Consider the following 55,702-nt stretch of genomic DNA (forward strand, 5'->3'; position numbering starts at 1 on the left):
GGGGGGCTGCTTGTCGCCGTAAATAACTGCAGGCACTTTGCCGTTGCGTCGAACCGTACGGGCGGACCCCTTACCGACCTGTTCGCGCGCTTCGGCCTTGAGCTCGTAAGTATCGTGGCTCATGGCATTTCCTTTCGCGTGTTGTGGAGCGTTCGCGGCGGGCCAGCCCATCCGTAAACGTCGAAAGCCGTCGCGGCCTTGCATGGTCGATCCAAACGCTTTTGGCTGTCCAAACGCTTCCGGGGATCATGCAGGCCTGGCCGGCCTTCCTCCGCGTTGCCTCCAAGGGTGTCTACGCGGGTGGCGGCTCTATAGCGGAAGGCGGCGAGGGGCGCAAGCCGTTGAGCGGCAAGCCTTGGCCGGAGCCGGCTTGGTCGGCAGAACATGGTCGACGCTCCGCCTGACGCAAAATCAGATCTGGCGGATTGCGCGGAGTCTTGTCTGCATCCGTAATGTAGCATCGGGCGGGTTTCAATCGTCCTTGGCAGGCAAGGACCTTTGGAGATCGATATGAAACTTCTGTTCAGCCGCAACCCCAATCCTCGCCTCGCGGTCGCGGTGGCGCGCTATCTCGAGGCGGAGATCGCCTTCGAATTCGCCTCGCCGACGGCGCCGGGGCAGGCCGAACGATATCGCGCGCTGAACCCCAATTTGACCTTGCCCATATTGGTCGGCCCGGGATGGAGCCTGTGGGAGGCCGACGCCATCGCCTGCCGGCTCTCGCGCGACATGCGTTCCGATTTCTGGCGCATCGGAGACGACGAGCCCGAGATGATCCGCTGGCTGAGCTGGGGCAAGGAGAACTTCACCAGGGCCTGCGACATGGTGCATTTTGAGCGCGGCACCAAGCAGCGTTGGAAACTGGGACCGATCGACGAGGCCTTGGTCGAAGAGGGGTTGAGGCAGTTCCACACGGCCGCAGCTCTCCTTGAGGCCGAGCTTTCCCAGCGCGAGTGGCTGGTCGGCAATTCGGTTTCCTATGCCGACTTCCGCATGGCGACGTTCCTCGCTTTCAACGATGTCGCAAGATTGCCGCTCGACGACTACCCGTCTATTCGCCGCTGGTATGGCCGGCTGCAGGCGATCGATGCTTGGCGCGATCCCTTCCAGGGACTGGAGGCGCCGCAACTGCCGCCGGTCGGGATTGAAGCCTGAGCCCGCATCCGCTGAACCAATCAACGGCGAAAGAACGCAAACTCAATCCCTCTGCCAGGCTCGTTTTGAAATCTTCTCGCTCATTTAATTCTATAAAATCGGTAGGCTTAATGAATAAACGCCGCGAGGAGAGCCGAGATGACGAAGAAGTTGGTGGTGGGGATATCCGGCAACCTGACCCGCCCGTCGAAAACCAAGGCGTTCGTCAGTCATATCGCCGGCGAGGTCGCCGGTCGGATCGGTGCGACGCCTGCAGTCTTCGACATTGAGGACCTTGGTCCATCGCTTCCTTGGGCACGACGCATCGGCGATCTCGATCCGGTGGCCCGGGCCGTCGTCGAACAGTTGACCGGCGCGGACGTGCTGGTGGCTGGGTCGCCGACCTTCAAGGGCAGTTATACGGGCCTTTTCAAGCACTTGTTCGACCTTCTCGATCCGTCTTCGCTGCGTGGGAAACCGGTCATCCTGGCGGCGACCGGCGGCGGAGAGCGTCACTCGCTGATCGTCGAACATCAGCTGCGGCCGCTGTTCGGCTTCTTCGAAGCGCTGACCATACCGACCGCGATCTACGCCTCCGACAAGGATTTTGCCGACGGCGTGCTCGTGTCGGAAGCGATCCATGCCCGCGCCCGGCAGGCCGTCGCCGAGGTCGTCAACGTCGTCGGCGCCACACGCAGCGTTGGCCTCGCCGCCTGACTCCGAAGCAATCGTTCGAACCGAAGGATCAGCCATGACCAGCCCCAGCAAGCTCAGACAGATCAAGCTCGGCGCCTTCCTGCCCGGCGGCGGCCAACATGTCGCGGCCTGGCGCCATCCGGACTCGCCGGCCGATGGCGCGACCAATTTCGAGTTCCACAGAAAGCTCGCGCTGACCGCCGAGCGCGGCCTGTTCGACGCCTATTTTCTTGCCGACAACCTGACGGTGGGCCTCGGCGCCCGCGAGGGCGGCAACGCCAAGATCGCCGGTTTCGAGCCGGTGACGCTGTTTGCGGCGCTGGCTCCGCTGACCACCCATCTCGGCTTCATCGCCACCGCTTCGACCACCTATGAGGAGCCTTACACGCTCGCCCGCAAATTCGCCTCGCTCGACCTTCTGTCGAACGGCCGCGCCGGCTGGAACGTCGTGACCTCTGCCGGCGACGATACGGCGCGCAACTTCAATCGCGACGTCCAGCCCAACCATGCGGAGCGCTATGCGCGGGCGCATGAGCATGTCGAGACGGTCAAGGCGCTGTGGGACAGCTGGGAAGACGACGCTTTCATCCGCGACAAGAAGACCGGCCGCTTCTACGACAAGGACAAGCTGCACGACATCGACCACAAGGGCGAGCATTTCAGCGTCAAGGGGCCGCTCAACGTGCCGCGTCCGGTGCAAGGGCATCCCGTGGTGGTGCAGGCCGGTCAGTCCGAGGATGGCCGCGGGCTCGCCGCGGCCTCGGCCGAAGTGATCTTCACCGCGCACCAGAACCTCGCCTCCGCGCAGGAATTTTATCGCGACATCAAGGCGCGCGTGGCGGCGGCCGGCCGCGATCCGGCACAGGTGCTGATCATGCCGGGCGTGGCGCCTTTCGTCGGCCGCACCGAAGCGGAAGCCCGCGCCAAATACCAGCAACTGAACGACCTGATCCTGCCGGAGGATGGGGTGGCGCTGCTCAACGCGCTTGCCGGCCAGACGCTCGATCTGCGGGATTATCCGCTCGACGGGCCGCTGCCGCCGAGCGGAGAAACTGAAGGCATGAAGAGCCGGCAGGCGCTGATCCGTCAGATCGCCGACGAGCACAATTTTACGATCCGCCAGCTTTATCAGTGGGTGGCGACCGCGCGTGGCCATTACACTGTCATCGGCAGCGCCACGCAGATCGCCGATCGACTGGAGGAATGGTTCACCAGCGAAGCCGCAGACGGCTTCAACATCCTGCCGCCATGGCTGCCAGGCGCGCTCGACGATTTCGTCGACCTGGTGATCCCTGAGCTGCAGCGGCGGGGCCTGTTCCGCACCGCCTATGAGGGCAGGACACTGCGCGAGAATCTCGGCCTCAGGCGGCCGGAGAACCCGTGGACGGCCGCGCGTTCGACCGTGCTCGCTGCCGAATGATCCCTCGAAGCGAGAGGCAAGACGATGACTTTGCAGCACATCGAACGACCAATCGGCATCGGCAGGCGTGACGGCGGCAACAGCTTCGGTACCGAGGCCCTGCGGCTGGCCGGCCGGACCTCGGCGCGGATTCTGTCGCGCTATGGCCTGCTTCTGGGCTTCCTGGCGCTTTGGCAGATGGCGGCAAGCAGCGGCTGGGTCAATGCGGCGGTGCTGCCGCCGATCGACGCGATCGTCGCCGCGCTCTGGAAGGGGCTTGCCGGCGGCAGCCTGCTCGGCGACATCGCCATCAGCCTGCAGCGCGCCGGCCTGGCCTTCGCGACGGCCGTCCTCGTCGCCATCCCGCTCGGCCTTGTCATGGGCCAGGTGCGGGCCGTGGAGACCGCGCTCGACCCTATCCTGCAACTGTTCCGCCAGACCTCGGCGCTGGCGCTCTATCCGGTGTTCATCCTGCTCCTGGGATTGGGCGAGGCCTCCAAAGTGTTCGTCATCTTCTGGGCGACGCTTTTTCCGCTGCTCCTCAACACCATCAGCGGCGTCAAGGAGGTCGACCCGAAGCTGCTTGAGATGGCGCGCGTCTATGGCGCCCGACGCTTGACTATTTTCCGCCGCGTCGTGCTGCCAGGCGCGGTGCCTTCGATCTTCGTCGGCTTGAGGCTCGGCGCCACCACCGCGCTGCTGCTGCTGATCGCCTCGGAAATGATCGGCGCCAACAAGGGCATCGGCTTCCAGGTGATGAACGCGCAGTACAACTTCCAGATTCCGCTGATGTTCGCGGCGATCGTCATTCTTGCGGCGCTTGGCCTGATCGCCAACCAGGCGCTGGTCAGCCTGCAGCGGCGACTCTGCCGCTGGAGCAGCACCGCCGGCTAAGCCGCCAATCTTTCACAGTCATCCCTGAAACCATGAAAGGCCGGACCATGACCATCACACGCCGTTCGCTTCTCCTGCGTGCCCCGCTTGCCGCCGGCATCATCGCCGCAGGCCTGCCTTCGATCGCCCGCTCGCAAGCCGCTTCCGTCAAGATACGCTACCTCGCAAGCCGCGGTGGCATTTCCCCGCACGAGCTCGCCGCCGAGCTCGGCTATTTCAAAGGTCTCGGCATCGAGCTCGAGAATGTCGGCTACGCCGCAGGCGGCCCGGAATCGCTGTTCGCGCTCGCCTCCGGCAGCGTCGACCTGGGTTCGGCCGCCACGCCGGCCGTGATCAACTCGATTGCCGGCGGCAACGACTTCGTCGCCGCCTATCCGAGCAACGGCATCGACAAGGAGGTCAAGAGCGTCTTCTATGTGCTGGAGGATAGCCCGATCAAATCGATCGCGGATATCGCGGGCAAGACGATCTCGGTCAATACGCTCGGCGCCCATCTCGACTATACGGTGCGCGAGGCGCTGCGGGGCGTTGGCCTGCCGCCGGATGCCGCCAAGCTGGTCGTGGTGCCGGGGCCGCAGCTCGAGCAGACCTTGCGCTCGCGCCAGGTCGATGTCGCGGGTCTCGGCTACTGGCAGACGACCTTCGCCGGCCAACTGGTCAGCAATGGCGGCGTGCGCGGCGTCTTCAACGACACCGACGTGCTCGGCGAGATCGCCGGCGGTTTCGTCGTGCTGCGGCGCGATTTCATCGCCGCCAAGCCCGACGCTGCCCGCAACTTCGTAGAGCAGTCCGCACGCGCCGCCGACTGGTCGCGGCAGAACCCGGACGAGGCGCGCAAGCTGCTCGCCGGCGTCCTCGACAAACGCGGCGAGAATGGCGAGCTGGCGCGCTACTGGACCGGCTTCGGCCTGCGCGAAAAAGCGGCGGTCACCGACCGCGACGTCGACTTCTGGGTAGGCGTCCTCGAACGCGACGGCCGGTTGCCGAAAGGCAAGCTCAAGGCCGCCGATATCCTCTACCGTCCCGGCGAGACCAAGACCAACTGAGCATGGAGGCGCAAGCCATGGCGACGCCACGCAGCGGCGAGGTCACGATACGCGACCTGTCGAAATCCTTCAGCCTCGGCGGGCGCCAGCTCGCCGTGCTGCGCTCGCTCAACCTCGACATCCGCCCCGGCGAATGCCTGGTGATCGTCGGCGCCAGCGGATCGGGCAAGACGACGCTGCTGCGCATTCTCGCCGGGCTGGAGAAGGCCGATGGCGGCGCCGTCGCCATCGACGGGAGAGAGATCGAGGGCGTCGGCGAGGAGCGGGCGGTGATCTTCCAGGAGCCGCGCCTGCTGCCTTGGCTCACCGTACTCGGCAATGTCGCCTTCGGCCTCGAGGTGCGCGGCGTGCCCAAAGCGGAGGCCGAGAAGCGGGCGCGCTTCTACATCGCGCTGGTTGGCCTTGCCGAATTCAGCGATGCCTATCCGAGGCAGCTCTCGGGCGGCATGGCGCAGCGCGTCGGCATCGCCAGGGCGCTGACGGTGCAGCCGGAGATCCTGCTGCTCGACGAGCCGCTCGGGGCCCTCGACGCCATGACCAAGATCTCCATGCAGGAGGAACTGGCGCGCATCTGGAGCGAGGAGAACGTCACCATGGTCGTGGTCACCCATGACCTGGAGGAGGCGATCTATCTCGCCGACAGGGTGCTGATCCTGCCCAAGGAGAAGGGTGGCGCGGCAAGGCTGATCGACGTCGACCTGCCACGACCGCGCGAGCGCAGCGAAAGCCGCTTCGTGCGCTACCGCGAGGAGCTGCTGCGCGAGTTCGGCCTGCATTAAGGAATAGTGCGCAAGCTTCAGCCGCCGCCGGCCAGGTCACTGTTCAGCGCATCCCGAAGCGCCTGAACCCGCCGGTTCAGAGCGTCGAGCTCGGCCAGCGTCATGCCCGAGCGCTCGATCAGGGTCTCGTTGAGGCAATTGCACCGGACCAACAGAGCGCGTCCGGCAGGGGTCAGGTCGACCTGCACCTGGCGTTCGTCGGTCTGGCTGCGCTGCCGGGTGACCAGACCAGCCTGCTCCATCCGCTTCACCAGGGGCGTGATCGTGCTCGATTCCAGGGCCAGTCGGTGCGCGATGCTGCCCACCGACATGCCATCCGCCTCGCCAAGCGCGTTCAGCACCAGATATTGCGGATAGGTGATCCCCATTTCGTCCAGCATAGGCTTGTAGGTACGATTGATTGTCATGCTGGTGGCGTAAAGCGTGAAACAGAGCTGATTGTCCAAGGGGAGTGGCACGACGCGTTCCTTTTGCCGGCTGAGCGATAAATGTGTACCACGAAAAATGTTATCGTGATACATATTTTTGTGGACAAGCGAGCTCGACCAGATTAGGCATATTTTTATCGCGATATTGTTTATCGCGAAAATTATAGGAGATGGAGATGACTGAAGCTTCGCATGCAAAGGCCGGCTCGGGCAGCGGCACGATCACCACCAAGGACGGAACGCAAATCTACTACAAGGATTGGGGAACCGGTCAGCCGATCGTCTTCCATCATGGCTGGCCGTTGAGCAGCGACGACTGGGATGCCCAGATGCTGTTCTTCCTGTCGAAAGGCTACCGCGTCATCGCGCATGACCGCCGCGGCCACGGCCGTTCGACCCAGACCGACACCGGCAACGAGATGGACACCTATGCCGCAGATGTGGCGGCACTTGTCGAGCATCTCGGCCTCAAGGACGCCATCCATGTCGGGCATTCGACCGGCGGCGGCGAGGTGGCGCGCTATGTCGCCCAATACGGTTCCGGCGGCCGCGTCGCCAAGGCCGTGCTGATCGGTGCGGTGCCGCCTATCATGCTCAAGACCGATGCCAATCCCGGCGGCCTGCCGATCGAGGTGTTCGATGGCTTCCGCTCCGCCCAGGCGGCCAACCGCGCCCAATTCTTCCGCGACGTTCCGGCCGGTCCGTTCTACGGCTTCAATCGCCCGGGCGCCGTGGTGTCGCAAGGGATCATCGACAATTGGTGGCGCCAGGGCATGATGGGCGGTACCAAGGCGCACTACGACTGCATCAAGGCTTTCTCGGAAACCGACTTCACCGAGGACCTGAAGGCAATCGACGTGCCGGTGCTGGTCATGCACGGCGATGACGACCAGATCGTGCCGATCGCGGATTCGGCGCTGCTTGCGATCAAGCTGCTCAAGAAGGGCGAGCTCAAGATCTACAAGGGTTTCCCGCACGGCATGGCGACGACCCATGCGGACGTCATCAACGCCGACCTGCTGGCCTTCTTCAAGGCCTAGAATCGTCCAGTTGGATAGACGCGGCACCCGCCGTCAGGCGGGTGCTTTGACTCCGGGTTCTTCGCGGGCCGTGGCCGGCATCACGCCTTCCGGGCTTCCCTCATGTTCGGCAGGAACACCGTCAGCAGGCCGAGGAAGGGCAGGTAGGAGCAGATCTGGTAGACGAAGTCGATGCCCTTCATGTCGGCAATGACGCCGAGCACGGCGGCGGCGATGCCGCCCATGCCGAAGGCGAAGCCGAAGAAGATGCCGGCGATCATGCCGACGCGTCCCGGCACCAGTTCCTGCGCGAAGACGACGATGTTGGAGAAGGCCGACGACAGGATAAGGCCGATCAGCACGGTGAGCACCATCGTCCATTCCAGGTTGGCGTAGGGGAGCGCCAGCGTGAACGGCAGCACGCCGACGATCGAGAACCAGATCATCGCCTTCTGGCCGTAGCGGTCGCCGAAGGGGCCGCCGAGCAGGATACCCAGCGCCGAGGCGCCGAGGAACAGGAACAGCATCACTTGGCTCATCTGCACCGAAACGCCGAACTTATGGATGGCGTAGAAGGTGTAGTAGCTGGAGAGCGAGGCGATATAGGCGTTCTTGCTCAGCACCAGCAGCGTCAGCACCGCCAGCGCTCCCATCACCTTCCTGCGCGGGAAGGGCGAGACGTGGGCCGCTTGCTTGCGGGCGGCCATCGAGGCGCGCAGCCGGCTGTACCAGCCGCCGACCTGCCACAAAACGACAATGCCGATTAGCGAGCCGACGGCGAACCAGGAAATGCTGGTCTGGCCGAATGGCACGACGATGAAGGCGGCGAGCAGCGGTCCCATCGCCTGGCCGAAATTGCCGCCGACCTGGAACAGCGACTGCGCCAGGCCGAAGCGGCCGCCGGAGGCGAAGCGGGCGATGCGCGAGGATTCCGGGTGGAAGATCGCCGAGCCGATGCCGATCAGCGAGGCGCCGATCAGGAGCAGCCAGTAATGGCCGGCATGCGCAAGCACCACCAGCCCGACCAGCGACGAGGCCATGCCCCAAGGCAAGGAATAAGGCATGGGCCGCTTGTCGGTGATCATGCCGATCACCGGCTGCAGCAGCGAGGCCGTCACCTGGAAGGTGAAGGTCAAAAGTCCGATCTGCCAGAAATCGAGACCGTAATTGTCCTTGAGCAGCGGGTAGATGGCCGAAAGCAGCGACTGCATGATGTCGTTGACGCAGTGGCAGAAGCTCACCGCGAGAATGACGGTGAAGGCCGTCGCTTGCGCCGAGGGGTGGCTGGCCGCCGCTGGGGCAGCGACGGCGGTGGCGGTCGTATCGGTCAAGGCAATGCTCCGTGGTCTTTTTGGCGGCGAACCGCAGGCAGTCTGATAGGACGCTTGCCTTATAATCGGCTTGAATGGCGACTTCTTTCGTGGTTTGGTCCAATAGTTTCGCAAGTGGGCCACATTCGATGCCGCATGGTCGGGAAATCTTCAGGGGCGACGCCGCCGAGCTCGGCCGGCTGCACGAAAGCCGCTGGCAATGGCTGGAGCAGGCGGTCGGGCCTGCGGTCGCGCTGCCGACCGAATATCCCGACGGCTACCACGTGCCGCGGCACCGCCACAGCCGCAGCCAATTGCTGCATGCGCTGGTCGGCGTGGTGCTGGTGACGACCAGGCACGGGCGCTGGATGGTGCCGCCCGACCATGCGATGTGGATACCGGCCGGCATCGAACACTCGGTCGAGATGCTGGGCGATGTCTCGATGCGCTCGGTCTATGTTATGCTGGATGCCATTCCCGGCCTGCCTGGGGGCTTGCGCGTCGTCGGCATCACCGAACTGATGCACAGCCTGATCGTGGAATCGGAGAAGCTGCCGCAGGGCGGCGAGCTCGAAGGGCGAGCGGGGCTGATCATGGGGCTCCTGCTGCACGAGATCCCGAACCTGCCGGAGCGGCCGCTCGGCTTGCCTTTCCCGTCGGACCCGAAGCTCGCGGCTCTCTGCCGGCGCTTCGTGGCGGCGCCCTCGCCGCATGCGACGATCGACGAATGGGCGGATGCCGCTGGCATGAGCCGGCGCTCCTTCACCCGCGCCTTCCATCGCCAGACCGGGCTGTCGCTTTCCACATGGCGCCAGCAGGCCTGTCTGTTCGCCGCGCTGCCCCGGTTGGCCGACGGCGAGCCGATCACCAGGGTGGCGCTCGACCTCGGCTACGACAGCGTGCCGGCCTTCATCACCATGTTCAAGCGCATGTTAGGCGCCTCGCCACGCGGCTATATGCGCGGCGCGCGCGAGGCGGGCGAAGGCAGCAGGCGGCTTGCCGGTTTGACCCAGGCCAGCAGCGCCGCGGTTTAGTCGAAAAGGCTGGAGACCGATTCCTCGGTCGCCGTGCGCGAGATCGCTTCGCCCATCAGGTCGGCGATAGAAATGACGCGGATGTTGGGCGCATCGAGCACGGCCTGGCTCGGCTGGATGGAATCGGTGATCACCAGTTCCTGCAGCTTCGAGCCGGCGATGCGGGTCACCGCGCCGCCCGAGAGCACGCCATGGGTGATGTAGGCGGTGACGCTGGTGGCGCCGTTGTTGAGAAGCGCCTCGGCCGCATTGCAGAGCGTGCCGCCCGAATCGACGATGTCGTCGATCAACAGGCAGTCCTTGCCGGCGACGGCGCCGATGATGTTCATGACCTCGGATTCGCCGGGGCGCTCACGACGCTTGTCGACGATGGCGAGCTGCGCGTCGAAGCGCTTGGCCAGCGCGCGCGCCCGGACCACGCCGCCGATGTCGGGCGACACGACGACGACGTTGCCGAGCTGCTTGTATTTCGCCTTCACGTCGCGGGCCATCACCGGCACCGAGAACAGGTTGTCGGTCGGGATGTCGAAGAAGCCCTGGATCTGACCGGCGTGGAGGTCGAGCGTCAGCACACGGTCGGCGCCCGCGCGGGTGATCATGTTGGCGACGAGCTTGGCAGAGATGGGCGTGCGGCCGGAGGCGCGGCGATCCTGCCTGGCATAGCCGAAATAGGGGATGACCGCCGTGATGCGCCGGGCGGAGGAGCGCATGAAGGCATCCATCATGATGAGAAGTTCCATCAGATGGTCGTTGGTCGGGAAAGAAGTGGACTGCAGGATGAAGACATCTTCGCCGCGCACGTTCTCCTGGATCTCGACGAAGATTTCCTGATCGGCGAAGCGCCTGACGCTGGCCTTCCCCAGCGGAATGTTGAGATAGCGAGCGACCGCCTCGGCCAGCACCCTGTTGGAATTGCCCGCGAAAAGCTTCATGCACCGTTCCTGGTGAAGGATGGAGAGACCCGACAGACTCTCATGAGCCTTTTAAGCGGGCTTTTAGCGGCCCGCGCCGGTATTGCAAGCCTCGTGATCGGGAATCCTTCGAGAAGGTGCAACAAAGGCCGATTGCATCGCAAGCCGGCAACAGATCCGTTGGGCCGGTTTCAACGCGTGGCGGAATCACCGACTCGCTCCAGCTATCTGCTTCGACGTGGACGGAAAATCGTTGCACGGTTGTCGTGGAGTTGCTCTAGCCGGCGCCACCGCTGCCGAGCCAGGCGGTGAACTGGTCGATCGTCTGATCGGCGATCGCCTGCATGACCGAGGGCGCGACCGCCGGCCAGCCTTCGCCGCTGCCGACCGATGGTGCCTTCTGCTGGCCGTTGATGCGATGCAGGCGGTTGCCCGACGGATCGTAGACGTCCCAGACATAGATGACGGTGGTGTCCTTGCCTTCCGACATCGTCGAAAAATAGCCTTTCAGCACGTGCGTCGCCGTCTGGTCGGTGCTGCCGACCAGCGTCACGCCGCGCTGCCTGGCGCGCGCCTGCAGTTCCGCCGTCAAGGGTGCCGCGGCCTCCACGGAGGCGCCGACGATCGGCGCCACCTGCAGCCGGGTCTTGGCGATTGCGGCGGTCTGAGCCGGCGTGGCGGGCGTCGAAGCCGCCGCCGTTGTCGTGGGGGCAGGCGCGGTCGTGGTCGGGGAGGTGGTGGCCGACATGCCCTGGGTGGCCGGCAAGGCCTGAGCCGAATTCGCCGGCGGCTTGACGGCAGAAGGATCGAGGACGTCCTTGGCGTTGGTGCAAGCGCCAAGCGCCAGCGCCGCAAGCAATGACACGGTCGTCATCCGCGATCGTCTCATTTGCCCGAAAACTCCCTGGCGGCGACGCCCCCGCGTGAACCAACCATTATGGATTCACTGTACGATCAAGTCGAGATCATGGCGGGAGAGCGGCTTCGGCGCCGATTCCGTGGTGAGGTAGGTGCGGCCGAGCGTCATCGCCGTCTCGGTCTCCGAATCCATGATGATCATGTGGGCGAACAGCGTCATGTTGGGCGCGATCGGCTCCGGATTGCCCTGGTAGAACATCGGCATATCCATCCATGACGGCGTGAAGCGGGCGCCGACCGAGTAGCCGCAGGCATTCAGCCGGTGCTTGGTCAGACCATGCGCTTCGAGCGTGCGGGCATGCGCATCGAAGACATCGCCGAAAGTGTTGCCCGGCGTCATCGCCTTCTCGACCGCAAGCAGCGCGGCGCGGGCGGCATCGAACAGTTCCTGGTGGCGCTTCGAGACCTTGCCGGTCAACGCGGTGCGCATCATCGGGGCGTGGTAGTGATGAAAGACGCCCGCCCATTCGAGCGTCAGCTGGTCGTTCTTGGTAAGCTTGCGGCGTCCGGCCTTGTAGCGGCAGAGCAAGGCATCAGCACCCGAGCCGATGATGAATTCGTTGGCGGGATAATCGCCGCCGCCGGCAAAGATCGCACCCTGCATTGCGGCCAGGATAAGTCCCTCGTCGCCGCCCTGCTTGATCAGCGGCAAGGCGGCATCCAGCGCATCGTCGGAAAGGTTCGCGGCTTTCTCGGCCTTCGCGATCTCGGCAGGGCTCTTGAAGAGGCGCAGCCGGCCGACGATGCCGGAAGCATCGGCGATCTGGCCGAAGGTCTGCAACTGCTCATCGACGCGGCGGCCGTTGTAGGCGGTCAGGCCATGCGTGTCGTATTCGACGCCGATGCGGGCGCCGAGCAGATCGAGGTCATTGAGCAGGTTGCGCAGGTCGATCGCCGGATTGGCGCCGTCGCGATCGGTCCACAGCACGATGTTGTCGATGGTCGAGGTATGGCGCGCTTGCCTCAGATCGGCCGAACGGGTGAGCAGCACCATCGAGCCATCGGCCTTCACCACCAGGCATTGGAAGAAGCAAAAGCCGAATGTGTCGTAGCCGGTCAGCCAGTACATGCTCTCCTGCGCGAACAGAAGCACGGCGTCGAGCTTCTTTTCGGCCATCTCGATCAGCAGCCGGTCACGCCGAGCGTCGAATTCCGAACGTTCGAAATGCAGCGCCATTACTCTTTCTCCAGAACGATTGCCGAAACCTGGCGCCCGTAATCCGCTTCCTTGCGGTGGGTGGTGCGCCGATAGGAATAGAAGAGGTCTTCTTCCTCGTAAGTGCAGCGGCCGAGGCCCTCGGCGGTCACGCCGGCGTTTCGCAGCCGGTCGACCGTATATTGGTTGAGGTCGAACATCGAGTGGTCGGGATTCACCGACGGCCGGAAATAGCGTTGATTGCCGGCATCGGCTTCGACGAAGCGGGCGACGAATTCGGGCCCGACCTCGTAATTGTCGGGACCGATGGAGGGACCGAGCACGGCGACAATGCGGTCGCGGCGGGCGCCGAGACCTTCCATCGCGGCAACGGTGTTTTCGAGCACGCCGGTGAAGGCGCCTTTCCAACCGGCATGGGCGGCGCCGATGACGCGGGCCTCGGCATCGGCGAACAGGACCGGTCCGCAATCGGCGGTCGAGGCGCCGACGGCAATGCCAGGCTGGTCGGTGACGATGGCGTCGGCCTTGGGGCGAGGGCTTGCGAAAGGCTCCCGGGCAATGACGACGTCGGGGGAGTGGACCTGGTGCGCGGTGAGCAGATGGTCCGCCGGCACCCCCATCCAGTCGGCGACACGGCGGCGGTTCTCGGCGACAAGCGCCTGGTCGTCGCTAGAGCCGGTGCCGATGTTGAGGCCCCGGTAGATGCCGCCGGAGACGCCGCCGATACGGGTGAAATAGCCGTGGCGTATGCCTCGCGCCTTATCGAGCAGAGGCGAACGTACTGGATCGGGTCTGGTCTGATTCAGCATGGATGGGTTTGTTGTCCGCGTGGGCGCTTTCGTCAAGGTGAAGTTCGGTAGGGGAAGTTCGGCAAGGGGCGGAGCTCGGGCAAGTGGCGGGACCAGCTTGCACGGGTTGTCGGCCGATGTCAGCCGGTTTTCGCGGCCGGCCGGATCTTCATCACCTTGAACAGTTCGCCCATCGCATCGGGACCGGCGAGGCGTTCGACCGCGTCGGAAATCGCCCGCCGCGCGCCGTCATCGGCCTTGGCGCCCAGCGCGCCGGCGCGCTCGAGCAAGCCCATGCCGAGCAGGAATTCGCTCTGCGTGGTCAGTTCCACCTCTAGGCCGTGGGCACGGGCGCTTGCGGCCAACGCCGCGAAGTCGACATGGGCGGTGAGATCGGCCTCGCCGGGATTGGCCAGCACGTCTTCGTGATCGTGCCTGCGCAGAGCTTGCAAAGTGTCGCCGATGCCGGGCTCAAGGTGACCATAGTCGATGAACAGCCCGGCGCCGCCATGGCCGGCGATGCGCTCGGCAATCGCCGACATCAGCGCCGAGCGGGCCGGCGCCACTTCGACGATCGCGCCTTGCGGCGAGTCTGCCGCGCCAGCCGGCAGCAAGGCTGGGTCGACAGAGCCAGCGCCGGCAAAGAAGTGGAGATTGTCGGCATCGTCGAGGCCGACCATCCGCTCGCGCCAGCCTGCGCCGACATAGACGAACTGGCGGATCGGCACTGCGTCGAACAGCTCGTTGCCGACGATGAAGAGCGGCTGCCGCTGCAGCGTGTCGATGGTCTGGTGCCAGCTCAGGGCCGCACTCTGGCCGGCAAGCGTTTCTTTCTGGATTTCGGTCAGGCGTGGACTGGTCTCGATCATGGCGAAGGACGCGCCGGCGGCAAACGCCGGGTCGAGCCGCGACCAGGTGCGCAGCATGTCCTTCATCAGCGTGCCGCGTCCGGGGCCGATTTCAGCGAAGGTCACGGGGAGTGGTCGGCCGGCGCCCTGCCAGGCCTGGTAGAGCCAGACGGCGACAAGCTCGCCGAACATCTGGCTGATCTCCGGCGCGGTGACGAAATCGCCGGCGGCGCCGAAGGGCTCGCGCGTCGTATAATAACCGTGCTCGGGATCGAACAGGCAGAGCGCCATATACTCGCTGACCGGGATCGGCCCCACGGCACCGATCAAGCCGACGATACGCTCCTTCAGCCGGGTCATGCCGGCTGCGCTTGCGTCATCGGCCTTGCGGTGGCCATGGCCCAGATGCCGGCAAGCACCATCGGCGAGGACAGGATCATGCCCATGGTCAGCCAGTTGGTGCCGAGCAGGTAGCCAAGCTGCTGGTCGGGCTCGCGGAAAAACTCGACGAAGATGCGCGACAGCCCGTAGCCGCAGATGAAGGCGCCGCCGACGAAGCGTGGCGTCCCGAGTTTCAGCCGCGAATGGGTGAGGAAGCGCAGCACCAGGAAGAGCACAAGGCCTTCGAGCAGCGCCTCATAGATTTGGCTTGGATGCCGGGTGAACGGACCGCCATTTGGGAATTCGATCGCCCAGGGAACATCCGTGGGCCTGCCCCAGAGCTCCGAATTGATGAAATTGGCCACGCGCACCAATCCGAGGCCGACCGGCACGCCGGCCGCGACGACGTCGAACAGAGTCCAGGTGTGGATGCCGCGCTTCAGCGAAAACCAGGTCATGGCGAGGATGACGCCGAGCAGGCCGCCATGGAACGACATGCCGCCCTGCCAGACGGCGAAGATATCGAGCGGATGCGCGATATAGCGCGGCAGGTCGTAGAAGAGGACATAGCCGGTGCGCCCGCCGAGCACCACGCCGATCGCCGCCCAGACGATGAAGTCGTCGAGGTCCTCTGGCTTCATCGGCAGCTTGCGGTCCGGCCAAAGGCTGGCGTTGGTGACGAGGCGCCTGGCGTACCACCAGGCGAAGAGAATGCCGACGATGTAGCCGACGCCATACCAATGCACCGCCAGCGGCCCGATATTTACGATGACCGGATCGATGTTGGGGAAGGGCAGGGAGGCCAGCGGCAGCAGGAAATATTCGCTCAAACGGGGTCTCCCGGGCACGGTCGCATTTCGGCGCGGACCATGCGGCAGGGTTTTGGCGGGGTCAAGGCAAGGCTTCGCTTGCATTCCGTGCCGCGCGCCACTACGTCAAAATCAACAAGCGAGGATTTGCCATGTCGACCGGAACGAACCGCATTCTCGATGAATTCGCCAAGCTGATGACGGATGCCGCGGGGGCCGCCCAGGGCGTTCGGCGCGAGATGGAGACAGCCTTCCGCAGCCAGGCCGAGCGGCTGCTCAACTCGATGGACGTGGTGCAGCGCGAGGAGTTCGAGGCCGCGCGCGAGATGGCCGTCAAGGCCAGGGAAGACAACATCCAGCTTGCCTCGCGCGTCGAAGCGCTCGAGGCGAAGATCGCCGAATTGACCGGGCAGGCCGCACCGGCGGCTGCGCCGAAGCCCAGATCAAAAAAATAATCGTAAACTTTTCCACAAAGCGCGATCCGAAAAATCGCTTTGCCGTGAATCGCTTACCGGCGTTGCATGAATCTTTTTGACAGCGCCTTTCCACATGCGAATGACGCGGTGCGAAAAATTGGGCTGTTCACGCGACTCCCGATCAATAGACTGAATTTGTTGCATGATTCGGAGCAGGGTCATGCGCCGGGCGGTGGGGTCCGGTTGGGGTCTTTGCGTATGGAAAGCCCTGGCCGTCCGAGTTCTAGACAAGATTGTTCGTTGTGCGTGCCCTCTCTCGCGGAGCGTGTGGCGCTCTCAGAACGACAGGAAGCATTCATGGAACTCCTCGAACTCGAATTCTCCCGCGAAATCCACCCGGTGGATGTCATCGAGCAGGTGGCCCACAACAACGACTGGTCCTTCGAACGTGCCGGCGACGACGAGATTTCGATTTCGGTGACCGGAAGCTGGACCGACTATCACGTCTCGTTCTCCTGGATGGAGGATTTCGAGGCGCTGCATCTGGCCTGCGCCTTCGACATCAAGGTGCCGGAAACGCGCGCGCTGGAAGTGATGCGGCTGTTGTCGCTCATCAACGAACAGATGCTGTTCGGCCATTTCGACCTTTGGGAGCAGGAGGGCGCGATCATGTTCCGGCAGTCGCTGCTGCTTGCCGGCGGGGTCGAGCCTTCGAGCCAGCAGGTCGAGGTGCTGCTGTCCTCGGCGCTCGAAGCCTGCGAATGCTATTTCCAGGCCTTCCAGTTCGTGGTCTGGTCGGGTACATCGGCCAAGGACGCGCTGTCCAGCGTCCTCTTCGAGACCCATGGAAACGCCTGAGCGAAGCCAATACCGCCGATGAGTTCCAGCAGCGAGCGCAAGCCCGAGATCAGCTTTGCCGATTTCGACCGCGTCGACATCCGTGCCGGCACGATTATCGAGGCCGAGCATTTTCCGGAGGCGCGCAAGCCGGCGATCAAGCTGAAGATCGACTTCGGTCCGGCCATCGGGGTGAAGAAGTCATCGGCGCAGATCACCAAATATTATAAGCCGGAGACGCTGATCGGCCGGCAGGTTTTCGCGGTGGTGAACTTTCCGCCGCGCCAGATCGGCCCGTTCATGTCGGAAGTGCTGACGCTGGGCTTTCCGGATGAAGAGGGCGCCGTGGTGCTCGGCGCCATCGAGCGCAAGGTGCCGGACGGCGGGCGGTTATTCTAGGACAAGCCTGGGCCGGCCTGACGTCGCCACGTCCTGATCGGCGCGCTTGCGCGGCAATCCCAGCGCTTCCTCGACCACGTCGAGGAACATTTCCGCACAGGCCTTCCAGCTGTAGCGCATGGCGCGCTGGCGCGCTTCCGGGCGGTCGATCTGAAGCGCCTTGAGCGCGGCCTCGCCCAGATCCTCCGACACGGCGCCGCCGACGCCGTCACCAACGATATCGATCGGTCCCGTCACAGGATAGGCGGCCACCGGCGTGCCGCTGGCCAAAGCCTCGATAATGACGTTGCCGAAGGTGTCGGTTCGGCTTGGAAAGACGAAGACGTCGGCGGATGCGTAGATTTCCGCCAGTTCGTCGTTCGGGCGATGACCGAGGAAATGCGCGTTCGGATAGCGGGCCTTGAGCTTTGCCAGTTCGGGCCCCTCGCCGACGATCACCTTGCTGCCCGGCAAGTCGAGATCGAGGAAGGCGGTCAGATTCTTTTCGATCGCGACGCGGCCGACGCAGAGGAAGACGGGGCGGGGGAAGCTCGTCTCCTTGCGCTTGTCCGGCCGGAAATGATCGGTGTCGACGCCGCGCGTCCAGGGCCTCAGCTTGTTGAAGCCGCGTGAGGCAAGGTCGTCCGCAAGCGACTGGGTGGCGACTAGCGTGCCCTGTCCGGAATTGTGGAAGTCGCGCAGCCAGTTATAGGCCCAGCTCTCCGGCACCGGCAGGCGGGCGCTGAGATATTCGGGAAAACGCGTGTGGTAGCTGGAGGTGAAGGGGCGCCCGGCCTTGCGACAGTAACGGCGCGCCATGATGCCGAGCGGACCTTCGGTGACGATGTGGATATGGTCGGCCTTGCGCGCATCGATCAGGCGCGCGACATGACCGGGCGTCGTCAATGCGAGGCGGATGTCCGGATAGGTCGGCAGCGGCAAGGTGCGGAAGATGTTCGGCGTCAGGAAATCGACCTGGACATCGAAGGATTTCAGCGTTTCGGTAAGCCGCTCCAGCGTGTGGACCACGCCATTGACCTGCGGCCGCCATGCATCGGTGACCATCAGGATTCGCATGACGATCCCTTGGAAAGGTTTTTGAGCGCACCCGCGTGGTGGCGGAACGGCAACCAGGCAGCAGCTCGCGCTTCGCTCCAGCGTACCCGGCCAGGTACGGGATCGAAGCGGGGCGGCAGGGCCGAATCGATAGAGGTTGCGCGCTTCATGCGCGCTCTTGACCATGATTTCATGACGGGCCGATGAAACCCGACCTGCCCGGACTTACGCGGGAACCTTGATCACGGCGCGCAGACCGCCAAGTGGACTGTCCTCAAGCGTGACGTCGCCGCCATGGCTACGGGCGATGTCGCGGGCGATCGACAGGCCGAGGCCGGTGCCGCTGGCATCGAGGTTGCGCGCCTCGTCGAGCCTCAGGAATGGCTTGAACACCTCTTCGCGCTTGTCGGGGGCGATGCCGGGACCGTCGTCATCGATGGTGACGGTGAGCGAACCGCGGCCGTGGTTGGCATTTACCTCGACGGTCTTGGCATAGCGGAAGGCGTTGCCGATGACGTTGGACAGCAGCCTGGCAAATGCCTTCGGCCGCACATGCACGGCCGGATCACCGGTCAAAGTCGTTGTAAGCCTGGCTTTGCGCAACCGCGCTTCTTCGTCCATCTTCTGGAAATAGGTCTCGAGATCAAAGCGGCCGGTATCTTCGGCGGCCTCGCCGCGGGCAAAGGAGAGATAGCCTTCCAGCATCGACTGCATGTCGTCGATGTCCTGGTTGAGCGCGGCCTTGGTCTCGGCCTTGCCGCCTGCCAGCGCCAGCTGCAGCTTGAAGCGGGTGAGGATGGTTCGAAGATCATGGCTGACGCCGGTCAGCATGGCGGTGCGCTGTTCGATCTGGCGCTCGATGCGCTCGCGCATCTGAATGAAGGCGAAGCCGGCGCGGCGCACTTCCTCCGCGCCGCGCGGGCGGAAATCGCGCGGCATCGGCCGACCCTTGCCGAAGCTCTCAGCGGCTTCGGCAAGGGTAAGGATCGGCCTTATCTGATTGCGCAGGAAGGGGATGGCGATCATCAGCAGCACCAGTGACGTGCCGACCATCCAGATCAGGAATATGTGCGTGTTCGAGGCATAGGCCTGGCTGCGGCGCACGAAGACGCGCAACACCTTGCCTTCGAGTTGGACGCGGACCTCGACGATGTTGGAATTGCCGACCGTGTCGATCCAGAAGGGGCGGTTGATCTGCCTGGTGATCTCCGAGGACAGCGCCTCGTCGAGGATGGAGAAGAACGGCTTCGGCCCGGGCGGCGGCAGCGGATCGGGTGGCAGCAGATCGACCTTGAGCTGCATGCGGTCCTGGGCGATGCGGATGATGTTGGCGTAATCGGCATCGTGCGGATAGGTCTCCATCATGTCGATGATGGCGGCGATGTCGCGGACGGTCGCCTGCGACAGACGCTGGGTGACCGTCTGCCAGTGGCGCTCCATGAAGACGAAGGCGACGACCGACTGCAGCAGGATCATCGGCGCGATGACGATGATCAGGGAGCGGGCATAAAGCCGCTTCGGCATGTAGAGCGCGACCAGGCGCCAGAACCTGTTCCAGGCGCGCGGCATCGCCTTCAGCGTCCGCAGCGCGAGATCGCCGGGGCCGCCTCCTTTCGGCTTTTCCAGTTGCGTGGTCGCCATTCGCCCTTCCGCTCATCGATGGCCGTAGCAAAAGGCCGTCGAGAGTAGTCTATTCGACGCTGAGCCGATACCCAATACCGCGCACCGTCTGAAGCCAGACGGGATTGGACGGATCGCGCTCGATCTTGCGGCGCAGACGGTTGATCTGGACGTCGATGGTGCGTTCGCCGACATCCGATTCGTCGCCGACGAGTTCGTGGCGGGGGATCGTCTCGCCCGCCCGCGCGGCGAAGATCGCCAGGATTTCCTGCTCACGGTCAGTCAGCTTCAGCGCTTCGCCGCCACGCTTCAGTTCGCGCTTGGCGATCTGGAACGTGTAGGGGCCGAACACGAGCTGCTCGACCTTCGGCGTTGCCGCCGGGCCGCCGCGGCGTAGGATGTTGTTGATGCGCAGGATCAGCTCGCGCGGGTCGAAGGGCTTCGGCAGATAGTCGTCGGCGCCGGCCTCCAGCCCGGTGATGCGGCTGTCGGTTTCCGACAGCGCCGTCAGCATCAGGATCGGCACGTTCTTCTCGGCCCGCAGTGCCTTGGTGAGGTCGACGCCCGTTTCACCAGGCATCATGACGTCGAGCACAAGTAGATCGAAGTCGAGCCCCGCGAGCTTGCGCCGGGCTTCGCTGGAATTGCCGGCGACGGTGACGCGAAAGCCGTTCTCGGACAGGTATTGCTTGAGCAGATTGCGGATGCGGGTGTCGTCATCGACCACCAGCAGATGCGGCGCATCATCGCCGGGCGCCGCCGGATGATCAACCTTCTCAGTGGTCTCCATTTTTCTTCCCCGATGTTTGCGCAGGCACAATGTTGATCTGCGCCCTTAGTTCCGGATTGACCATCGCCTCGAGGAATCTTTCGATCGAGGCGCGTTCGGTGGTGCCAGAATCTTCCAATGCAGCACGGATGCGGCGCGACTGTGGCCGTGCCAGCGCCAGTGCCAGCGCACGGCCCTTGGCGGTTGGGTAGAGCTCGCGCTGCCGGCGGTCGCGCGGGCCTTGCACCTGGACAATATGGTCCGTGTCGATCAGCTGCTTCAATACCCGCGCCAGGCTCTGCTTGGTGATCTTCAGCACATCGAGCAGCTCGGCAACCGTCAGTCCGGGCCTGCGGTTGACGAAATGCAGCACGCGGTGATGGGCGCGGCCGAAGCCGTAATCGGCAAGGATCTGGTCGGGATCGGAGGTGAAGTCGCGATAAGCGAAGAAAAACAACTCGATGATGGCAAAGTCGATGCCGTCGTCATCGGTGATCGCCGTCCTGATCGGTTTTCCGGCTGCGGGGCTTCGATCCGTCATCATGTCTCCATGCCAAGCGGGATTATGTCAGTACTGTTGACGTAATTTCCCGCCAATGATAATTTTTGACAAGCTTTTCGGCGGATTGCGAACGAAAAGGCAAGCGGAAGCCGTTTTTCCGGAACTTCCTGAGTTTGCCATGGATTGAATATCCGCCTACGTTTCCAGGCACCGGCCGGCGTCTCGGACCCAGTGGCGGGGCCGACGCGAATGGCCATATGACACAACGATTTGCGGGCGCCCGCCCGCGGGAGGTTTCCATGGCATCCGTTCCCTTCGATCAACTGGACGGCTTCATCTGGATGAACGGCGAGTTCGTCAAATGGGCCGACGCCAAGATCCATGTGCTGACCCACGGCCTGCACTATGCCAGTGCCGTCTTCGAGGGTGAGCGCGCCTATGGCGGCCAGATCTTCAAGCTGACCGAGCACAATGAGCGCCTGCATGAATCGGCGCGCTTGCTCGGCTTCAAGATTCCCTATTCGGTCGCAGAGATCGACGAGGCCTGCCGCACGCTTCTGAAGAAACAGGGTTTCCAGGACGCCTATGTGCGCCCGATCGCCTGGCGCGGCAGCGAGCAGATGGGCGTTTCGGCGCAGAACAACCGTATCAATTGCGCCATCGCCATCTGGCAATGGCCGAGTTATTTCGACCCGGCGCAGAAGCTGAAGGGCATTCGTCTCAATATCGCCGAATGGCGCCGGCCCGATCCGCGCACCGCGCCGTCCAAATCCAAAGCCGCTGGCCTCTACATGATCTGCACGCTCTCCAAGCACGCCGCCGAGGCCAAGGGCTATGCCGACGCCATGATGCTGGACTGGCGCGGCCAGGTGGCGGAGGCCACCGGCGCCAACATCTTCTTCGTCAAGGACGGCAAGCTCCATACGCCGACGCCCGACTGCTTCCTCGACGGCATCACCCGCCGCACCGTGATCGGTCTGGCCAAGGACCGCGGCCTCGAGGTGATCGAGCGCGTCATCATGCCGGAGGAACTCGAAGGCTTCGAGCAGTGCTTCCTCACCGGTACGGCCGCGGAGGTCACTCCGGTTTCGGAAATCGGTCCGTACCGATTCGAGGTCGGCGAGATCGCCAAGATGTTGATGAACGACTATTCTGCCGCCGTGCAGCCAGAGCACGCCATCGCCGCAGAATAGCGATAGTCACAGCTTTTTTGTGCAATAGGGGCGGTTTTCGAGCCGCCTCTTTTATTTAAGCGCACGCGCATTTGACTTTCGAACAATTCGGCGTCTCATGATGGCGTCGGCCCGAGGAGGCTGGCGGCTATGGAGGGATTAGGTACATGGATACGAACACGCTCGTTGCGATCGTTATTCAGGTGATTACGGGTGTTATCGGCGGCCAGGCCGTCGGTGCGGCGTTGAAACAGGCGGCACTGGGTCAGCTTCCCAAAATCCTCGGTGGCGCCATCGGCGGCGTCGGCGGTGCGGCCATTCTCGGCAGCCTGCTCGGCGGCGGCACGGTCGATCCGGCGGCGGCCGCAGCGGCAGCGGGCGGACTGGGCAGCGCGCTGAACGTACAGAACATCGTCGGCGGCGCCGGCGGCGGCGCCATCCTGACCGCCATCATCGGTGCGGTCATGGGCGCGATGAAGAAATAGGTCAGGCACCCTTCGGGCCTGCGCCATGGGCGGCTACGGCCGCCCATTCTTTTTCAATCATTTCTGGCGGCCACGGCCGCCCATTCTTTTTCAATCATTTCTGGCGGCTACGGCCGCCCATTTCTTTTTGGAGGATCGTCGCTCCGGCGGGATGGTGGACGCCGCCCGATGCGCCGTCTACATCAGGGCGACACTTCGATAGGAAAGCCATGGGAAAGGAAAGCCATGGGTCAGCTCAACGCCGGCATCGTGCCGGTCACGCCCTTCCAGCAGAACTGCACCATCCTGTTCGACATGGACGACAGGAACGGCGTCGTCGTCGATCCAGGCGGCGACATCGACAAGATACTGGCGGTGCTCAAGGACAATGCGATCACCGCGGAGGCGATCTGGATCACCCACGGCCATATCGACCATGCCGGCGGCGCGATGGAACTGAAGGACGCGCTCGGCATCGACATCATCGGCCCGCATGAGGCCGATCGGCCGCTGCTTGCCAATCTCGAGAACCAGGCCAGGCGTTTCGGGCTGACGGATCCCGTGCGCAATTGCGTGCCGGACCGGTTTCTCATCGAAGGCGAGACGGTTTCGTTCGGCGAACATGTATTCGAGGTGCTGCATTGCCCGGGGCATGCGCCGGGTCATGTCGTCTATTACAACCGCGCGGCCAAGTTCGCCCATGTCGGCGATGTGCTGTTTCGCGGCTCGATCGGCCGCACCGATCTGCCCGGCGGCGATCACGCAGCGCTGATCGCATCGATAAAAGACAAGCTGCTGCCGCTCGGCGACGATATCGGCTTCATTTGCGGCCACGGTCCGGGCGGCCGCTTCGGCGAGGAGCGCCGGACCAATCCCTTCCTAGCCTGACTTTCTCCGCAAAACAAAAGCGCCACTGATGGGCGCTTTTGTTTGGGCAGGGAACCCTAAAGCGCGTCGAGCCGACGGGATTCAAGCAACGCGCTTTAAGCCTTTGTTTCGATGCATGTCGTTTTCCCAAAACCGCTGCGCACTTTTGGGCGACATGCATTAACTTTGCTAGTTGGCGACGCAGAAATGCTGCTCGCCGTCATTGCCGGTGAAGGTGCCGGTGCGCGAGTTGAAGGTGTGGTAGCGATCCGAGCAGTACTCGTACCAGTCACGGGTCCATGGCTCGGCATAGCGGTCGGCATAGACGACGCGCGGCTGGACGTAATACCGGCGAACGGGCCGATCGACATAGTAGCCGTCATCATAGGCCGGATCGTAATATCTCGGCCCGGGGTTGCTGAGCGCGCTACCGATCAGGGCGCCCGCCGCGAGGCCGACAACGCCGGCGGCGAGGGCGTCGCCGCCATGGTGATGATGGCGCCAGCGCCAGTCGTCAGCATTGGCCGCCGAGAAGGTGGCCAAAGTGGTCGCGGCGATGCCCGCGGTCAGAATGGCGGTCTTGAGAATTCGGTTCATCTTCGGTCTCCTTCGCGCCGGTCCGCGCATTTTTCAGGGGATGCGGATCGGCTTTAGCAAAGGTTAATAGAAGACCGTGGCTGAACGGAGGCTGAACGGAATTGGGCAAACGATTTCGCGGCTCGAACACAATTGCGAGCTCTGCGGGAGCGTCCCGCCTGCTCAGTCTCCGTCGGATCTGTCTTGAGCCGGCTTAGCCGATAGACAGATTGACGGCCTTCGGACCCTTGCCGCGCTTGTCCGGCTCGGTGTCGAATGTCACTTTCTGCCCATCCTCAAGACCGGGAAGGCCCGACGCCTGCACGGCCGAAATATGGACGAAGACATCCTTCGCGCCATCGTCGGGCGTGATGAAGCCGAAGCCCTTGGCATGGTTGAAGAATTTGACGGTGCCGGTCTGCGGCATGGGAAGCTCCTTTGATCCCATCAAGTCAGTCTCGGGCCGGCAAACTGCCCGAGAGGAAATTTGTCCTTTATTTTAGCGCTATCGGCAAGAGAAAGTTTTTGCCTGCCAATCCCGCTTTTTGCCGGACAAAAAAGGGCGCGACGGAACCGTCGCGCCCTCGAAACTCAAGCTTCTTGCGAAGCCCATTCATGATCCTGCCACGCCATTCATCAGCTGAGAACAGGCAGCTTTGCCTGCTCAGGCCGCGCGCAGGTTGACCGCCTTCGGGCCTTTGCCCATGCGGTCCGGCTCGACGTCGAAGGTGACCTTCTGGCCGTCGACGAGCGTGCGCAGGCCCGAAGCCTCGATCGCGGAGATGTGGACGAACACGTCCTTGGCGCCGCCGTCAGGCGTAATGAAGCCGAAGCCTTTGGTAGCGTTGAAGAACTTTACGGTGCCGGTCTGGGCCATGGGGAAACTCCTTCACCCGTATCAGTCTCGTGGGCTCGCCTTTGTCTCGCGCCTTGGGCAAGTCCCGGTGGTTGCTTCGGCGTCATGCATTCGCGCATAGTTAAAACCCCCGCCGAAAAACGGGGCCGTCAGAGATTCACACTTATCGGGGAAAGGTCGTCCAAAACGTGCCGCTCTCCGGGTCGTAAATGCCCGAACACAAAATTTATTACACGGAAACGTGATGGTTGCAAGACAGCGCCGCGGGCGGCCCTCGGCGCACCCGACGCAGGGGCATCGATAGACCCGGCGCCATGACCGGTCATCGGCCAGAGAAGAGCCAGGCATGGGCCAGCGCGGGAGCCGGTCCGCAATGGATCTTCGGCTCGGAAAATCCACAAGCCGGGGTTGCGTTCGAGCCCAAAATAGCGAGGATTGCGCGAGTTGACGCGGTCGCGCCTGAGCGAGGATCGGAGAGGGACCCATGCGATTTCTTGCGGCAATCGTTTCGCGGCGGGGCTCTGTCGCCCTGCTTCTGTCGGTATTGCTGGCGGCCTGCACCGTGGTGGTCGATGAAGGTCCGCGTCCACGCCCGCCGAGGCCGCATCCGCAACTCTGCACCATGCAATATGCACCGGTCTGCGCACGGCGCGGCGGCGACCGCCAGACCTTCGCCAATGCCTGCCAGGCCGAGAGGGCAGGGTATCGCATCGTGCGCGACGGCCCTTGCCGCGACGGCGGTGGCGGTGGAGGCGGCGAGCAAACCTTCTGCACCCGCGAATATGCGCCGGTTTGCGCCAGGCGTCATGGCGAGGTTCGCACCTTCCCGAATGCATGCGAGGCCCGCGCGGCGGACTACCGCATCATCGGCAACGGGCCTTGCTAGCGAGATCGGGTTCGCGCCCCGCGTTGCGGGAGTTCCGCCGGAGCGCTAGCCATACACTTGCATCTCCCGCCCGCTTGGCTTAGGTCCGGCGGGAGGATAAACACGGCAGGTTTCCCATTAACAGAGATCAGAGAAGAGCGGCGGGCGCGAGTGGCAAAGCCGGTTCGGCGAGCCCGCTCGATCCCTATGTGCAGCGGGCACTGCAACTGCACCAGGCGGGTCGCCGCCAGGAAGCGGAGTCGCTTTATCGGCAGGTGCTGGGGCAGCAGCCGAACCATGCCGCGGCGCTGCATTTCCTCGGGCTTCTCCTGCATCAGACCGGCCGCAGCGAGGAAGGGCTCGACCTCATCGAGCAATCGGTGACATTGCAACCCAGGAATGCCGATTTCCTCAACAATATGGGCACGGTCATGCGCGACCTCGGTCGCGTCGCCGCAGCCGTCGATTTCTTCCGCGGCGCGGTGGACATCCGCCCGGACCAATTGGCAGCGCGCGACAATCTCGGCTCGTCGCTGAAGCAGCTCGGCCAGTTCGAGGGCGCCGAGGAGATTTTTCGCGGTACGATCGGCCGCAACCCGTTCCATGTCCGCGCCCGCATCGGCCTTGCCGAAACGCTGCAGGAAGCCGGGCGGCTGGACGAGGCGATCGCGCTCTTCCGCGAGTCGCTGTCGATCCGGCCGAAGGATGCGGAGCTGCTCTATGGGCTGGGCGTCGCCATGATGGAGAAGGGCAAGCTCGCCGAGGCCGCCGATCTTGCGCGCCAGGCGGTGGCGATCGCTCCGGCGATGGCGAAAGCCTGGCTTTTGCTGACCCAGGTCAAGCGCCAGTCCGAGCGCGATGCCGAACTTGCCGGCATGGAAGCCGAGCACGCCAAGGCGCCGCAAGACAGCCTTGCGCGCATGCAGCTTTCCTTCGGCCTCGGCAAGGCCAACGACGATCTGAAAGACTATGGCCGCGCCTTCGACTATTTCGCCGAGGGCAACGCCATCCGCCGCAAGGGCATCGACTATGATCCGGTGCGGACGCGCGACGAGTTCGAGGCAATGAAGGCAGTCTTCGACAAGGCCTTCTTCGAGAAACACCGGCCGAGCGACATTTCCGACGATACGCCGATCTTCGTCGTCGGCATGCCGCGTTCCGGCACGACGCTGGTCGAGCAGATCATCGCCAGCCATCCTCAAGTCTATGGCGCCGGCGAGCTCAGCATCCTGAAGACGGCGGTCGGCAAGCAGTTTCCGATGAGCATGCCGGGCGGCTTTCCCTGGGGGATCGCCGACATGCCGGACAAGGCCTTCGCCGAGGCAGGCCAAGCCTATCTCGACATGCTGCACACCCGCTATCCGGGCTTCCGCCATGTCACCGACAAGATGCCGGGCAACTTCCTGCTGGTCGGCTTCCTGCACATGATGCTGCCGAAGGCCAAGATCGTGCATTGCGCGCGCGACGCGGCGGCCACGTGCCTGTCGATCTTCAAGGTGCATTTCCGCGGCGACAGCCACCGCTACGGCTACGATCTCGGCGAGCTCGCCGACTTCCATAACCTCTATGTCGACATCATGGCGCACTGGCACAAGGTGCTGCCCGGCGTCGTGCACGATGTGCGCTACGAGGATTTCGTCGCCGACCAGGAAGGGCAGACGCGGGCGCTGATGGCGCATCTCGGCCTGCCATGGGACGACAAGGTGCTGTCGTTCCACGAGACCGACCGTCCGGTGCGCACGGCGTCCGCCGCGCAGGTGCGCCAGCCGATGTATCAGGGCTCGATCGATCTTTGGAAGCGCTATGGCGACAGGCTGAAGCCGCTGCTCGACAAGCTGAACTAGCGCTCCGGTCGCTGGCCGAAGCGCCCGAACGTCGTCATCCACGGGCGGAGCAGCCGCGAAGCGGCGTCGCGGAGACCCGAGGATCCATTCCGTGGCCTCACGCAAGGGGTAAGGCGTCGCAGAGCAGAGATCGTTCTGCACTGCGGTGACGCTCATAGGTAACGGAATGGATCCTATGGTCTCCGCCGCGTCGCTTCGCTCCTTGCTTCGCCATAGGATGACGAAGCGAGGGACCGTGCCCTACAATTCGATGAACGGCTGGAAGCCGCCGAAGATCATGCGCTTGCCGTCGAACGGCATGGCAGACCAGTCCATCTTGAGACGTTCGTCGGCCATCACCTTGGCCATGACGGCGTCGCGGCTCTGCCTGGATTCGTAGACGATCCAGGCGAAGACGACGATCTCGTCCTCCTTGGCCTGCACGGCGCGCGGGAACGAGGTCAGTTCGCCGAACGGCACGTCGTCGCCGACGCATTCGACATAGGCAAGCGCACCATGCTCCATCCAGACGGCGCCGCCATTCTCAGCCATCTTCTTGTACGCATCGAGATTTGCCCTCGGCACGGCAAGCACGAAGCCATCGACATAGGACATGGTGAGCTCCTTTGCTGAATAACGAGCGCCGGGTCGGCGGGGATACGACCCGGCGCGGGTGAGCGCGTCATCCCTGCAGGCGACGCTGCTCGCTAGGAAATTCACTGCACCGGCGCGTTCATCGCCCAGGCGACGCCGAAGGGATCCTTCACCTGGCCCCAGCGGTCGCCCCAGAACATCACCTGCAGCGGCGTGACGATTTCGCAGCCGGCATCCACCGCGCGCTGCCACCAGGCGTCGATGTCGTCGCTGCCCAGATGGAGCTGCAGCACGTACCCCTGCGCCGCCTGATGCGGATGGCCGTGCTCGGGATAGGCGTCGCCCAGCATCAGCGTCGAGCCGTTGACGTAGAGATGGATATGCATGGTCCGGCCTTTTTCGTCCGGCGGATAGGCAAAAACCTCCTCGGCCCCGAAAGCCTTCTTGTAGAACTCGGCCGCCTTGATGGCGCCGTCGACCTGCAGATAAGGGGTCAGCCCGCCAAGCACTTTGGCGCGGGGTGGGGTCTGGTCGGTCATTTGCGTTTCCTCTTCGCGGGTTGATTTGGCCTTGCGTCAAAAGACGGACGAGGCGGCCGCAATCCTACACGGGTCGCAGAATTTTTTGGTGGGCCGGGCCTGGGCAGGCCAGGCGACCGACGAAGCCGGGTGATGGTCGCTCGGATGATGGCGCACTTTCAGATGACCTTGCTCGAGAAAGTGGCGGTGTAGCGGCTGTTGCGCGTGTCGAGAATTTCCGGAAAGCCGATGTCCTTGCGCAATTCGTCCGGCAGCGAAAGCAGGATGCGTTCGCTGCGGTAGCGGGCGCGCGCCGTCGCATACCGATTGGCGATGCGGCCGATGGATGACAGTATCGACATGATGAACTCTCCCTGGTTGGTCCCGACATCGTGTCGGCACTCCTAGGACGAGGGGTACCGCGGCGATCCGACAGACCGCCTGGATTTTTTTTCATGCGCGTTTCCTGCGGCCAGAAGGCCGGCCCGTAACGAGCAGTCCAGCGTGTCACGGAAACGCTGAACTGCTCTAACACGGTCTCAGCCGGGTTCGGCCACCGAGCCGAAGAACGCCTCCGGGCTGTCGACTTCGACCAGCCGCCGCTTCTCGATCAACCAGAACCGGTTGCCGATCGCGCGGATGAAGGAGCGGTCGTGCGAGGCGAGCAGGCAGCTCGCCTGATGCCTCAGGAGTTCCTCTTCCAGCGCCTCCTGGCCGTCGATGTCGAGGTGGTTGGTCGGCTCGTCGAGCAGATAGAAATTGGGGTTGATCAGCCGCAGCACCAGCATCATCAGCCTCGATCGCTGCCCGCCCGACAGGGCGCCGATCTTTCTCTCCTGCATCTCGATGGCGACGCCAGCGCCGGCGAGCAGCGAACGCGCCCGCGGCTCGCCGACCTCGAAGCGGCGCGAGACCACCGCCAGTGGTGTGTCGTCGCCGCTTATGCCTGACAGCGCCTGGTCGCTGTAGCCGAGAACGGTCGAGGGCGTCACCTTGACGTTCCGGGCCGTTCCGGGGTCGGCGATGGCGTTGCGGACCATATCGATGAAGCGCGACTTGCCGACACCATTGCGACCAAGCAGCACAATACGATCGCCCTGGCAGATATGGCGCTTGCCGGTCGTGAAGAGCAGCGTGCCGTCGGGCGTTTCGACCGCCGCGTCGTCAAGCGTGATCAGCACCTTGGCGTGGGTGCCGCGGTTCGCCAATCGGATCGCGCCGGCCGAGCGCTCGCGATGCGCCTGCACCGCCGCATCTTCCAATCGCTCGGCCCGTTCCTTGAGCTGTTTGGTTTTCACAGTCAGCAGATCGCTGCCGGAATTGATGCCGATGTTGTTGAGTTTGGCGGCCTGCCGGCGCAGCTGCTGAGCCACCTTCATGTCGCGCTCGAACTTGCGCGCCGTCGAGGCATCGACCTCGTCGAGCGCCCGCCTGGCGCGCGAATAGGGCAGCGAAAACACCGGCGATTCTTCCGGGCGCAGGAACAGCGTGCGGTTGGTGGTGGCGTCAAGGAAAGCGCGGTCATGGCTGGCGATAATCACCGGCACTTCACGCGACAGCGTGTTGAGCCAGGTTTCCAACTGGCCGATCTTGGCGAGGTCGAGATGGTTGGTCGGCTCGTCAAGCAGAAGCACGTCCGGGTCGGTCACCCAGACGCGGGCGATCAGCGCCAGCCGCTGCCAGCCGCCGCTCAAGGCCCGCATCGGCCTGTCGCGCATATCCTCGGGCACGTCGAGCGAATCCAGCACCACGTCGACGCGCCAGCGCTCGCTGTCGGCCCGCTCGGGCGGCAAGGCATCCGCAACCAACTGATGGAAGCTGCGGTCGAGCAGCGCGTCGGGGGCGGATTGCTCGACATGGCCGACGCGCAGCCCGCGCGACCGGGTGATATCCCCGGCGGTGGGTTCGAGCTCACCGGCCAGGCATCTGAGCAAAGTGGATTTGCCACGACCGTTGGCCGCGACGATGCCCACACGGTCGCCGGCGCCGATGGTGAGATCGAGGTTGGAGAAGAGCGGCGCACTCATGGTAACGCCGAGGGATTTGAGGCTGATCAGGGCCATGTCGATTTCTCTGGTCTTGCCGGAGTCCGGCTCAATGCACTTTGACGGTGCGCCGGCAGGCCATCAGGCCAAGCTCAGCGGCACCACGAAGGGCAGACCAAAAAATCGAGCGGGGAAATTCCCGGACCGTCCGGTCAGCCCTGCAAGCAAGCTCGCAGGGCACAAATCGGGCCGCGCTGACGATGGTGATCGATAGACACGCAGCCCTCCTTTCCAGACTTCGAGTTGGGGAATGGCTACAACAGGGGAGGGGCCGGTGGCAAGGGGCGGTGGAGGAGTTCCCTTCTCCCCTTGTGGGAGAAGGTGGCCTCGCGAAGCGAGGTCGGATGAGGGGTGCTCCAGATGGCACCAACGTCTCACTCCGCTGGAATACCCCTCATCCGTCTCGGCGCTGCGCGCCGATCCACCTTCTCCCACAAGGGGAGAAGGAAGAAGGTGCTACCTTCCCGGCCGCCCCGTCTTGCTCGGACGCCGCTTTTGGCGGCGCTCGTCGGCCGGGTCTTCGTAGGAGCCGATTCCGGCGCGTTGACGAACAATTGGCTTGTCGTCCTTCGCGCCCCGTTCGGTCTCGCCAGTTCCCGAGATTGGCTGCGGCTTGGCCGGCTTCTTTCCCTCGACAGGTTTTTCGGTGCGGCGCACCGTCATCTCGTCGAGCGAGTTCTTTCGGAACAGAGGCTTGGTGCGGTCGCCGGGAATGCCGAAATCCGAGCCGTGCGCTTCCTGCGCCGACTGCTTCTTGAACAGCGAGCGCGAGACGGCGCCGGCCGGCGTCGGCATGTCGGTGCCGGGTCCCATGTCGTCGATCGACGGCTTGGCGAACAGCGGCTTCTTCACCGGCACGGCGCCATCGGCGCCCATCTCGTCGAGATGCGGTTTGCGGAACATGTTGGGCCGGGCAGCCCTGGCCGCCTCTTCGGCGGCGCGTGCTTCGTCGAGCCTGCGGAAACGCTCCTGTTCCTCGGCTGTACGATGTCTGGCCACGCCCTTGTTGTGCCTGCCCTTTTCGCGGCCTGATGCGGGGCTTTGGCTTTCCACCTCACGCGCCAGCGGATCGTCGGAGATGGCAAGCTCCATATCGCGCAGCCGCTTGATTTCGTCGCGGATGCGGGCCGCCTTCTCGAAGTCGAGATTGGCGGCGGCATCGCGCATCTGCTTGTCGAGCGCCTCGAGATGGGTTTTCAAATTGTTGCCGATCATGGCGCCGGCATCGTCGGTGAACTGCGAGATGTCGGCGCGCACGTGGTCCTTCTCGTAGACCGAGTCGAGGATGTCGGCGATGCGCGACTTGACCGATTCCGGCGTGATGCCGTTGGCGGCGTTCCACTCCATCTGCTTCTCGCGGCGGCGGTTGGTCTCGGCCATCGCCCGCTCCATCGAGCCGGTGATCTGGTCTGCGTAGAGGATGACCTTGCCGTCGACGTTGCGCGCGGCGCGGCCGATGGTCTGGATCAGCGAGGTTTCCGAGCGCAGGAACCCTTCCTTGTCGGCGTCGAGAATGGCGACGAAGCCGCATTCGGGAATGTCGAGGCCCTCGCGCAAAAGGTTGATGCCGACCAGCACGTCGAAGGCGCCGAGGCGCAGGTCGCGCAGGATCTCGATGCGCTCCAGTGTGTCGATATCGGAGTGCATATAGCGGACGCGAATGCCGTTCTCGTGCAGGTATTCAGTCAGATCCTCGGCCATGCGTTTGGTCAGAACCGTGACCAGCGTGCGGTAGCCGAGCTTCGTGGTTTCGCGGATCTCGCCGACGACATCGTCGACCTGGCTCTTGGCCGGGCGCACCTCGACCGGCGGGTCGATCAGGCCGGTCGGGCGGATGACCTGCTCCGCGAAGACACCGCCGGACTGGTCGAGCTCCCAGCCGCCCGGCGTCGCCGAAACGGCGATCGACAGCGGGCGCATCGCGTCCCACTCCTCGAAGCGCAGCGGCCGGTTGTCCATGCAGGAGGGCAGGCGGAAGCCATACTCGGCCAGCGTCGCCTTGCGGCGGAAGTCGCCGCGATACATGCCGCCGATCTGCGGCACGGTGACGTGGCTCTCGTCGATGAAGATCAGGGCATTGTCCGGCACATATTCGAACAAGGTGGGCGGCGGCTCGCCCGGCTGACGTCCAGTGAGATAGCGCGAATAGTTCTCGATGCCGGCGCAGGAGCCGGTCGCTTCCAACATCTCCAGATCGAAGCGGGTGCGCTGCTCGAGTCGCTGTGCTTCCAGCAAACGGCCAGCCTTTTCAAGCTCCTGCAGGCGGTATTGCAGTTCTTCCTTGATCGACTTGATGGCCTGATTCAACGTCGGGCGCGGCGTCACATAGTGCGAATTGGCGTAGATCTTGACGCTCTTCAGCTCGCCGGTCTTCTGGCCGGTCAGCGGATCGAACTCGGTGATCGCCTCGATCTCGTCGCCGAACATCGAGATGCGCCAGGCGCGATCCTCCAAGTGGGCGGGGAAGATCTCGATCGTGTCGCCGCGCACGCGGAACGAGCCGCGCACGAAGTTGACGTCCTGGCGCTTGTACTGCTGGGCGACGAGGTCGGCGAGCAGGGCGCGCTGGTCGAGCCGGTCGCCGACCTGCATCTGGAAGGTCATCGCCGTATAGGTCTCGACCGAGCCGATACCGTAGATACAGGAAACCGAAGCGACGATGATGACGTCGTCGCGCTCCAGCAGCGAGCGCGTCGCCGAGTGGCGCATGCGGTCGATCTGCTCGTTGATCGAGGATTCCTTCTCGATATAGGTGTCGGTGCGCGGGACGTAGGCTTCGGGCTGGTAATAGTCGTAGTAGGAGACGAAATACTCGACCGCGTTCTCCGGGAAGAACTTCTTGAACTCGGCATAGAGCTGCGCGGCCAGCGTCTTGTTGGGCGCCAGGATCAGGGCAGGGCGCTGCGTCTCCTCGATAACCTTGGCCATGGTGAAGGTCTTGCCGGAGCCGGTGACGCCGAGCAGCACCTGGGTGCGGTCGTTCTGGTCGACGCCCTCGACAAGGTCCTTGATCGCGGTCGGCTGGTCGCCGGCCGGCTCGAAATCCGAAACCATCTTGATGGCGATGCCGCCTTCCGACTTCTCCGGTCGCGCAGGACGGTGAGGCGTCCAGAGCTGTCCATCCTTGTGCAGCGGATTGCCGGATTCGATCAGCTTCGACAGTGCCGCGACCGTAGCGGTCACGCCGCTCGAGGAAACCGTCTCGGCGTCCTCCAGGCTGATGTCGAGGCCAGCGACCGGGTTGAGGCCGGCGGCCGCGCGCTCCTTCGCCGAGGCCGCGCCGCCCATCGAGGTGCCGCGCGCCGTGCGACCGGGCGCCGAGGAGCGCTCGGGGATCTTCTTCGGGGCTTTTGCCTTCGGCTGCTTTTGCGCCTCGCGCTCGATTTGCCCGGCCCAATCGGAGATCGAGCCGGTCAGCGGCACGCCGGAGAACTCGCTCTGCGGCGCTTCGGAAAAGCCGCCGGGCTTCAACGGCTCGGCAGCGTCGAGGAATTCGGTCAGCGGGCTGCGCCGTTTCGGCGCGCCATCTTGCGCCGGCGAGGGCGTTTTCTTGTCGGTGCGTTTGGCCATGAGCCGAATATGGGAGGACTCGGCCGAAATGGAAAGAGCCGAGTGAACCGGCGCGCGCGCCCTGCCGTGGCTGCTGACAGAAGGCTGTCAGGAGGTATGTCGCACGCGCCGTTTCGCCTCAGTTGAACCACAGCGCGAAAGTCAGGAAGCCGGCGCCGCCGAACTCGCGCTGGATCTGGTCGAAATCGTCGCTGGCGAGGATCTTTCCGCTTTCGAGATAAGGCGCGATCGCCGGGCCGGTGATCGACAGCACGAGGTCGAAGGGTTTCGGCTCGTCGAAGAAGCGCTTCATGTTGATGCCCTTGCCGGTGATGCGGAAATGCGGCAGCAGCACGCGGCCCTCGAGAAGGTCCTCGGCCATGGTCAAAGTGGCGAGCCAGGCCGTTACCTGCTGCTCGCCAACCTCGAGGCCGGTGAGCGGATTGACACCCTTCTGCTGCGGCCCTGGCAGCCATTCGCGGTCGTTGTCGCTTTCGGCGAGGATCGCTTTCCAATCTTCGCGCGACAGCCGGATCATTTCCAGCAGGTGTCGGCGCGCCGCTTGCCGACGCTCCGGCTCGATCACCGGCCAGTTGACGAGATGCACCAGCGAGATGAAGTCGGCGAAGCGCCATTCCGAGGCGAAGATGTTGCCGCTCATGCCGCCGTCCGGCGGCACCAGCGCATCCTGCAACGGCAATTTTGCGCGCGGGAACAGCATGTGGAAGGAACCACCGAACATGGTCCTGAAATCATGCGCCAGCCAGAAATCGGCCTGGGCCATCAGGAATTCGGCGTAGCCCTGCAGCCAATAGCCGTCGGCGCGATCGAAGCGGAAGGCGAGCGAAGGAGCGGTATCGTTCGGGTCTACACTGCCGCGTGAGAGCGAGGCCATGATCGCGGCGATGCTTTCGTCGGGCGCTATGTTGCCGTCTTCGTTAAGGTCGATGCCAGCATGGGTGAGGTCGACCACCATGCCGATGTCAGCGCTGGCCGGCACGGAGCCGAGCATGGCGGCGGATTTCTCCAGCCGGTCGCGAAAGGCGACCAGGATGGCGCGGAATTCTTCGTAGGTCAGCGGCTCGGGATTGGGATTGTCCGGCACGGGCAGTCGCATCAGCGGCAGCATGAAGGACTGCGGGCTCTCGAAACCGTGGCGATGCAGCCCGCTGGCGAGGATCTCCAGGGCGGTGAAGAACTCGCCGGCGCCGGCGGCATAGGCCGATGCCGGATCCTTGGCCGCCGCTTCTTCCAAGGTCGACAGTGCCGTGTTCCGGTCAGCCACGCTCTTCGCCTCGAACATGACCTTTGCCGCCTCGGGCAGCTCCGCCCAGGCGGACGACACCGGCAGGCATGCAAACAAGGCGGCTGCAAAGATCGCTGAACGCATCGTCATTGCCCTCCATTGCGTCAGTTCGCGAGCATACACGCATTTAGCCCAAGGCGTCCTCCAGCCCGCACCGGTCGGCATGCTGCGGCTTCGTGGACGGCTTCAACCGGCTCGCGCGACAGTCTACACAGGGCTGACAAAGGGGCATCGCGTGTCAAACTATCCGCTCTCCTACAAACTGTCTTGGCTGCCGCGTTTCCTGAAACCGTCGCTCGGCGGTGACAGGAACGGTTTCGCGTCGACGGCTGCGACGCTGATCGATCCGCCCCCGGCGCAGACGGTGCGGCTTGCCTTCATCGGCGACATTTCGGCGGTCGCCAATCGCGCGGTGCCCGAATGCGATCCCGCGGTTGTGGCGCTGCTCGCTTCCGCCGATCTCGTGGTCGGCAATTGCGAAAGTCCGATCGTCGAGCGGCCGACCGCGGTGGTGGGCACGCGGCTCGGCACGCATCATGCGATGACCGAGCGCTTCCTGGCCGAAGCGCTGGCGGCAACCGGGATTGCCCGCGAAAAGCTCGTGCTGTCGCTCGCCAACAATCATATGCTCGACCAGGGTGTTCCCGGCTTCGAGGCGACGGTCGCGGCGCTTGGGCGGCTCGGCATTCGCACCATCGGCACCACTGTCGGCGGATCGGTCCAGCGCCATGCCGCCGGACCGCTGACGATCGGCTTCGCCGCTTTCACGCTTTGGCGCAATGCCGACGAGGCCCAATTCCGGACGCGGGTTTCGATGGCGAGCGATCCGGTCGAATGGCCGCGCGAGACGGGCGCAGGCATCGATCTCTTATGCGCCGTGCCGCATTGGGATTGGGAATTCCGGCACTTTCCGAGACCGGCGACGCGGGCGCTGGCGCGGCGACTGGCGGGCCATGGCGTGCGGCTGATCGCCGGCCACCACGCCCATGTCGTGCAGCCGGTCGAGCGCATCGGCGACAGCGTCGTTGCCTACGGCCTCGGCGATTTCCTCGGCACGGCCTTTGTCAGGCAGCCGTGGCCCGGGCGCATCGGCTCGATCCTCGTCGTCGATGTAAGCACTGAAGCCGCCACACGCGGCGCGATTGCCGCCTATGAACTGCGCCCCTTCATGCGGCTGCGCAGGGGGCGCCACGAGCGGCTGGTGCCGGTGGAGGCGCTGGAGGGATCATTGAAGCGGCGGGTTGCGGAACGCCTGAGCGCGATCTTTTCCGGCTGACCAACCGACTGTTGACCGATCCGCTTGCGGGGAACCCGCCGTAAAGGCGACCGTCGTGCGATACATACCGCTCAGCAATCGAAGCCGTATTGGGTGCGCATGTAGTCCGCTTCTTCCTTCGACATTTTCTTGAACATCACGCAGACGGTGAAGCTGCCGACCTGATGGCCGTCCCTGGTGTATCCCCAGTCGGAAATATCGTCCCTGCTGAATTCGATGTTCTGGCCGAAGACGACATTGTGAACAAGCTCCGGCTCGTTCGCCAATATGCCGACAAAGCCGGTGGCGGTCCGCTTGAAGGGGATGACCCAGAAATGCTCCGTCACATTTCCGTCCACGACCATGACCTTCAGCTTGAACTTGTCGGTTCCCGGCGGCGGCGCGTCCGACAAAGCCAGGAAGTCATCCAGGCTGGATCGCGCCTTGGCAATCGCCGCCGCCATTTCGGCATCGTCCGGGGCGACCATCACCGTCTTGTCGTCACCCTGATTGGCGTCTTGCGCTCGAACCTGCAAAGGGATGAGCATTAGCAGCAGGCAAAGCGCGGCGCGAACGGCAACGGTCATTGAAGTCCCCCAACTCCAGATAGGAAATCATCTTCCCGCATCGCGTCGACATTATCAATCAGGCGCCGTTGCGACGCGCCAAGCGGCGGACCTCATCGGCAGCATTGCGACGATCCCTATGGTTTTTGCGGAATGGTCGGTCTATCCGTCACGAGCGGATGGTAAGGGAGCTCTCCGTCGTCATAGCGTCGAAAGCGTCGAACGCCGGAGAGGACAGGATATGCGAATGAGATCTGCCGCTGCGGCGTTCGCCATGATCTTGCTTTGCGTTGGCGTGGCCGACGCGAAAGACCTGAAAGCCTTCAAGCTGACGATCGACGGCGTGACGGTCGACATCGATCCGGGCGAGGACGCGAATGTGAGCCTGCCGGGCGGCAAGACGGCCAAGGTCAGGCTCGACCGCAACGACTTCGCCACCTTTTCCGGCGGCACTTTTTCCTTCGTTCATCCGAGCAACATCTCCGTCACCAAGACAGATCTCGGCGACAGCATCACCCAGTACCTGGCCGCTTCGGCCCTCGGCACCATCGTCGTCGTGCAGGAATACGGCAAGATCAACCCGGTGCCGCTCAATCAGCTGATGCTGCAGGAGATGACGAAGGAATCGGTGCAGGCGGGCGGAACGCTGACGCAGCAGCCGACGACCCGCAAGCTCGCCGACGGCAAGCAACTGACCGGCATCAAGGCTACCGTGAAGACACGAACCGACAAGGCGGATTTCGAGATCGTCGGCCTCGGCCTCGCCGATCAGGGGTTGCTGTTCATCACGCGTATCGGCGATCAGGATGCGGCAACCGAGCAGCCGATGATCGACAAGTTCTGGCAGACCCTGAAGGTGAAATTTTAGAGCAATTCCAGGAAAGGCTCCAGCGGTTTTCCGTCCTGGGTTGCCGAAGCAAATATTACAGCCCGCTCGGCACCAATCCCGTCAGCCAGTTCGCCGACCGCTTCGCCATGTCGACGGTCGCGGTCGCCGCGCGGCTGAGATCGGTCTTGACCACGGCATAACCGGCCTTGGTGCGGTAGAGCACGGCGCTGCCGCCGTCGACCGCGGTTTCGAAGGCGACCGGCCGCGCGGCTTCCGTCTCGCTGGCCGTCACCGTCGCGCCGACCGGAACGCTCGGGCGATGGCTGAGCTCGGGCGGCAAGGGGGCGACAGTTCCCACGACGCGGTTCGTCGGCTTCAGTTCGGGCCCCGATGCCTTCGCCGCGAGCTCCGCGGTCGATGCCGAAACCTTGACGCGGCAGATACCTGACACCAGCGGATAGTTGAAGTTGCGCTGATGCAGCATCTGGCTCTTCATCGCCGCCTCGCATTCGGCGATCGTCGCCCATTTGGCGGGCGTCTCGCCGATATATTCGCAGAGCTTGGCGTCGCAGTCGCAGCCGACGATGGTCATGGCGATAAGGGCGGTCTTGATCACGGTCTTGTCCCTTGAATTCGTTCCCTGGCCGATCAATCGCCGGGGAACAAGGCGGGATTTGGCCGCGATTGTGAATTGTGCGTGTCGGCGCGTTGCGGAAGATTGCTTGGCCTTCGACTGTGGCGCGAGAGCATCAGTCGTGGGCGCCAGCGGAATGCAAGCCGCGGCGAAAAGGCAGCCCCAAAAGACAGTCGGCGCTGGGATTTCTCCCAGCGCCTCCCTGTCAGATCAGGAACCAGTCGCGGCAGCAACTTCCGTAAGGTCGTCGCGCCAGGCCGGCCTTGATTTTGACGGTCCTGCCAGTCGCCACCCGAGGGGCAGCGCCCGTTCCAGACCACGCCGATCTCCACCCTTGCGGGCTTCACCCAGCGCGCCATCGAAGGTTTCACCCGCCTTCATGGCAGCATCGGTCCGCCGTCGGCGTTCGCACGCTTTCCGCGGCCCCGCCGACATCCATCCCTCCAGCAGGCGAAACCTGCTCTCGTTCCGGGCCGTACGGGCCTCAGGAAATCCGCCTTGCGCTTTTGCCTTTCGGCTGGGGCGTTCGGTAGCCGCCTGAGATGGGTTCAATGTACGCCGGGTAAGGGGTTCGCGGAATGCCCTCGGACCTGTGGATAGCGGGATTATCGGGGACCGACGCAACAAGTCTCGGAATTCACGGCCCAAACTCCTTAGACAGCCTGCCCCCCCCGGTATTTCTGGGGCCTTTTGGACGATGAGCCTTGCCCTGCCCACCGCCCCGAGTTTCAATGCCGGCAAAGGACTACGGGCGGCTGCGGCGGCCAGAAGCCGCCTTGCGCTCTCAGGTCATAGCCTTGGGGGAGGTCAGGTTGAAGGTCGGGGTGGTTCTCAATCCAATCGCTGGAGGCGGCAGGCTCAAGCGTCATTGGCCCGAGGTTGCCGCATCGCTCAAGAAGCATTTCGGTGATTTCGATCTGCGCGAGACGCAGACCAGCGGCGATGCCGAGCGGCTGGCGATCGACCTGGCGGTCGACGGCTGCGAGCTGGTGATTGCCGCCGGCGGTGACGGCACGGCGAGCGAGGTGGCTGACGGGCTGCTGCAGGCGGAGCGTGAGACCGGCCGGGCGAGCGAGCTCGGGCTCCTGCCTTGCGGCACGGGTATCGATTTCGCACGCGGATTGGGACTGTCGGATGAAATCGAGCCGGCGCTGGCGCGATTGGCCGGTGCAAGTCCGCGCAGGGTCGATGCCGGGCGTATCTGCTACATCGACGACCACGGCGCGCTGGCCAGCCGCCACTTCATCAACATCGCCAGCCTCGGCCTTTCAGGCGCCACGGACCGCGCGGTCAATTCCGACAAGCGCAAGGGCCAGGTTTCGGTCAAGGCACTGTTCTTCTGGCGAACGGTGCTGGAATTCCTCCGCTATCGCTTCCAGGACGTCAGGATCACCATAGACGACGGCGAGCCGACCGAGGCGCGCATGGCGCTGGTGGCGGTCGCCAATGGGAAATTCTTCGGCGGCGGCATGATGATCGCGCCCTACGCCGAACTCTCCGACGGTCAGTTCGACATCGTCATCGTGCGGTCGGCGAACAAGCTCGGGCTGATCCGGGACATCCGGCTGCTCTATGGCGGGCGTCACCGCAACCACCCCGCGATTACCATGTTGCGCGGCCGCAAGGTGCTGGTCGAGCCGTTGGGCGATGTGGAGACGAACGGGGCGCTGGTCGACATAGACGGCGAGTCGCCGGGCCGTATCCCCGCGACTTTCGAGATCCTGCCCGGCGCGTTGACGCTGAGATGTTGAATCAATCACCTCAGTGGTTGATTCCGCAACTGCTGTTAGGCGATTGAAATAGCTGGCTAAAATTTTGCCGGTTAGATTTCAAGCTTCGCTGGGAAGCCCGGCGCACGGAGTTCCGCTCCAACAGCATCCTCGAGCAGCTTGACGATCCGCGTCGACCAGGCGCCGCCGCCATAGGCTTCCTTGCCTTGCTCGAAAATCGCGTTCACGCGCGACGCCAAGTCGAGCGGCACGCCGAAATCCCTGCCCATGGCAAGCGCGAAGCCGAGGTCCTTCAGCGCCAGGTCCATGGTGAAGCCGATGTCGTAGGAGCCGTTCAGCACCAGCTGGCTTTCGGTCTCGTGCACGAAGCTGTTGCCGGAGGAGGCAGCGATGGCGTGGTAGGCTTGGGCGAGGTCGAGCCCGCCTTGCTTCGCCAGCATCAGCGCCTCGCCGGCGGCGACCAGATGGATGAAGGCCAGCATGTTGGTGATCACCTTGATCACCGCCGCCGAGCCAACCGGGCCCATAAGAAAGGACTTGGCGCACATCGCCTCGATCGCCGGCCGGTGCCGCTCGTAGAGCGCGGCATCGCCGCCGACCAGCGCGGTGATCTTTCCTGCCGCCGCCAGATGCACGCCGCCTGTGACCGGACATTCCAGCGCCTCAATGCCCCTCGCAGCGGCCAGCGCCGACAGGCGCAGGATCTCGTCGCGCCCATTGGTCGACATCTCGATCCAGGTGCCGCCGGTCGGCAGGCCGTCCAGCAGCCCGTCAGGGCCGGTCAGCACCGCTTCGCTCACGTTCGGCGAGGGTAGGCAGGTGATCGCGTTGCCGGCTCGCGCGGCCGCCTCCGCAGGATTTGTTGCAGATGTTGCCCCGAGCGCGATGAGGCGCTCGATCGCCGCCGGGTCACGATCGAAGACGGTGACGGCAAAGCCGTTGCGCAGCAGGCTGGCGGCAAGGTTGCCGCCGAGATGGCCAAGGCCGATGAAGGCGTAGGCGAGGCGCGTGCTCACGGCATCAGCGGCGTCTGCATCATCTGCAGATGCAGGTCCTTGCCGCTGTAGGGATGCGCGTCGCAGACCTCCTCGTTGAGCTCGACGCCGAGGCCAGGCTCCTTCGACGGGATGACGTTGCCGTCTTGCCATTCGATCTTCTTCTTGAGCAGCGTGGCGTGAAAACCGTCCCACTGCTTCAGCGATTCCAGGATGAGGAAGTTGGGCAGCGTCACCGCAAGCTGGATGTTGGCGGCGCCGACGATCGGCCCGCAATAGCAGTGCGGCGCGACCTGGATGTGATAGGCCTCGGCCATGGCGGCGATCTTCTTGGTTTCCAAGATGCCGCCCGAGCGGCCGAGATCCGGCTGCAGAATGGTCGCGGCGCGGTTCTCGATGACGCGGGCGAATTCGAATTTCGTCGTCAGCCGTTCGCCGGTGGCAATCGGGATCGATGTGCCGCGGGCGACCTGCGCCATCACCTCGGGCATGTCGGGCGGCACCGGCTCCTCGAACCACAGCGGATCGTAGGGCTCGATGGCACGCGCGAGCCGCAGCGCGCCCGAGGCGGTGAACTGGCCATGCGTGCCGAACAATATGTCGGCCCTGGTGCCGACCGCCTCGCGGATCGCCTTGATCATGCTGGCGGAAACGTCGATGTCGAGAAGCCGCGGCTGATGGCCGTCGAAGGCGGTGTAAGGACCGGCCGGGTCGAGCTTGACGGCGTTGAAACCCTGCTCGACATATTCGAGCGCGCAGGCCGCCGCCATCTCGGGATCGTTGTAGACATTCCTGCCGCTCGGTGCGTCCTCGGAATGGACGCTGCCGGTGTGCGGATAGAGATAGGTGTAGGAGCGAAGCGTCTCGTGCACCTGACCGCCGAGCAGCTTGTAGACCGGCTTGTTCGCCTCCTTGCCGATGATGTCCCAGCAGGCCATTTCCAGCGCCGAGAAGCAGCCCATGCCGGAAACGTCCGGGCGCTGGGTGAAGCCGGACGAATAGATACGGCGGAACAGGTTTTCGAGATCGTGCGGATCGCGGCCGATCAGGTAGCGCTCGGCCATGTCCTCGATCATTTTTGCCGTGACATGCGCCGAGAAGGTCGCGTTGTAGGCCTCGCCGTAGCCGACCACGCCGCCGTCTGTGGTGAGCTTGACGAAGATGAAATACTTGCCGCCGATGCCGGGCGGCGGGTTGCCGACAACCCAGGTCTTGACGTCGGTGACTTTCATTTCTGATCCTCCAGAACCAGCTCGGCGCCTTTCCATCCGGTGAGGATCGAGGCGGCGTTGGTGTTGCCGGTGATGTTGTCGGGAAAGATCGACGCATCGATGACGCGCAGACCGCTCAACCCGTGCACCCGAAGCCTAGGATCGACGACGGCGCGCGAGGCGTCCGGACCCATGCGGCAGGTCGAAACCGGGTGATAGACGGTGCCCGAGCGCTTCCTGAAATCCTGAATCAGATCGGCATCGGAAGTGATTGACGGACCAGGCAAAACCTCTTCCTCGATGATCTCGGCCATCGCCGGCATAGCGGCGATCTTGCGCACGAACTTCACCGCCGCCAGCATCTCGTCGACATCGGCGTTGGTGGAATAGGCGTTGGCCGTGATCTTGGGATAGTCGCGCGGATTCCTCGAGCGGATCATGATCTCGCCGCGGCTCGACGGGCGGCAGTTGGAAAGGCCGATGGAAAAGCCAGGCCATGGATCGGGCGTCAGGATCGGGCGTTCGCCGCTCTTCGGAATGACGGTCGAGAATGCCTGGAAATAGAGCTGCATGTTCGGCCGCGCCATCGACGGGTCGGTGCGGAAGAAGCCGCCGGCATTGTTCATCGACAGCGACAGCGGGCCTGAGCGCAAGAGGATGTATTGCATGCCGACCAGCAGCTTGCCCCACCAGGGGCGCAGGATCTGGTTCAGCGTCGGCAGCTTGCCCTTGAAGGTGTAGTTGATGCCGACATGGTCCTGCAGGTTCGCACCGACATTGTCGTTGGCGCGGACGACCGGAATGTCGAGGCCGCCAAGCAGCGCCGACGGACCGACGCCGGAAAGCTGCAGCAATTGCGGCGAGTTGATCGAGCCGCCGGACAGGATGACTTCGCGGCCGGCGCGCGCGGTCTTGGTCTCGCCGTTCTGCTGATACTCGACGCCGACGGCGCGCTTGCCTTCGAACAGGATTCTCGTCGCCAGCGCGTTGGTCTCGACGCGGACGTTGCCGCGCTTCATCGCCGGGCGCAGGAAGGCGCGGGCGGCGGACATGCGGCGGCCGTTCCTGGTGGTGATCTGGTAGACGCCAACGCCTTCCTGGGTGGCGCCGTTGAAGTCCGGATTGAACGGCAGGCCGGCCTGCTGCGCGGCGGCCAGGTAGCGCTTGGTCAGCGGGTGAACGGCGTTCGAGCAATCGGTGACGTGCAAGGGGCCGCCGACACCGCGCCACTGGTCGGCGCCCGCCTCGTTGTCCTCCAGCGCCTTGAAGGCGGGCAGCAGGTCGTCATAGCTCCAGCCGGGATTGCCGGCGGCAGCCCAGGCGTCGAAATCTTCGCGCGCACCGCGGATGAAGACCATGGCGTTGATCGAGCTCGAGCCGCCGAGCAATTTGCCGCGCGGCCAGTGGTCGGCATTGTTGCTGAGGCCGGGATCGGGCTCGGCCTTGTAGTTCCAGTTGACGGCCCGATCGAAGAAGGTTTTGCCGTAGCCGAGCGGCATCTGGACATAGAAACGCCGGTCGCTGCCGCCCGCCTCCAGCACCAGCACCGAAAAGCGGCCCGAGGCCGAGAGCCTTTCCGCGACGACCGAGCCGGCCGATCCGGAGCCGACGATGATGAAGTCATAGGTCTGCATGATGCGCGGGCGGCTCCGAAAATCCGGCGCTTACCCTAGACATTGCGGGCTCACCGCGTCGCCGGGGCTTCCGGCATGGCTTGTGAAAAAAGCGACCGGTTGAGCGGCGCGCTTTTCGCTTTCAGCAAAGCTTGCGACATGGCGACCGCGTTGGTACGGGTTCAGGCGGAGCAGCGGTTGAAGGACCTTCTCATGGTGCATTACGCGGACGGAAAGCCGCTCGGCGATCTGACATTGAGGACGCTCGCCATGCCTTCCGACGCCAATGCCGCCGGCGACATTTTCGGCGGTTGGGTGATGGCGCAGATGGACCTTGCCTGCGGCATCCGCGCGGCCGAACGCGCCAAGGGCCGTGTGGTGACGGCGGCGGTGAGGGAGATGTCCTTCGCCAAGCCGATGAAGATCGGCGACACGCTGTGCATCTACACGCATGTCGAGCGCGTCGGACGCACCTCGATGACGCTCAAGGTCGAGGCATGGGCGCAGCGCTATCTCTCCGACCTGATGGAAAAGGTCACCCATGCCGATTTCGTCATGGTCGCGCTCGACGGTGAAGGCAAGCCGAAGCCGGTTCCCGCCGAAGGCTGACGCGAGCCGATTCTCCCAGTTCCGGGATATTTGTAACAACGTCCGCGCGGGCGATGCGCTTCGCGACATCCAAGGTTGCCTTCACACCCGATTCTGCGGGCGGTGGAGGGAAGACAATGCGTCAACACATGCTGAACGGCTGGCTGGTGGCAGCCCTCCTCGCCCTGGTCTGTCTGCTCGGCATAACCGCCTATGCCGAAATCAAAGAAGACCTCCCGCGTGTCGCCTGCTTGCACGGCAGCGCAGATGTCTGGGAGCCGGCCGCGAAGTGCGGAATCTGCAGCCCAAGGCCTTGTGACGGCCTCGCGCCAAGGGCCTGAATGCGTTCCGTCGGAACCCGGCTGTCGTCGTCAGGGCTCACCGCGCGTTGGATCGGCATCGAGCGCCAACAAAAGAAGTCGGTAGGTCGTTCAGAAGCAGTCGGAAGTTGAGCCGCGAGCCTGCCGCGATGCCTTGAACCCCCTGTGTCGCAAGGCTTTCAGGCTTTCTGGCGGTCGAATTTCGCGCGCGCTGCTTGCACACGACTGGTGTTCTTGCGCGCCCATTCGCCAAGCGCGCCGACCGGCACCAGCAGCTCGTGACCAAGCTCGGTCAGCTCGTAATCGACACGCGGCGGAATGGTGGGAAACACCTCTCGCGTGACAAAGCCGTCACGCTCCAGACCGCGCAGGGTGGTGGTCAGCATCTTCTGTGAAATGCCGCCGACGGCGGTACGCAATTCATTGAAGCGCATTGCTCCGCCGCCCAGCTTTCCGACCACCAGAACGGTCCATTTGTCGCCGACCCTTTGCAGGATTTCCGACACGGCCCGGCAGTCCTCGGTGTTGTGCGGGTGCCTCAGTAACAAAAATGTGCCTCCTTGCGTGTGGCTTTGTCAGTATCACATATAGCGCCGGTATCCAAACGATACCAGAAATTCCCGCAAGGAGAGCCCCTTATGTCCAAGCCCAAAATCGCCATCGTCGTCGGTTCGACACGCGCCGCCCGCTTCGCCGACGTGCCGACGCAGTGGATCGGCAAGATCGCCAAGGCGCATGCCGATATCGATGTCGAAGTCGTCGATCTGCGCGACTTCCCGCTGCCCTTCTTCGACGAGGTCGCATCGTCCGCCTGGGCGCCGTCGCAGAACGAAGTGGCGCAGCGCTGGCAGAAGAAGGTCGCCGAGTTCGATGGCTTCATCTTCACCGCCGCCGAATACAATCACGGCCCGACCGCCGTTCTGAAGAACGCCATCGACTACGCCGCCAATGAATGGAACAAGAAGCCGGCCGGTTTCGTCGGCTACGGCAGCGTCGGCGGCTCGCGCGCCGTCGAGCAGCTCCGGCTGCATGCCGTCGAGCTGCAGATGGCGCCGGTCAAGTCGGCCGTCCACATCGCCTGGGGCGATTTCCTGGCCGTCCGCCAGGGCGAAAAGAAGCTGGAGGACATCGAGCACCTGAACCAGGCGGCCGCGGCGCTCGTCAACGACGTTGCCTGGTGGGCCAAGGTCCTGAAGGCGGCTCGCGCGGCCGATGCGATTGACGCCGAAGCCAAGGCGGCTTGAGCCGGCACCATCTTCCCAAGATACTGTTCCCGAAGGGGCGGCGCTTGCGCCGCCCCTTTCAATTTGCGGAACTCGAACTGCTTGTCTTGCTTGGATCCTTGGATTGATCCCTTTAAGCCGTCCTGCGTTCGGCCGGACTACGTTTCCTTGCGGTCACTTGACCGCTCGGAACGGCGCGTTAGGTGTAGGCCCGAATCCGCCGAAGACGAACACACCACAGTCGTGGAGAGCGAAATGCCTTGGCTTGGCAGATGGCGCAATCAGTATGGGTCCGTCCTCGACATCACCGGCGAGGACGGCGGCCGGATCGAAGGCGCGTTTCGCACGGCGCTCGAAGACAGCAGCTTCTATGGACAGACCGTGCCGATATTCGGCATCGCGCATGGCGACGTGATTGGAATAACGGCCGCCGGTGAGGGTACGGCCGGCCCCGCCGCAGTGAGCTACACTGGCATATTGCGGGACGGCAAATTGGAGACGATGTGGCTGACAGTGGCAGGCAGCACCATCACCGGCAAGGAGGGCGAAACCGCTTCCCGCAAACAGGTAGGAACCTGGCGTGCCTTCGGCACCAGCCTCGACACCTTTGTCCGAGAATAGCCAAGCTAGCAGGCCTCGAGTGCCTCGCCAGGAAGCGGCGCAAGCCGTTGCTGCCCGGCGCCGCTCTGATCGCGATCGCTGCCGCCACGCATCGAGACTGCCGGCGAGGGCGTGGACCCGCGCCTCCTGGGAAGCTGCGTGACGGCGCCGCTATTTGTCTCCGACCGGTCTTTCTGCGGTTATGCCGTATATGTGGCGATCGATGCCAGGCTGGCCGCGCCGTTGCCGGATGGGCTTTCGTTCGAGGCCGGCAAGGTCGTGCTGGTGCCCTGATTGCCACGTTCGATCAGATTTTTCGGAGTCCTTTCGCTTCACGCGATCTTGCCGTCCACGATATGGATGCGGCGCTGCATGCGCGCGGCCATGTCCAGGTCGTGCGTCACGGCGACCACCGCCTTGCCGCGCTCATGCACCAGGTTCTGCAGTATTTCGAACACCTGCTCGGAACTCTTGCTGTCAAGGCTTCCGGTCGGCTCGTCGGCGAGGATAAGCGGGGGGTCATTGGCGAGCGCGCGCGCCACCGCGACCCGCTGGCGCTGGCCACCTGACAACTGATCTGGCCGTCGGTCGAGATGCTCACTCAGTCCAAGCGAGCCGAGCAGATCGCTGGCGCGCTCGTGCATCTCGCCTCTCGCGAGCAGGCCCAGCTTGCGCATCGGGATCTCGACGTTTTCGCGCACGGTGAACTCCGGCAGCAGAAAATGGAACTGGAACACGAAGCCCATCATCTCGAGCCGTGTTCTGGCGCGTTCCTTTTCGTCCATAGGACCACTGTCACGGCCGGTGATCGTGAGCCGACCTGAAGTCGGCCGGTCGAGAAGGCCGAGCAGGTAAAGCAGTGACGATTTCCCTGAGCCGGACGGACCGGTGATGGCAACGAATTCCTTCTCGTCGATCCGAAGAGAAACGTCCTTGACGAGCGTCACCGGCACCGTCTCCGGTAGAATTCGGGTCAGCCTCTCGGTCTCTATCAGCGTGCTCATGTCGCGCCCCTGATGATGTCGACCGGGTTTTGCCTCGCCGCCCGCCGCGCCGGCAGAAAGCCGGCCACCGCCGCCGAGCCGACCGCGAAGACCGAGGCGATGATGTAGTGCAGCGCGTTCCAGGCGATCGGCAGATGCGTCATCTCCCGGCCGGCAGCGGCGATCTTGAAGCTCACCAGCGACAGCGCATAGACCAGGGCGAAGCCGAGCAGGCAGCCGAGCGCCGAGCCGCCGGCGCCGATCGCCACGCCTTCAAGCAGGAACAGCCGCCGCATATCCGCTTCCGGGAAGCCGAGCGACTTCATGATGGCGATGTCGCGCGTCTTCTCGTGGGTGATGGTGGAGATGATGTTGAAGATGCCGAAGCCCGCGACCAGCATGATGGCGCCGACCACGGTATACATGATGACGTTGCGGATGACGAAGGCCTGCAGGATCGCTTCGTTGGCCTCTTGCCAGGCCACGGCCTTGTAGCCGAGCTCTGCCTCAGCGCGGTGCGCCACCAGCGGCGCGCGGTTCGGATCGTCGAGCTTGACCCGGATCTCGTTGATGACGTTCGGCCGCTCCGCAAGGATCTGGGCGTTTTTCAATAGAATGTAGGCCTCGCCCTCGTCACGCGCGGTCGTGCCGGTGTGGAACAGGCCTGTAATCTTGAAGTTGCGCGTCTGCCCCTCCGACGACACCGCCGTTATCGTGTCGCCAAGCCCGGCACCGAGCCTGCTCGCCATTGTGTCGCCTATCAGCACGTTGTTTCCGCCCGCGGCCAGCGCCGCAAAATTGCCGGCGACGAAGTCATCCACGATCGGCGACACGCCGCGCTCGCGCGCCGGTTCGATGCCGATGATGGCGGCACCGGTCTCACGGCTTGAATAGCGCATCACGCCCTGTGTCTTTAGGCTGACAGCGAACCGTCCAGGTATCCAGCTTTCGAGCCATGCGATGGCTTCGGTCGGATTGATGATGCCTCGGCGGTCGTCGCGTGGCCTAAGCCCCGATATGGCAACGGCATCGAACACGTCCTCGACAGGCTGGCGGCGAGCAACGCGCTGCTCGTCTGTCATGTCGACATGCGGCATGGTGTCGACGAGCTGCCTGACGAAATCGTCCTGCCCGCCTTGCATGAGCGCGGCCATGGCGACCGAGAAGCCGACGCCGACCGCCACCCCGATCAACGCCACCAGCGTCTGGCGGCCGCGGCCGGCGATATGCGTGACGGCGATGTCGAGGATCAGCGGCATCTCGCCTCACGTGTCTTTCTCGGTGATCTTCACACGCGTCCCATCCTTGAGGTCGGCTGGGTAGGGCGAGACGATGCGATCCTGCTCGCCGACGCCGGACAGCACCTCGACGCCCTTCACGCCGCGAATACCGGCGCGTATCTCGCGCTTATGCGCCCTGTCGCCTTCGACCACGACGACATCGTTTCCCTGAACCGCGGCGGAGGGAACCAGCAGCGCGTTTCTGGCCACGCGAGTGACGATGTTGACATCGGTCGACATGCCGATCCTGAGCGGCGTGTCGTCCGGCAGGCGGAAGTAAACCCGATACGTCTTCGTCACCGGGTCGCCCTTGGGGGTGATCCGGTCGACGACCGCTTCCAGGTTCCGGCCCGGGAAGGCGTCGGCTCTTAGCAGCGTCCGCTGGCCAACCTCGACGCGTGGAATATCTTCCTCGTTGACCTCGGCGACCACGAGCAGCGGCCGCGGTTCGCCGATCCAGAACAATATGGTGCCGAGTTCGGCGACCTCACCCACCTCACCGTCCTCCCTCAGCACGACGCCCGGGCTCGGCGCGCGCAATATGTAGGTTTCGAGGCGTGCTTTCTGCGCAGCGATCAGCGCTTCGATCTGAGACAGTTCGCTGCGCGCTTGATCCAGCGCCTGCTGGCTCGCAGCGTTTTTTTCCGCGAGCACCGTCTGGCGCTGGAATTCCTGTTCGGCCAGGGCCCGACGCGCCTCGAGCTCGCCGAGAGCGGCCTTGACCTCGCTATCGTCGAGCCGGGCAAGCACGTCGCCGCGCTCGACTCGCGAATCCTCGCAGTCGCACCGCTCGACAATTCTCTCGCGGACCACGGGCGCCACCTTTGCCCAGGTCCTCGGCTCTACCGAGCCGCTGGCATAGACGATCTCCGCCGCGTCGCCGCGTCTGGCCGTCACCACCGAGATCGGCGTCGGCTGCAGCATATACCAAGTCGCGGCGGTCGCAGCCGCTGCGGCGACGACGATGCCTGAAATCCAGCGTCTAAAGCGCATGAAGCGCTCCTCTTTCAAGGGCGGACCCATATCGTTAGACCGACCGTCGGTCTATACTATTTGAAACGTATTGACAGCGGAGGCGTTCCCGCCTGTCGATCACGCCTTCAGTAACGTTCGAGGGAACCGAATTGGCCAGAGTGATAAAGTCGCCGGAAGTGCGCTCCGCCGAGCTTCTCGACTGTGCCCAGCGACTGTTCTTCCAGCGTGGTTACGACGACACGACGGTCAACGACATCATACGCGAGGCCGGTCTGTCGAAGGGGGCGTTCTACCACTACTTCGCCTCCAAGGAGGCACTGCTGGAAGCGCTCGCGGCGCGGATCGCGCGCGAGAGTCTCACCGAACTCGAGCCCATGCTGGAAGATCCTTCGCTCGATGCCATCGGCCGGCTCAACGCGCTTTTTTCCGGATCGCAGCGGCTCAACGTCGAGTTGGCCCCGCAGCTCCGGAAAACTTTCGCCGTGGTTTTTCGGCCGGAAAACGTCGTGCTCTTCCACAGGATCGACGAGGCCGCCAGGGAGCTCGCTTTGCCGATGATCGCACGCCTCCTGAGGAAGGGCAGTGAAGAAGGTACTTTCGAGGTGCCCGATCCGATTGCATTCGCCGACATGCTCCTTCAGATCAGGCTGATCTTCCGGGACGTGATGCATCGTGCGCTGCGCCAGGCCGAAGGAGGCGATCTCGAGGAAGCCGCGCACCTGCTCGAGGAGCGGCTGCGGATCTACGGCATCGCGGTTGACCGCTTGCTCAAGCTGCCTGACGGGACGATCGAAGCAGTTGAGCCTGGTTTCGGCCGAGCATTCCTGGGGGAGAAGTCCTGATTGTCCGCGCGCAGTGCGGTTCGCGTGAAAGCTGGAGGAGCGCCGTTCACCGCGAAGGTCGCGCTTTAGCCGGTTCTCGATGCGCGACCGCCGGAACGGCCGACTTCCGAGTAAGCGGTCGTGCCTACCACTTCACCTTGAAGCCGACCGTGCCGCCAAAAGCGTGGCTGTCGCCGAAATCCTCCATGCTGGTGCGTGCCAGCAGCTCGCCGTGGACGGAGTAGCGGTCGTCGGCCCAGCTCAGCGAGCCGCCGACGCCTAGCCCACCCCAGAGCGGCTGCGCCTTGCTGACAAGCTTGGTGCCTGAGACGTCGACATCGTAGCCGTCGAGGAAGTCGTAATAGAGGTTGGCGACGCCATAGACATGCGAGCGACTCGACTGGCCCGCCTTGTCCTTCCATTCGCCCTCGTAGTCGGCCGACAGGCCGAGGCGACCGACCAGGCTGTCGCTGCCATCGTTGGAGACGAGGGCGCCATAGGGATCGGTGAAGCTGTCGAAATCGACCGAGGAATAGCTGAGCTGCGCTTGCGGCGTCAGCGACCAGTTGCCCTGGACGGCGATCTTCTGCCCGGCCTCGATGCCGAGGCCATAGCCGAAGCCGTCGTTGCCCTTGGCGAGCGTCTTGCCCAGGGTCGAGGACGCAAGATCGCTGTCGAACCAGGTCAGCTCGGCCTGCGTGTCGACATAGAAGCCGCTCTTGCCGTACCAGGTCATCGTGCCGCCGAAGCCATATCCCGTCGCGTCGATCGAGCCGACACCGAAGACCGAGGAGACGTCCGACCTGGCCGTGCCGTAGTGGACGGTGACGCCGCCGATCAGGACACCGGCTTCGGTCTCGGAGAGCAAGGTGTCGAGACCCGCCTGCAGCCTCCAGAGGTCCGCGTCATAGTCGGCTCCAGTCGTGGTCGTGCCCGGATCGAACTCGCTATGCGCCGCTTCGATGCGTCCCCAGATCGGGCTGCCTTGTTCGACGCCGTTGCCCGCACCGGATCGCGTTCCGCCCCACGAGCGGTTGCCTACGCGTTGCTGCAGCGTGCCAAGCTGGGTAAAGCTCTGCAGCACGCCGGCATAGGTCTCGTAGATCGGCACGGCGGGCGAATAGAGCGGCGTCGGATCTACGGGAGGCGTCGGATCGTTGGGGCTGATCAGCGACGAGCGCAGATACCAGTCGCCGTCGGACGGCGTGCTGATGCCGTTCTTGTAGAGCCGGTAGGCATAGGCGCCGGCGACGACGGCCTGATCGCCCTCGAAGACATAGTTGCCGAGCAGGCTGAACGTGCCGGCCGAGATGCCGCCGACATCGACGATCTTGATGCCTTCGCTGGTCTGCGCGCCCGAGCCGCCGACTCCGATAACCTTGACATTGGTTGCTCCGGAAGTGTCGCCGGTGATGACCAGCCGGTCGGTAGAAGAGGCATCGCCGTCGAGCATCGCCTCGATCTCCAGCGTCCCGCCGGTTCCGATGTAGTTGCCGTCGATCGTCAGTGTGCCGATCGAGTTGCCCGGCGCGATCACACCGCCGGCCTGCAGAGTCGTGGCGCCGACCGTGCCGTTGCCGCCAAGCGCGCCGCCGCCCAGAATGGTGACGGCGGAGTTGGCCAGCGAGCCATTGACCGAAAGCTTGCCGGCTTCGACGGTGGTCGGGCCACCGAGGCCGCTGATGCCGGTGAGGTTGAGATTGCCCAGGCCCTTCTTGGTGAGCGAGCCGCTGCCGTCGATGGCGGCGGCAAAGGTGGCGTCGGTCGGCTGGTCGAAGACGAGCGATGCGTCGTTTAGGATGTCGCCAGTGCCGAAGCTCGTTGCTTGCCCGATCAGCGTACCGGCCGAGATCGCCGTGCCGCCGCTGTAGGTATTTGCGCCGGAAAGCACAAGCGCGCCGGAATCGGTCTTCACCAGACCGCCGCTTCCGGCGATATCCGCGGCGATTGTCGCCGTCACGCCGGCGTCGGTCTTGATCATCGTGGCGGCGGTGTTGGTGGTGAGCGTGCCGCCGTCGATCACATAGCCGTCGATCATGAACTGCATGCCGGTGAAGCCGACCGTACCGGCGGAATCGTCGACCGTAACGATGCCGGCCCGACCGGCGAACACCGCGAAATCCTGACCCCACGGCCCGTTGATCGCGCCGTCGGCTTCCGTCCAGTTGCGGTTCGTCGCATCCCACACGCCGTCACCGCCGTCGATCAAGCCGTTGTCATGCAGCCCTGCATTGCCGCCGTCCCAGAAGCTCAGAGTTGCTCCGGCCGTGGAGATCAGATTGACCTGTCCGTCGATTGCGGTCTGGATGAAGAGATCGCTCGCTGCGACGGGCGTGGTCCCGAACTGAAGGCCGTTGTCAGTCAATACACCGCCGTAGTTCATGAGCCGGTAGACGCCGGGGCCGAAGCCGCCGATATCCGTGATATTCAGCGTGCCGTCGAGGGTGAGATCACCGGTGACCTCGATCAGGTCGTTGACGCCGTTGCCGATCGTCCCGGCAATGCCGAGCTCGTAGTCGAGATTCGAGCCTGTGTTGAGCGTCAGCGAACCGACCGTGAGCGTGCCGGGGCTGTTGCCTGGCGCGACGGTGCCGTCCACCGTCACCGGCCCTGCAATCGTTCCCACTCCCGACAGGGTGCCGGAGCTGTTGACGCTGACTGCTGTATTTCCGAGCGAGCCGTTCACGCGCAGCCCGCCTGAGTCGACCGTCGTTGCGCCGGTATAGGTGTTCGTGCCCGAGAGCGTGAGCGTGCCGTTGCCGAGCTTCGCAAGAGAGCCGCCAGCGCCTGAGATCAAGCCGGAGAACGTGGTGCTGGCGTCGCTGCCGATCGTCAGCTTCCTGTCGCCGAGATTCACATTGCCGGCACCCGACAACGAGCCGATCGTCTCATCGTCGCTGTCTATGCCCGTAAAGATGGGGGAGAGAGGGGGCCGCACAAGCGACAGTGTGGCGCCGGCCGCCACGGTCACGGCCGAGGAGTCTGGAATGGAGTCGATGCCCGCGCCGACCGCAAAGAGCGTGCCGGCCAGGATTTGTGTCGCGCCCTGATAGCTGCTGTTGCCGGCCAGCACCTGGCGGTAGGCGCCGTTCTTGACGAAGCCGCCAGTTCCGGTGATGCCGCCGTAAAACAACGCAGTCGTGTTGGCGAAATTCGTGCTGGTCGTGAGGTTGCCGACGAGCTCCACGGTGCCGGCATCTCCCGAGAGCGTGCCGACGGTCTCGTTGTCGAGGACGCGGAACACACCGGCCTGGGCAATCACGGAAGACTGGTCGCCGATCGCGTTGCCGCCCTCGGCCTCGAGCGTCCCACCCAGAATTCGCGTGCCGCCGGTATAGCTGTTGTTGCCCGACAAAGTCAGTGTGCCGGCGCCGGTCTTGGTGAGAAGGCCGCTGCCGCTGATGCCGCCTGTCAGGCCAAGGTCGGAATCGGTCTGGAACGTGCCATTGCCAGTCAAGGTTACATTGCGGCCGCTGGTGAACGCGGACGTCGTCTGCAGCGTGCCCGTATTGAAGGTAAGCGCGCCGGAAGCAGCGCCGAGATTCTCGTTCGAGGAGACCTGGAGGATGCCGCCGAGTATGGCCGTGCCGCCGCTATAGGTGTTGGTGCCGGTCAGAACGGTCGTGCCGGTTCCGATCTGGCTCACCGTGCCGGTGCCGGAGATGATGCCGGAATATGCAAGCGTGTCGCTGCGTTTGAAAGCCAGCGTGCCGTTGTTGGTGACATCGCCGACGATCGAGCCGCTCGTGCCGCCATTGCCGAGCTGCAGCGTGCCCTGCTGAATATCCCAGTTGGTCGTGGCCGTGTTGTCAGCGGTCAGCGCCCAGGTGCCGCTACCGGTCTTCTCGAAGACGTCGAAGTTCCGGTATTGCCCGGTGTCACCGATCGAACCATCCAGGATCGAAATGCCTGTTCCGCTGAGCCGAAGGAGATCCGTGGTCGCCGTCGCGTTCGCCACCACGTTGCCGAAGATTTGCGAGCCGGTTTGCAACTCAAGGTGAATCGAGCCTGTGGTCGGCGTGACGCCGGAGGTCCATCCGATAGCTTCCGTTGCGCCGGTTCCGGCTCGAATTATTCCACTGTTGACGATGTCGATCGTCTCGGTTGCGGAGTTGGAGCGGATCGCAGCGGCCAGATTGCCGCCTTCGATCGTGCCGGTGTTGACGATCTGGCCGCTTCCATTGCGTACCAAAATGCCCACACCTGAGCTTAGTGCGTTGCCGGCACCGGACCCGCCGCGGATGGTCCCGTGATTGGTCACGGTAGAGTTGGTGCCGGTGCCGCCCAGGTCGATACCGACGCCGCCTCCGAATCCG

The 55,702-nt window shown here is 64.1% G+C and carries 56 protein-coding genes (2 of these 56 running past the window's edge); 24 read left to right on the top strand and 32 right to left on the bottom strand.

Features of this window, described 5'->3' with window-relative positions; translation table 11 throughout:
* On the bottom strand, positions 1–123 hold the start of the coding sequence (locus QAZ47_RS13015) for a 50S ribosomal protein L25/general stress protein Ctc (protein ID WP_278233506.1). Its footprint begins 522 nt before the window's first position; only the first 123 of its 645 coding nucleotides appear in the window; the start codon lies at positions 121–123; its stop codon lies off the left edge, out of view.
* A gap of 387 nt (positions 124–510) precedes the next feature.
* On the opposite strand from QAZ47_RS13015, the gene QAZ47_RS13020 reads away from it, so the two are divergent.
* The 6 genes from QAZ47_RS13020 to QAZ47_RS13045 all read left to right on the top strand — a co-directional run bounded on the left by QAZ47_RS13020 (position 511) and on the right by QAZ47_RS13045 (position 5,948).
* Positions 511–1,155 (top strand): glutathione S-transferase family protein, encoded by a 645-nt coding sequence (locus QAZ47_RS13020; RefSeq protein WP_278233507.1) that lies wholly within the window; start codon positions 511–513, stop codon positions 1,153–1,155.
* A gap of 138 nt (positions 1,156–1,293) precedes the next feature.
* Positions 1,294–1,851 (top strand): FMN reductase, encoded by a 558-nt coding sequence (gene msuE / locus QAZ47_RS13025; protein ID WP_278233508.1) that lies wholly within the window; start codon positions 1,294–1,296, stop codon positions 1,849–1,851.
* 34 nt (positions 1,852–1,885) lie between these two features.
* Positions 1,886–3,250 carry an LLM class flavin-dependent oxidoreductase gene (locus QAZ47_RS13030; protein ID WP_278233509.1) on the top strand — a complete coding sequence of 455 codons (1,365 nt, stop codon included), beginning with the start codon at positions 1,886–1,888 and terminating at the stop codon, positions 3,248–3,250.
* 24 nt (positions 3,251–3,274) lie between these two features.
* Positions 3,275–4,123, top strand: a complete 849-nt coding sequence (locus QAZ47_RS13035; RefSeq protein ID WP_278233510.1) for an ABC transporter permease — start codon at positions 3,275–3,277, stop codon at positions 4,121–4,123.
* A 47-nt stretch (positions 4,124–4,170) separates the two neighbouring features.
* Positions 4,171–5,169 (top strand): ABC transporter substrate-binding protein, encoded by a 999-nt coding sequence (locus tag QAZ47_RS13040; protein WP_278233511.1) that lies wholly within the window; start codon positions 4,171–4,173, stop codon positions 5,167–5,169.
* Positions 5,170–5,186: 17 nt separating this feature from the next.
* Positions 5,187–5,948, top strand: a complete 762-nt coding sequence (locus tag QAZ47_RS13045; RefSeq protein WP_278233512.1) for an ABC transporter ATP-binding protein — start codon at positions 5,187–5,189, stop codon at positions 5,946–5,948.
* 17 nt (positions 5,949–5,965) lie between these two features.
* Here QAZ47_RS13045 and QAZ47_RS13050 read toward each other — a convergent pair whose 3' ends face one another.
* On the bottom strand, positions 5,966–6,406 hold the full coding sequence (locus QAZ47_RS13050; RefSeq protein ID WP_278207832.1) for a MarR family transcriptional regulator: 441 nt from the start codon (positions 6,404–6,406) through the stop codon (positions 5,966–5,968).
* A 146-nt stretch (positions 6,407–6,552) separates the two neighbouring features.
* Here QAZ47_RS13050 and QAZ47_RS13055 point away from each other — a divergent pair, with 146 nt between their 5' ends.
* Positions 6,553–7,416: an alpha/beta hydrolase gene (locus QAZ47_RS13055; RefSeq protein WP_278207167.1), complete on the top strand. Its 864-nt coding sequence runs from the start codon at positions 6,553–6,555 to the stop codon at positions 7,414–7,416.
* An 80-nt stretch (positions 7,417–7,496) separates the two neighbouring features.
* Here the strand turns inward: QAZ47_RS13055 and QAZ47_RS13060 are convergent, their stop codons facing one another.
* Positions 7,497–8,726, bottom strand: coding sequence for an MFS transporter (locus QAZ47_RS13060; protein ID WP_278233513.1), 1,230 nt, complete (start codon positions 8,724–8,726; stop codon positions 7,497–7,499).
* 128 nt (positions 8,727–8,854) lie between these two features.
* Between QAZ47_RS13060 and QAZ47_RS13065 the strand changes: the two genes are divergently transcribed.
* Complete coding sequence (locus tag QAZ47_RS13065; RefSeq protein WP_278233514.1) at positions 8,855–9,739, top strand: helix-turn-helix transcriptional regulator; 885 nt, start codon at positions 8,855–8,857, stop codon at positions 9,737–9,739.
* On the opposite strand, the gene QAZ47_RS13070 is transcribed toward QAZ47_RS13065, so the two are convergent.
* The 6 genes from QAZ47_RS13070 to lgt all read right to left on the bottom strand — a co-directional run bounded on the left by QAZ47_RS13070 (position 9,736) and on the right by lgt (position 15,571).
* Positions 9,736–10,671 (bottom strand): ribose-phosphate pyrophosphokinase, encoded by a 936-nt coding sequence (locus tag QAZ47_RS13070; protein WP_278074952.1) that lies wholly within the window; start codon positions 10,669–10,671, stop codon positions 9,736–9,738. The two genes, QAZ47_RS13065 and QAZ47_RS13070, sit on opposite strands and share 4 nt — an antisense overlap.
* Before the next feature lie 256 nt (positions 10,672–10,927).
* Entirely contained in the window at positions 10,928–11,539 is a 612-nt protein-coding gene (locus QAZ47_RS13075) for a hypothetical protein (protein ID WP_278233515.1), read from the bottom strand.
* 54 nt (positions 11,540–11,593) lie between these two features.
* Complete coding sequence (locus QAZ47_RS13080; protein WP_278233516.1) at positions 11,594–12,745, bottom strand: Xaa-Pro peptidase family protein; 1,152 nt, start codon at positions 12,743–12,745, stop codon at positions 11,594–11,596.
* Entirely contained in the window at positions 12,745–13,533 is a 789-nt protein-coding gene (gene pgeF, locus QAZ47_RS13085) for a peptidoglycan editing factor PgeF (protein WP_278233517.1), read from the bottom strand. The genes QAZ47_RS13080 and pgeF overlap by 1 nt, the downstream gene beginning before the upstream one ends.
* Positions 13,534–13,652: 119 nt before the next feature.
* The gene (locus QAZ47_RS13090; protein ID WP_278233518.1) at positions 13,653–14,720 is read right to left on the bottom strand and encodes a class I SAM-dependent methyltransferase; all 1,068 of its coding nucleotides are present in this window, start codon (positions 14,718–14,720) and stop codon (positions 13,653–13,655) included.
* A complete protein-coding gene (gene lgt, locus QAZ47_RS13095) occupies positions 14,717–15,571 on the bottom strand; it encodes a prolipoprotein diacylglyceryl transferase (protein ID WP_278233519.1) in 855 nt (284 codons plus the stop codon). Before lgt ends, QAZ47_RS13090 begins: the two co-directional genes overlap by 4 nt.
* Before the next feature lie 131 nt (positions 15,572–15,702).
* On the opposite strand from lgt, the gene QAZ47_RS13100 reads away from it, so the two are divergent.
* The 3 genes from QAZ47_RS13100 (at position 15,703) to QAZ47_RS13110 (ending at position 17,202) form a co-directional block, all read left to right on the top strand.
* Complete coding sequence (locus QAZ47_RS13100; protein ID WP_278074946.1) at positions 15,703–16,005, top strand: accessory factor UbiK family protein; 303 nt, start codon at positions 15,703–15,705, stop codon at positions 16,003–16,005.
* Positions 16,006–16,323: 318 nt separating this feature from the next.
* Entirely contained in the window at positions 16,324–16,824 is a 501-nt protein-coding gene (locus QAZ47_RS13105; RefSeq protein WP_040970944.1) for a YbjN domain-containing protein, read from the top strand.
* Positions 16,825–16,842: 18 nt separating this feature from the next.
* Entirely contained in the window at positions 16,843–17,202 is a 360-nt protein-coding gene (locus QAZ47_RS13110) for a tRNA-binding protein (protein ID WP_278233520.1), read from the top strand.
* On the opposite strand, the gene QAZ47_RS13115 is transcribed toward QAZ47_RS13110, so the two are convergent.
* From QAZ47_RS13115 to QAZ47_RS13130, 4 genes are all read right to left on the bottom strand, one after another.
* Positions 17,194–18,258: a glycosyltransferase family 1 protein gene (locus QAZ47_RS13115; protein WP_278233521.1), complete on the bottom strand. Its 1,065-nt coding sequence runs from the start codon at positions 18,256–18,258 to the stop codon at positions 17,194–17,196. The two genes, QAZ47_RS13110 and QAZ47_RS13115, sit on opposite strands and share 9 nt — an antisense overlap.
* Before the next feature lie 204 nt (positions 18,259–18,462).
* The gene (locus QAZ47_RS13120) at positions 18,463–19,878 is read right to left on the bottom strand and encodes an ATP-binding protein (RefSeq protein ID WP_278233522.1); all 1,416 of its coding nucleotides are present in this window, start codon (positions 19,876–19,878) and stop codon (positions 18,463–18,465) included.
* A 49-nt stretch (positions 19,879–19,927) separates the two neighbouring features.
* Positions 19,928–20,647, bottom strand: a complete 720-nt coding sequence (locus tag QAZ47_RS13125) for a response regulator transcription factor (protein WP_278074941.1) — start codon at positions 20,645–20,647, stop codon at positions 19,928–19,930.
* The gene (locus QAZ47_RS13130; RefSeq protein WP_278233523.1) at positions 20,634–21,167 is read right to left on the bottom strand and encodes a MarR family transcriptional regulator; all 534 of its coding nucleotides are present in this window, start codon (positions 21,165–21,167) and stop codon (positions 20,634–20,636) included. Before QAZ47_RS13130 ends, QAZ47_RS13125 begins: the two co-directional genes overlap by 14 nt.
* A gap of 260 nt (positions 21,168–21,427) precedes the next feature.
* On the opposite strand from QAZ47_RS13130, the gene QAZ47_RS13135 reads away from it, so the two are divergent.
* The 3 genes from QAZ47_RS13135 (at position 21,428) to QAZ47_RS13145 (ending at position 23,652) form a co-directional block, all read left to right on the top strand.
* On the top strand, positions 21,428–22,321 hold the full coding sequence (locus QAZ47_RS13135) for a branched-chain amino acid aminotransferase (protein WP_278233524.1): 894 nt from the start codon (positions 21,428–21,430) through the stop codon (positions 22,319–22,321).
* A 146-nt stretch (positions 22,322–22,467) separates the two neighbouring features.
* Entirely contained in the window at positions 22,468–22,785 is a 318-nt protein-coding gene (locus QAZ47_RS13140; RefSeq protein ID WP_126059777.1) for a hypothetical protein, read from the top strand.
* A 225-nt stretch (positions 22,786–23,010) separates the two neighbouring features.
* Positions 23,011–23,652 (top strand): MBL fold metallo-hydrolase, encoded by a 642-nt coding sequence (locus QAZ47_RS13145; RefSeq protein ID WP_278207184.1) that lies wholly within the window; start codon positions 23,011–23,013, stop codon positions 23,650–23,652.
* 168 nt (positions 23,653–23,820) lie between these two features.
* Here the strand turns inward: QAZ47_RS13145 and QAZ47_RS13150 are convergent, their stop codons facing one another.
* From QAZ47_RS13150 to QAZ47_RS13160, 3 genes are all read right to left on the bottom strand, one after another.
* Entirely contained in the window at positions 23,821–24,228 is a 408-nt protein-coding gene (locus tag QAZ47_RS13150; protein ID WP_278233525.1) for a BA14K family protein, read from the bottom strand.
* Positions 24,229–24,421: 193 nt separating this feature from the next.
* Positions 24,422–24,634: a cold-shock protein gene (locus QAZ47_RS13155; RefSeq protein ID WP_006202521.1), complete on the bottom strand. Its 213-nt coding sequence runs from the start codon at positions 24,632–24,634 to the stop codon at positions 24,422–24,424.
* A gap of 237 nt (positions 24,635–24,871) precedes the next feature.
* Complete coding sequence (locus tag QAZ47_RS13160; RefSeq protein ID WP_006202520.1) at positions 24,872–25,084, bottom strand: cold-shock protein; 213 nt, start codon at positions 25,082–25,084, stop codon at positions 24,872–24,874.
* A 463-nt stretch (positions 25,085–25,547) separates the two neighbouring features.
* Between QAZ47_RS13160 and QAZ47_RS13165 the strand changes: the two genes are divergently transcribed.
* Together QAZ47_RS13165 and QAZ47_RS13170 are read left to right on the top strand one after the other, a co-directional pair.
* Positions 25,548–25,949, top strand: coding sequence for a Kazal-type serine protease inhibitor domain-containing protein (locus QAZ47_RS13165; RefSeq protein ID WP_278233526.1), 402 nt, complete (start codon positions 25,548–25,550; stop codon positions 25,947–25,949).
* A gap of 188 nt (positions 25,950–26,137) precedes the next feature.
* Positions 26,138–27,772: a tetratricopeptide repeat-containing sulfotransferase family protein gene (locus tag QAZ47_RS13170; RefSeq protein ID WP_278233527.1), complete on the top strand. Its 1,635-nt coding sequence runs from the start codon at positions 26,138–26,140 to the stop codon at positions 27,770–27,772.
* Between the two features lie 240 nt (positions 27,773–28,012).
* Here QAZ47_RS13170 and QAZ47_RS13175 read toward each other — a convergent pair whose 3' ends face one another.
* The 6 genes from QAZ47_RS13175 to QAZ47_RS13200 all read right to left on the bottom strand — a co-directional run bounded on the left by QAZ47_RS13175 (position 28,013) and on the right by QAZ47_RS13200 (position 35,853).
* Entirely contained in the window at positions 28,013–28,366 is a 354-nt protein-coding gene (locus tag QAZ47_RS13175; protein ID WP_278207188.1) for a DUF1428 family protein, read from the bottom strand.
* Positions 28,367–28,467: 101 nt separating this feature from the next.
* Positions 28,468–28,884 (bottom strand): glyoxalase/bleomycin resistance/extradiol dioxygenase family protein, encoded by a 417-nt coding sequence (locus QAZ47_RS13180; RefSeq protein WP_278233528.1) that lies wholly within the window; start codon positions 28,882–28,884, stop codon positions 28,468–28,470.
* 158 nt (positions 28,885–29,042) lie between these two features.
* A complete protein-coding gene (locus tag QAZ47_RS13185) occupies positions 29,043–29,225 on the bottom strand; it encodes a hypothetical protein (protein WP_278207190.1) in 183 nt (60 codons plus the stop codon).
* 177 nt (positions 29,226–29,402) lie between these two features.
* Entirely contained in the window at positions 29,403–30,926 is a 1,524-nt protein-coding gene (locus tag QAZ47_RS13190) for an ABC-F family ATP-binding cassette domain-containing protein (RefSeq protein ID WP_278233529.1), read from the bottom strand.
* 438 nt (positions 30,927–31,364) lie between these two features.
* Complete coding sequence (uvrB, locus tag QAZ47_RS13195) at positions 31,365–34,478, bottom strand: excinuclease ABC subunit UvrB (protein WP_278233530.1); 3,114 nt, start codon at positions 34,476–34,478, stop codon at positions 31,365–31,367.
* A gap of 118 nt (positions 34,479–34,596) precedes the next feature.
* Entirely contained in the window at positions 34,597–35,853 is a 1,257-nt protein-coding gene (locus QAZ47_RS13200) for a hypothetical protein (protein ID WP_278233531.1), read from the bottom strand.
* Between the two features lie 145 nt (positions 35,854–35,998).
* Between QAZ47_RS13200 and QAZ47_RS13205 the strand changes: the two genes are divergently transcribed.
* Entirely contained in the window at positions 35,999–37,039 is a 1,041-nt protein-coding gene (locus QAZ47_RS13205) for a CapA family protein (RefSeq protein ID WP_278233532.1), read from the top strand.
* Between the two features lie 71 nt (positions 37,040–37,110).
* On the opposite strand, the gene QAZ47_RS13210 is transcribed toward QAZ47_RS13205, so the two are convergent.
* The gene (locus QAZ47_RS13210; RefSeq protein ID WP_278233533.1) at positions 37,111–37,605 is read right to left on the bottom strand and encodes a DUF2314 domain-containing protein; all 495 of its coding nucleotides are present in this window, start codon (positions 37,603–37,605) and stop codon (positions 37,111–37,113) included.
* 226 nt (positions 37,606–37,831) lie between these two features.
* Here QAZ47_RS13210 and QAZ47_RS13215 point away from each other — a divergent pair, with 226 nt between their 5' ends.
* Positions 37,832–38,452 (top strand): hypothetical protein, encoded by a 621-nt coding sequence (locus QAZ47_RS13215; RefSeq protein WP_278233534.1) that lies wholly within the window; start codon positions 37,832–37,834, stop codon positions 38,450–38,452.
* A gap of 55 nt (positions 38,453–38,507) precedes the next feature.
* On the opposite strand, the gene QAZ47_RS13220 is transcribed toward QAZ47_RS13215, so the two are convergent.
* Positions 38,508–39,029 carry a hypothetical protein gene (locus tag QAZ47_RS13220; RefSeq protein WP_278233535.1) on the bottom strand — a complete coding sequence of 174 codons (522 nt, stop codon included), beginning with the start codon at positions 39,027–39,029 and terminating at the stop codon, positions 38,508–38,510.
* 830 nt (positions 39,030–39,859) lie between these two features.
* Between QAZ47_RS13220 and QAZ47_RS13225 the strand changes: the two genes are divergently transcribed.
* The gene (locus tag QAZ47_RS13225) at positions 39,860–40,798 is read left to right on the top strand and encodes a diacylglycerol kinase family protein (protein WP_278233536.1); all 939 of its coding nucleotides are present in this window, start codon (positions 39,860–39,862) and stop codon (positions 40,796–40,798) included.
* 71 nt (positions 40,799–40,869) lie between these two features.
* Here the strand turns inward: QAZ47_RS13225 and QAZ47_RS13230 are convergent, their stop codons facing one another.
* The 3 genes from QAZ47_RS13230 to QAZ47_RS13240 are packed head-to-tail and all read right to left on the bottom strand — an operon-like array spanning position 40,870 to position 44,617.
* The gene (locus tag QAZ47_RS13230; protein WP_278233537.1) at positions 40,870–41,793 is read right to left on the bottom strand and encodes an NAD(P)-dependent oxidoreductase; all 924 of its coding nucleotides are present in this window, start codon (positions 41,791–41,793) and stop codon (positions 40,870–40,872) included.
* The gene (locus QAZ47_RS13235) at positions 41,790–43,004 is read right to left on the bottom strand and encodes a mandelate racemase/muconate lactonizing enzyme family protein (protein ID WP_278233538.1); all 1,215 of its coding nucleotides are present in this window, start codon (positions 43,002–43,004) and stop codon (positions 41,790–41,792) included. The genes QAZ47_RS13230 and QAZ47_RS13235 overlap by 4 nt, the downstream gene beginning before the upstream one ends.
* A complete protein-coding gene (locus tag QAZ47_RS13240) occupies positions 43,001–44,617 on the bottom strand; it encodes a GMC family oxidoreductase N-terminal domain-containing protein (RefSeq protein WP_278233539.1) in 1,617 nt (538 codons plus the stop codon). Before QAZ47_RS13240 ends, QAZ47_RS13235 begins: the two co-directional genes overlap by 4 nt.
* A gap of 192 nt (positions 44,618–44,809) precedes the next feature.
* Here QAZ47_RS13240 and QAZ47_RS13245 point away from each other — a divergent pair, with 192 nt between their 5' ends.
* The gene (locus QAZ47_RS13245; RefSeq protein WP_278207833.1) at positions 44,810–45,205 is read left to right on the top strand and encodes an acyl-CoA thioesterase; all 396 of its coding nucleotides are present in this window, start codon (positions 44,810–44,812) and stop codon (positions 45,203–45,205) included.
* A 478-nt stretch (positions 45,206–45,683) separates the two neighbouring features.
* Here the strand turns inward: QAZ47_RS13245 and QAZ47_RS13250 are convergent, their stop codons facing one another.
* Positions 45,684–46,052: a helix-turn-helix domain-containing protein gene (locus QAZ47_RS13250; RefSeq protein WP_278233540.1), complete on the bottom strand. Its 369-nt coding sequence runs from the start codon at positions 46,050–46,052 to the stop codon at positions 45,684–45,686.
* 90 nt (positions 46,053–46,142) lie between these two features.
* Here QAZ47_RS13250 and QAZ47_RS13255 point away from each other — a divergent pair, with 90 nt between their 5' ends.
* From QAZ47_RS13255 to QAZ47_RS13265, 3 genes are all read left to right on the top strand, one after another.
* Positions 46,143–46,748, top strand: coding sequence for an NADPH-dependent FMN reductase (locus QAZ47_RS13255; protein WP_278233541.1), 606 nt, complete (start codon positions 46,143–46,145; stop codon positions 46,746–46,748).
* A 234-nt stretch (positions 46,749–46,982) separates the two neighbouring features.
* Entirely contained in the window at positions 46,983–47,348 is a 366-nt protein-coding gene (locus QAZ47_RS13260) for an avidin/streptavidin family protein (protein ID WP_278233542.1), read from the top strand.
* A gap of 111 nt (positions 47,349–47,459) precedes the next feature.
* Positions 47,460–47,621, top strand: coding sequence for a hypothetical protein (locus tag QAZ47_RS13265; RefSeq protein WP_278207205.1), 162 nt, complete (start codon positions 47,460–47,462; stop codon positions 47,619–47,621).
* Positions 47,622–47,659: 38 nt separating this feature from the next.
* Here the strand turns inward: QAZ47_RS13265 and QAZ47_RS13270 are convergent, their stop codons facing one another.
* Genes QAZ47_RS13270 through QAZ47_RS13280 form a run of 3 tightly spaced genes read right to left on the bottom strand, consistent with a single transcriptional unit; the run spans position 47,660 to position 50,583 of the window.
* Complete coding sequence (locus tag QAZ47_RS13270; RefSeq protein ID WP_278233543.1) at positions 47,660–48,331, bottom strand: ABC transporter ATP-binding protein; 672 nt, start codon at positions 48,329–48,331, stop codon at positions 47,660–47,662.
* A complete protein-coding gene (locus QAZ47_RS13275; protein WP_278233544.1) occupies positions 48,328–49,569 on the bottom strand; it encodes an ABC transporter permease in 1,242 nt (413 codons plus the stop codon). The genes QAZ47_RS13270 and QAZ47_RS13275 overlap by 4 nt, the downstream gene beginning before the upstream one ends.
* Before the next feature lie 6 nt (positions 49,570–49,575).
* The gene (locus QAZ47_RS13280; protein ID WP_278233545.1) at positions 49,576–50,583 is read right to left on the bottom strand and encodes an efflux RND transporter periplasmic adaptor subunit; all 1,008 of its coding nucleotides are present in this window, start codon (positions 50,581–50,583) and stop codon (positions 49,576–49,578) included.
* Positions 50,584–50,714: 131 nt separating this feature from the next.
* On the opposite strand from QAZ47_RS13280, the gene QAZ47_RS13285 reads away from it, so the two are divergent.
* Positions 50,715–51,407: a TetR/AcrR family transcriptional regulator gene (locus QAZ47_RS13285; protein WP_278233546.1), complete on the top strand. Its 693-nt coding sequence runs from the start codon at positions 50,715–50,717 to the stop codon at positions 51,405–51,407.
* 124 nt (positions 51,408–51,531) lie between these two features.
* Here the strand turns inward: QAZ47_RS13285 and QAZ47_RS13290 are convergent, their stop codons facing one another.
* Positions 51,532–55,702: the 3' portion of an autotransporter outer membrane beta-barrel domain-containing protein gene (locus QAZ47_RS13290; protein ID WP_278233547.1), read on the bottom strand. The gene runs 626 nt beyond the window's last position; the window shows 4,171 of its 4,797 coding nt (coding positions 627–4,797); its start codon lies off the right edge, out of view — the gene reads right to left on this strand; its stop codon occupies positions 51,532–51,534.

It is taken from the genome of Mesorhizobium sp. WSM4904 (genome assembly GCF_029674545.1).
Lineage (GTDB): Bacteria > Pseudomonadota > Alphaproteobacteria > Rhizobiales > Rhizobiaceae > Mesorhizobium.

Bases quoted from the DNA above. Each gene is read 5' to 3' on its own strand.
- uvrB (WP_278233530.1), bottom strand. From the start codon at position 34,478: ATGGCCAAACGCACCGACAAGAAAACGCCCTCGCCGGCGCAAGATGGC.
- QAZ47_RS13160 (WP_006202520.1), bottom strand. From the start codon at position 25,084: ATGGCCCAGACCGGCACCGTAAAGTTCTTCAACGCTACCAAAGGCTTC.
- QAZ47_RS13180 (WP_278233528.1), bottom strand. From the start codon at position 28,884: ATGACCGACCAGACCCCACCCCGCGCCAAAGTGCTTGGCGGGCTGACC.
- QAZ47_RS13120 (WP_278233522.1), bottom strand. From the start codon at position 19,878: ATGGCGACCACGCAACTGGAAAAGCCGAAAGGAGGCGGCCCCGGCGAT.
- QAZ47_RS13165 (WP_278233526.1), top strand. From the start codon at position 25,548: ATGCGATTTCTTGCGGCAATCGTTTCGCGGCGGGGCTCTGTCGCCCTG.
- QAZ47_RS13210 (WP_278233533.1), bottom strand. From the start codon at position 37,605: ATGACCGTTGCCGTTCGCGCCGCGCTTTGCCTGCTGCTAATGCTCATC.
- QAZ47_RS13150 (WP_278233525.1), bottom strand. From the start codon at position 24,228: ATGAACCGAATTCTCAAGACCGCCATTCTGACCGCGGGCATCGCCGCG.
- QAZ47_RS13080 (WP_278233516.1), bottom strand. From the start codon at position 12,745: ATGGCGCTGCATTTCGAACGTTCGGAATTCGACGCTCGGCGTGACCGG.
- QAZ47_RS13185 (WP_278207190.1), bottom strand. From the start codon at position 29,225: ATGTCGATACTGTCATCCATCGGCCGCATCGCCAATCGGTATGCGACG.
- QAZ47_RS13235 (WP_278233538.1), bottom strand. From the start codon at position 43,004: ATGAAAGTCACCGACGTCAAGACCTGGGTTGTCGGCAACCCGCCGCCC.
- QAZ47_RS13030 (WP_278233509.1), top strand. From the start codon at position 1,886: ATGACCAGCCCCAGCAAGCTCAGACAGATCAAGCTCGGCGCCTTCCTG.
- QAZ47_RS13135 (WP_278233524.1), top strand. From the start codon at position 21,428: ATGGCATCCGTTCCCTTCGATCAACTGGACGGCTTCATCTGGATGAAC.
- QAZ47_RS13215 (WP_278233534.1), top strand. From the start codon at position 37,832: ATGAGATCTGCCGCTGCGGCGTTCGCCATGATCTTGCTTTGCGTTGGC.
- QAZ47_RS13075 (WP_278233515.1), bottom strand. From the start codon at position 11,539: ATGAGACGATCGCGGATGACGACCGTGTCATTGCTTGCGGCGCTGGCG.
- pgeF (WP_278233517.1), bottom strand. From the start codon at position 13,533: ATGCTGAATCAGACCAGACCCGATCCAGTACGTTCGCCTCTGCTCGAT.
- QAZ47_RS13105 (WP_040970944.1), top strand. From the start codon at position 16,324: ATGGAACTCCTCGAACTCGAATTCTCCCGCGAAATCCACCCGGTGGAT.
- QAZ47_RS13245 (WP_278207833.1), top strand. From the start codon at position 44,810: ATGGTGCATTACGCGGACGGAAAGCCGCTCGGCGATCTGACATTGAGG.
- QAZ47_RS13100 (WP_278074946.1), top strand. From the start codon at position 15,703: ATGTCGACCGGAACGAACCGCATTCTCGATGAATTCGCCAAGCTGATG.
- QAZ47_RS13240 (WP_278233539.1), bottom strand. From the start codon at position 44,617: ATGCAGACCTATGACTTCATCATCGTCGGCTCCGGATCGGCCGGCTCG.
- QAZ47_RS13190 (WP_278233529.1), bottom strand. From the start codon at position 30,926: ATGGCCCTGATCAGCCTCAAATCCCTCGGCGTTACCATGAGTGCGCCG.
- QAZ47_RS13130 (WP_278233523.1), bottom strand. From the start codon at position 21,167: ATGACGGATCGAAGCCCCGCAGCCGGAAAACCGATCAGGACGGCGATC.
- QAZ47_RS13035 (WP_278233510.1), top strand. From the start codon at position 3,275: ATGACTTTGCAGCACATCGAACGACCAATCGGCATCGGCAGGCGTGAC.
- QAZ47_RS13070 (WP_278074952.1), bottom strand. From the start codon at position 10,671: ATGAAGCTTTTCGCGGGCAATTCCAACAGGGTGCTGGCCGAGGCGGTC.
- QAZ47_RS13145 (WP_278207184.1), top strand. From the start codon at position 23,011: ATGGGTCAGCTCAACGCCGGCATCGTGCCGGTCACGCCCTTCCAGCAG.
- msuE (WP_278233508.1), top strand. From the start codon at position 1,294: ATGACGAAGAAGTTGGTGGTGGGGATATCCGGCAACCTGACCCGCCCG.
- QAZ47_RS13155 (WP_006202521.1), bottom strand. From the start codon at position 24,634: ATGCCGCAGACCGGCACCGTCAAATTCTTCAACCATGCCAAGGGCTTC.
- QAZ47_RS13125 (WP_278074941.1), bottom strand. From the start codon at position 20,647: ATGGAGACCACTGAGAAGGTTGATCATCCGGCGGCGCCCGGCGATGAT.
- QAZ47_RS13045 (WP_278233512.1), top strand. From the start codon at position 5,187: ATGGCGACGCCACGCAGCGGCGAGGTCACGATACGCGACCTGTCGAAA.
- QAZ47_RS13110 (WP_278233520.1), top strand. From the start codon at position 16,843: ATGAGTTCCAGCAGCGAGCGCAAGCCCGAGATCAGCTTTGCCGATTTC.
- QAZ47_RS13175 (WP_278207188.1), bottom strand. From the start codon at position 28,366: ATGTCCTATGTCGATGGCTTCGTGCTTGCCGTGCCGAGGGCAAATCTC.
- QAZ47_RS13200 (WP_278233531.1), bottom strand. From the start codon at position 35,853: ATGACGATGCGTTCAGCGATCTTTGCAGCCGCCTTGTTTGCATGCCTG.
- QAZ47_RS13140 (WP_126059777.1), top strand. From the start codon at position 22,468: ATGGATACGAACACGCTCGTTGCGATCGTTATTCAGGTGATTACGGGT.
- QAZ47_RS13115 (WP_278233521.1), bottom strand. From the start codon at position 18,258: ATGCGAATCCTGATGGTCACCGATGCATGGCGGCCGCAGGTCAATGGC.
- QAZ47_RS13275 (WP_278233544.1), bottom strand. From the start codon at position 49,569: ATGCCGCTGATCCTCGACATCGCCGTCACGCATATCGCCGGCCGCGGC.
- QAZ47_RS13260 (WP_278233542.1), top strand. From the start codon at position 46,983: ATGCCTTGGCTTGGCAGATGGCGCAATCAGTATGGGTCCGTCCTCGAC.
- QAZ47_RS13040 (WP_278233511.1), top strand. From the start codon at position 4,171: ATGACCATCACACGCCGTTCGCTTCTCCTGCGTGCCCCGCTTGCCGCC.
- QAZ47_RS13065 (WP_278233514.1), top strand. From the start codon at position 8,855: ATGCCGCATGGTCGGGAAATCTTCAGGGGCGACGCCGCCGAGCTCGGC.
- QAZ47_RS13255 (WP_278233541.1), top strand. From the start codon at position 46,143: ATGTCCAAGCCCAAAATCGCCATCGTCGTCGGTTCGACACGCGCCGCC.
- QAZ47_RS13055 (WP_278207167.1), top strand. From the start codon at position 6,553: ATGACTGAAGCTTCGCATGCAAAGGCCGGCTCGGGCAGCGGCACGATC.
- QAZ47_RS13090 (WP_278233518.1), bottom strand. From the start codon at position 14,720: ATGACCCGGCTGAAGGAGCGTATCGTCGGCTTGATCGGTGCCGTGGGG.
- QAZ47_RS13280 (WP_278233545.1), bottom strand. From the start codon at position 50,583: ATGCGCTTTAGACGCTGGATTTCAGGCATCGTCGTCGCCGCAGCGGCT.
- QAZ47_RS13270 (WP_278233543.1), bottom strand. From the start codon at position 48,331: ATGAGCACGCTGATAGAGACCGAGAGGCTGACCCGAATTCTACCGGAG.
- QAZ47_RS13020 (WP_278233507.1), top strand. From the start codon at position 511: ATGAAACTTCTGTTCAGCCGCAACCCCAATCCTCGCCTCGCGGTCGCG.